Raw genomic sequence first — 48,139 nt, 5'->3', positions numbered from 1 at the left:
GGGGACCTCCGAGGGGAGGGGGTTGTTGGGGCCCCACCCCCGTCCCCCCCCTCCCCGCAGGGGATCGGGGAGGGGCCTACCCAAGACCCCCCGCCCCCCCCCCCGCGCCCCCCGCGGCGGGCGGCTCAGACGTCGGTGACGCGCAGGCCCGCGTGGGCCTTGTAGCGGCGGTTCACGGAGATCAGGTTCGCGACGAGCGACTCGACCTGGTGGGCGTTGCGCAGCCGGCCCGCGAAGACGCCGCGCATCCCGGGGATGCGCTGGGCCAGCGCCTGGACCAGGTCCGTGTCGGCGCGGGCCTCGCCCAGCACCATGACGTCGGTGTCGATCTCCTCGATCGACTCGTCCTGGAGCAGGACCGCCGAGAGGTGGTGGAAGGCCGCGGTGACCCGCGACCCGGGGAGCAGGGCGGCGGCCTGCTGTGCGGCGCTGCCCTCCTCGGGCTTGAGGGCGTACGCGCCCTGTTTGTCGAAGCCGAGCGGGTTGACGCAGTCGACCACGAGCTTCCCGTCGAGCTCCTCGCGCAGCGCCTCGAGGGTCTTGGCGTGGCCGTCCCACGGCACCGCGATGATCACGATGTCGCTGCGGCGGGCGCACTCGGCGTTGTCGGCGCCCTCGACGCCGAGGCCCAGCTCGTCGGCCGCGGTCTGCGCGCGCTCGGCGGCGCGCGAGCCGATGATCACCTTCTGGCCGGCCCGGGCCAGCCGGTAGGCGAGGCCGCGGCCCTGGTCGCCGGTGCCGCCGAGGACGCCGACCACCAGGCCGGAGACGTCGGGCAGCTCCCAGGGGTCCTTCGCCGGTGCCTTGGCCGGCGGCTTCGGGGCGGTGTCGGGGCTGTCAGTGGAAGTCATGGGCCGACCCTACTGCCGCTGCCGAATGGGTGACTGCGCAACAAGCGTTCCCCTCCGTCCCGCGCGTACGGCAGGATTCCGCTTCATGGACGCCGTGAGAGTGGCGCTGCTGCGCGAGGTTCTGGCGGGAACGGAGTGGCCGGGGGCCGCCCGGCGCTTCGCCGGCGGTCTGCGCGCGTCCGTGGTGCCCGCCGGCGGCGGCCTGCTCCTGGTCGGCACCGAGCAGTACGAGCCCTGGCACCTGGCCGCGCACCTGGTGGACGAGGCCGCCTGGTCCGGGCAGCCGGAGCTGGCCCCGACGCTCGTACGGCACCGGGTGCGCCCCGGCGAGCCCCCGCACCTGTCGGTGGGGCTGGGGCGCCTGGAAGCGGCCCGGCGCGGGGAGACGCTGCTGGTCGTGTCCCCGGAGGGACCCGGCGAGGGGCCGGGCGAAGGGCTCCTGGAGCGGGTGCACGACGCCCGCCGGGCCGGGGCGACGGTCCTGTCCCTGGACGGCGGGGGCGACGAGCTGCGGGCGCTGGCGCACGAGGCGCTGTCCGTCCCGCCCGATGCCGGGCTGGACCTCGACACCGTGCAGCACCTGGTCAGTGCGGCGGCCGGGGAGAACTGCCTGCCGGCGCAGCGCGCGCCCCGGCGGTTCCGGGACCGGCTGTCGCGGCTTGCGGACCAGCTGACCGCACCGCCGCCCAGCCGCTGGTAGGGGTGCCGGCGCCAGCGGCCGCTCCCCGGGTCAGGTGGCCGTACCGGTGCCCTCGCCGTTGGTGCCGCCGGGGCCGCCAGTGCCGTGAGCGCCGTCAGTGCCGCCCTGGCCGTCGGCGGACTTGTTGTGCCACCTGGGGTCGTTCTCCCACTCCAGGTTGCGTTCCTCCGCGGTCTGCATGGCGCGCGCCGCTTCCTCCGGGGTGTCGTACGGACCGAACCGGTCCTTGGCAGGGCACTCCGGGCCCTCCTCGACCTTCTTGTGGACGAGGCAGTAGTACCATTCGCCCGCTTTGCCCACCTGACGCTTCTTGAACAGGGCCATCTGCGGCTCCTCTCTCTGCCGCCATGCTGCCCGATCCGCGCTCGATACACTCGCATGCATGTCTGGCCAGTCGCTGCTCGTTCCAGGGGAGCTCTCTCCCACCCGTTCCGTTCCCGGCAACATCCGCCGACCCGAGTACGTGGGCAAGCCCGCGCCCACTCCGTACGCCGGTCCGGAGGTGCAGTCGGCCGAGACCATCGAGGCCATGCGCATCGCCGGCCGGATCGCCGCACAGGCGATGGAGGAGGCCGCGAAGCTGATCAAGCCCGGGGTGACCACCGACGAGCTCGACCGGGTGGCCCACGCGTACATGTGCGACCACGGCGCATACCCCTCGACCCTCGGCTACCGCGGCTTCCCCAAGTCGCTGTGCGCCTCGGTCAACGAGGTCATCTGCCACGGCATCCCGGACTCGACCGTCCTCCAGGACGGCGACATCGTGAACCTGGACGTCACGGCGTACATCGGCGGCGTGCACGGGGACAACAACGCCACGTACCTGTGCGGCGAGGTGGACGAGGAGTCGCGGCTGCTCGTGGAGCGGACCCGCGAGGCCCTGAACCGCGCGATCAAGGCCGTGCGGCCGGGCCGCCAGATCAACGTCATCGGCCGGGTCATCGAGTCCTACGCCAAGCGCTTCGGCTACGGCGTCGTGCGGGACTTCACCGGCCACGGCATCAACTCGTCGTTCCACTCCGGGCTGATCATCCCGCACTACGACAGCCCGCACGCCACCACCGTCATCGAGCCCGGCATGACCTTCACGATCGAGCCGATGCTGACGCTGGGCACCCACGAGTACGACATGTGGGAGGACGGCTGGACCGTGGTCACCAAGGACCGCAAGCGGACGGCGCAGTTCGAGCACACCCTCGTCGTCACCGCCACGGGTGCGGAGATCCTGACGCTGCCGTAGCGTCTTCTCCGTGGACGTTTTACCGACAGGACGTCGGGAACACATTGACTTAGGTATGCCTAAGTAGGAGGATCGGGCGTGGCGGTACCCGCTGCCGCCACGCCCGGTGCCCCTTTCCCGTCCCCATCGGTCCCTGGAGGTCCGTCTTGGACGCCTTCTCTACGGTCATCCGCGTCGCCTCGCACGAGCAGCACACCGAAGCCGAGACCTCGGCCTTCATGAGCGACCTGCTGGGCGGCAGGCTCGGCGTGGACGCGTACGCCCGCTACACCGAGCAGCTCTGGTTCGTCTACCGGGCGCTGGAGGAAGGCGCGGCGGCGCTGCGCGACGACCCGGTCGCCGGTCCGTTCATCCGGCCCGAGCTGATGCGGGTGGCGGAGCTGGAGCGGGACCTGGCCCACCTGCGGGGCGAGGGCTGGCGCGAGTCGCTGGTGGCCCTTCCGGCCACGCGGGCGTACGCCGCGCGGGTCGCGGAGTGCGCCGCGGGCTGGCCCGGCGGCTACGTCGCCCACCACTACACCCGGTACCTCGGCGACCTCTCCGGCGGCCAGATCATCCGGGACAAGGCCGAGCGGACCTGGGGCTTCGCGCGCAAGGGCGACGGCGTGCGGTTCTACGTGTTCGAGCAGGTGGCCAACCCGGCCGCCTTCAAGCGCACCTACCGCGAGCTGCTCGACGCCGTCCCGGTCGACGACCTGGAGAAGCAGCGCATCGTCGACGAGTGCAAGCGCGCCTTCGACTTCAACGGCGCGGTCTTCCGCGAACTGGGCGAGCAGTTCCCGCTCAGCGCTTAGCCGCCGCGGGCACGCCGCCCGCGGGCGCGAACCGGACCCGGCCGCCGATCTCGATCGTGCCGTCGGGTCCGGGTGCCGTCAGGATCTGCGATCCCGCGCCCTGGGTGATGTTCAGGGCGCGGTTCAGCTGTGCCGTCAGCAGCAGCGCCGCCGAGCCGGTGGCCTCGTCCTCGGCGATGGTTCCCGGACAGTCCCCGCCCGCGCAGGAGCCGGGGCCGCCGCCGCAGGTGTGCGGGCGCCGGGGGAAGCCGCGGGCGCGGATGCGGCCCGCCGTCTCGTCCTCCCAGGCCCAGGCGTACAGCCAGCCCTCTCCGGGCGGTGGGGCGGGCAGCGCGTCGACCTCGGCGGCGCTCGCGTACTGCCGGGTCTGCTTGCCCTCGGCCCAGTCGGCGCGGGCCGTGATCCAGGTGAACTCGCCGTCGTCGCGCGCCCACACCTCGCCGACCGGCGGGTGGAGCTCCTCCACGTCCAGCAGCCAGGCGACCCCCACCAGCGGGTGCCCCGCGAAGGGGAGCCGCATGCCGGGCGTGCGGATGTCGACGACCCCGCGCTCGGGGTCGTCGACGAACACCGTCTCGCTGAAGCCGAGTTCAGCGGTGAGCGCCTGACGGGAGGCGTCGTCGGGGCACGTCCGGCCGTCGCGTACGACACCCAGCAGATTCCCGTGGCGCCCGTCGCCCGCGCAGAACACCTTGAGCACGTCGAGATCGTTCACGCGGGCATTCAAGCACGGCAGGTCAGGCCGGGGAGGCCGTCCGGCGGGTGCGGGCGGCGAAGACCACCGCGGCGCCGGCTCCGGCGATCAGCCCGGCGGCGGTGAGCAGGGTGCCCGCGGGGACGCCGGCGCCGGTCGCAGCGAGGTCGCCGCCCACCGAGCCGCCGGTGGAACCGCCCACCGCGCCGCCGCCGGCCGTACCCCCCGTGGTGCCGGCCGTGCCGCCGCCCGCCGTGCCCCCGGAGGCGGCCGGCAGGGCCGCGTCCTTCTTCACGGACACGGAGAGGGTGACCGGGTCGACCGGGTCGCCCTTCTTGTACATCGAGCCGGTGGTGTCGTTGGCGAAGGCGGCCGCGCCGTCCGCGGTGAAGGCGGCGGGCACCGCCTTGAAGGTCAGCACTCCGGCCTTGGTCTTGTAGACGGCGCGGGAGAGGTCGAGGGTGGCGAAGGAGACGTTCTTCTTCGTGCCGGACGCGGTCTCGACGTCGAGGACGAGGGTGCCCTTCTTGCCCGCGGTGCCGATGCGGACGTTGGAGAACGTCATGTCGATGCCGTGGGCGGGGTACGAGAAGCGCAGCGCGCCCTTGAAGGAGGCCCTCAGCTTCTTGCCCGTGACGTCGAGGGTGCCGGCGGCCGGCCGGAAGTCGAAGGTGTCGCCGTTCTTGACGGCGCCGGCGCCCGGGGTGACGGTGCCGCCGCTCTGGACGTACCGGCGGAAGGACTCCTTCACGCCCCAGGTGACCTTGCCGTCCAGGACCTTCTTCGCGCCCGGCGCGGGAGTCGCCGGCGTGCTGGGCTCGGGGGTCGGCTTCGGGGTCGGCTTGGGCGTGGGCTTCGGAGTCGGCTTCGGGGTGGGCGACGGGGTCGGCGTGGGCTGCTCGAACTTGAGGGCGATGGTCAGCGGGTCGCCCGCGATGCCCTCGTAGGGACCGCCGAGCTGGGCGGCGGCCTCCTTGGTGAGGGTGGTGGGCAGCTTCTCCAGCGACGGGCCGGTGACGGCTGCGGTGGCGAGCGGCACGTCCTCGGTGGTCGTGCCGTTCTTGGTGACGTCGGCGGTCAGCTTCTTCCTGCCGCTGTCGAAGCGGAAGTCGGCGAGCTTGACCTCGAAGCCGTGGGCCGTCGACTTGAAGGTGACACTGCCCTTGAAGGCCGTGGTGACGATGTGGGTGACCGGGTCGTACTGACCGCTCGCCGAGCCGAAGCGGAAGGTGCCGTCGGCGTTCTTCTTCGCGCCGTCCGAGACGGTGATGGTGCCCTGCGCCATGCCGGTGACGTAGTCGCGGTAGCGCTTGACCACGCCCCAGTCGAGGGTGCCGTCGGCGATCTTCATCGGGGGCCGGGCGGCGGGCGCCCGGTCGGCGCTCGCGGCTGCCCCTGCGGGCACCACGAAGGCGGTCGTGCCGAGCGCGGCGGCGGTCAGGATCGCGGCCGCGGCGGCGATCGTACGACGATGTGAGGCGTACATGACAGGAATCTCCTGAACGGAAGGGGTGTCGGGGAGGGAGACGGGTGGCGCCCGGCGGCTACGAGGCCGGGCTACGGCGGAGTTTGCGGACGAGCAGGAACGCGACGCCGGCGAGGAGGACGACGCCGCCTGCCAGGCCCGCGTACAGCCCGGTGTCCGAGGACTCCGCAGGGGCGGCGGCCGCTGCAGCGGCCCCGCCGTCCGCGGGGGCGGCGGACGGGGGCGCCGCGGACGCGGTCGAGCCCAGGTCGGGCAGCGCGGGGAGCTGCGCCTGCGCGTCGACGGCGACGGAGAGGGTGACGGGGTCCATTTCGGTGCCCGCCCGGTACATGGAGCCGAAGGCCTTGGAGCCGCCCTCGGTGAGGGTGGCGGGCGCCTCGGCGAGGACGGCCAGCCCGTCCTTGACGGCAAGGCCGCGGGCGTCGAACTCCACGATCGGTACGGCCTTCTGCACGGCATCCGCGGTGGTGACGTCCGCGAGCAGGGTGCCCTTGCCGCCCGCCACCTTGACGGCGACCTTGCCGAAGGCGAGGTCGATGTGGGCGCCGGTGAACTTCACGGTGCCCGCGAATGCCGCGTCGAGCGCGCCCCGGCCCTGGTCGTACGTACCCCTGCCCTGCGGGAAGCGGAAGAGCGCGCCACCGTCCAGGGCGCCCTGGGCGAGCTCCCAGCGGCCCTGCTCGACGGAGCCGGTGACGTACTCGCGGAAGGTGCGGCGCACGCCCCAGTCGACGGCCGCGTCGGCGAACGATCCGGCGGCGGGCCGGGGCGCGGCGGTGGCACCGGGACGGGCGGTGGGCTGCTTCGGGGCCGCGTCGACCACGTCGACGGACAGGCTCACGGGGTCGAGCTGCGCGCCGGCGGCGTAGTAGCCCGCGAAGGCCTTGGCGCCCTGCGCGGTCAGCGTCGCGGGCACGTTGGCGAGTACGACGGGACTGCCGCCGCCCGTCATGGTGATGCCCGCGAGTCCGAGGGTGGCGAGCGGGACGCGGGTGTCGGTGGTGACCGGCCCGCTGCCCTTGGCCCGGCCGGTCACATCGGCGTACAGGGTGCCGGTGCCGCCCGAGATGCGGATCGCGGGACGCTCGACGGTGAGGTCCAGTTCGTGGGTGCCGTCGGCCTTCTGGTGGCCGTGGAACTGCACGCCGCCGCGGAACGCCGCCTCGAAGGCCCCGGTGGCCGGGTCGTACGAGCCGGTCGCCGAGTGGAAGCGGAAGAGGCTGCCGCCCGCGGTGGCGGCTCCGCCTTTCAGCCGGAAACCGCCTTTTGCGATGGGGCCGGTGACATAACTCTGGAAGGACGATTTGATGCCCCAGTCGAGCCGCCCGCCCTGCACGGTGCGGCCCGCCGCCTCTGCGGTGGCCGCGGGGAGCAGTGCCGCCGACAGGGTCACGAGCAGCGTGACGACGAACGCACGGAGACCACGTGCTGGTCGTGCGGACATGAAAGCCCCTCCAGGGTCTGGTAAGTAAGGTTAGGCTAACCTAAGCTACCCCTGCCGGGTAGGGAACCCCCCGGTCCCCAGAACCTTCAGCCGGACGACAGGACGGTGCCTTCGTGCGTACGCCCGCGGCCTCAACCCGCTTCCCCCGCCTGGCAGCAGCCCTGGTCGCCCTGGCGCTCGCCGCGGCCGGCTGCGGGGCGCAGGACGATCCGGCGGCGGCCCCGCGGGCCCGCCCGGCCGCGGCCCCCGACCGCGTCGAACCGCTCTCCCCCGCACCCGTCCCCGCCCTGCCGGCCACGGTCCCGTCCGCCGACGGCACCCGGGTCACGGTGGCCTCCGCGGACCGGATCGTGCCGCTCTCCGGCAGCCTGAACGAGATCGTGCACACCCTCGGGCTGGGCCCGAAGGTGGTGGCCCGCGACATCACGGCCACCTTCGAACAGGCCGCGAAACTCCCGGTGGTGACCCGCGCCCACGACGTCTCCGCCGAGAGCGTGCTGTCGCTGCGCCCCACCCTGGTCCTCGCGGAGAGCACCTCCGGTCCCGCGGAGGCGGTCCGGCAGATCCGCGAGGCGGGCATCCCGTTGCTCGTGGTCGCCCCGGCCAAGTCCCTGGACGACGTACCGAAGCGGATCAGCGCAGTCGCCGCGGCGCTGGGCGTCGCGGACGCCGGCACCCGCCTCAACGACCGCACCGCCGAGCGCATCTCGGCCGTGCGCAAGGACATCCCGGCCTCCGCCGCCGCGAAGAAGCCGCGGGTGGCGTTCCTCTACCTGCGCGGCACGGCCGCGGTCTACCTGCTCGGCGGCCGAGACTCCGGCGCCTCCTCGCTGCTGGAGGCCGCGGGCGCGCTCGACGCGGGCAAGGAGTCCGGCCTCACCAAGGACTTCACGCCGCTCACCAGCGAGGCCCTGGCCGCCGCGGCCCCCGACGCGATCCTCGTCATGGCCAAGGGACTCGACTCGGTGGGCGGCGTGGACGGACTCGCGAAGATCCCGGGCGTGGCCCAGACGCCCGCCGGGATGGACCGGCGCGTGGTGAGCATCGACGACGGCGTCCTGCTCAACTACGGCCCCCGCACGGACCGGGTGCTCGCGTCCCTGGTCGCCCAGCTCTACCGATCCGGCAAGGCGTGACGTGGCCCTCCCCCACCAGGCAGAACCAGCCACCACCGCGCAGGGCCCGGAGGGCACCGGCAGCACTGTCGGCACAACCGCCAACGCCCGCCCGGCCGGTGCAGCCGGGCCCGCCGGGCCGAACCGGCCCCGCCGGGCCGGCCCGGCAGGCTGGCTGACCGCCGGACTCGTCGCCGCCCTGGCCGTACTGGCCCTGCTCTCCGCGGGCCTCGGCGCCTACCCGATCCCGACCGCCGACGTCCTCGGCTCCGTCGGCCACCGCCTCGGCCTCGGCGGCGCCCCGCTCGACCGGGTCGCCGAGAGCGTGCTGTGGAACGTCCGCTTCCCGCGGATCGTGCTGGCGCTGCTCGTCGGCGCGAGCCTGGGCTGCGCGGGCGCCCTGATGCAGGGCGTGTTCGGCAACCCGCTCGCCGAGCCGGGCGTCATCGGGATCTCGGCGGGCGCCGCCGTCGGCGCCGTCGGCGCGATCGCCCTCGGGCTGACCTTCCTGGGCAACTGGACCGTGACCGCCTGCGCCTTCGTCTCGGGCCTGCTGACCGTCACCGCGGTCTACGTGCTCTCCCGCTCCGGCGGGAAGACGGAAGTGGTCACGCTCATCCTGACCGGAATCGCCGTCAACGCCTTCGCGGGCGCCCTGATCGGCCTGTTCGTCTTCTTCGCGGACAACGCCCAGATCACCCAGATCACCTTCTGGCAGCTCGGCTCGCTCGCCCAGGCCACCTGGCCCAAGGTGCTCGCCGTGCTGCCGTGCGCGCTCGCCGGACTGCTCGTCGCCCCCTTCCACGCCCGCCGCCTGGACCTGCTCGCACTCGGCGAACGCCCGGCCCGGCACCTGGGCGTGGACGTCGAGCGCCTGCGCGTCGTCCTCGTGCTCGTCGTGGCGCTGCTCACGGCGGCCGCCGTGGCCGTGGCGGGGATCATCGCCTTCGTCGGGCTGCTGGTGCCGCACCTGCTGCGGATGGCGAACGGGCCCGGCCACCGGTTCCTGGTCCCGGGCAGCGCGCTGGCCGGAGCCGTCGTCCTCGTCGCGGGCGACCTCGCCGCCCGCACCCTCGTCCCGCCCGCCGAGCTGCCGCTCGGGGTGCTGACGGCGCTGTTCGGCAGCCCGTTCTTCTTCTTCCTGCTGCGCAGGACCCGTCGCCGGCAGGGAGGCTGGGCATGAGGCTGACCTCGCTCCTGGGGCGGACCCGCAGACAGCTCCCGGCCCGCCCGGAACCCGGCGCGACCGTCGCCGAGGCCCGCGACCTGCACGTCCGGCTCGGCAGCCGCGAGGTGCTCGCCGGCATCGGCCTGGCCGTCCGCGCCGGCGAAGTCCTCGCCCTCGTCGGCCCCAACGGCGCCGGCAAGTCCACCCTGCTCGCCGCGCTGGCCGCCGACCTGCCCGCGGCCGGCGGGGAGCTGTGGATCGACGGCCGTCCGGCGGGCGACTGGCCCGCGCCGGACCTGGCGCTGCGCCGCGCCGTGCTCCCGCAGTCCGCCGAGCTCTCCTTCTCCTTCCCCGTCGGCGAGGTGGTCCGGATGGGCCGCGCACCCTGGGCCGGCACCCCCCGGGAAGAGGCCGACGACGCGGCGGTGGCCGCCGCCATGGCCGCGGCCGAGGTCACGGAGTTCGCGGAGCGGCCGTTCTCCGCACTGTCCGGCGGCGAGCGGGCGCGCGTGGCCCTGGCGCGGGTGCTCGCCCAGCAGGCCCCGCTGCTGCTCCTGGACGAGCCGACCGCCGCGCTGGACCTGCGCCACCAGGAGCTGGTGCTGCGCACCTGCCGGGAGCGGGCCGCGGCCGGGGACGCCGTGGTCGTCGTCCTGCACGACCTCGGCCTCGCGGCGGCGTACGCGGACCGGGCGGCGGTGCTGCACGGCGGACGGATCGCCGCGGACGGCCCGCCCGCGGAGGTCTTCGGGGACGCCCTGCTGAGCACGGTCTACCGGCAGCCGGTCGAGGTGTTCCCCCATCCGCGGACCGGCGCGCCGCTCGTGGTGCCCGTACGCGATCCCGCATGACCTCGCTCACCAACGCTTGACCCCTTGGCCAGGGCTTTGCGGTGCATGGGGCGGTCGTGAGCAGCCGGATCCGACCGTCCTCCAGGTCACGGTGTGGGCGCACTACCCGATCCCGGCGCTCGCCCTGTTCCCGGCCCCGGTAGGGTTCGGACGGTCGGCGGGGGCGAAGGAGCAGAAGAGCGAGCATGAGAAGGCTGAGGCAGTCGGCCGTACTGACGGCGGCAGTGGTCGTGCTGACTTTGACGGCGGGCGCGTGCACACAGGTGAAGGAACAGGAAGCCCTGGTGCCGGCGGCGACGCCGGCCGAGGCCGCGCAGATCCTCAAGGAGTTCGTCGCGACGTACAACCGCGCCGAGCAGTCCTACGACGCGAACCTGATCCAGAGCGCCACGGACGGTCCCTACGGCGACGGCCGCGCAGCCGCGCTGCGCGCGAGCAGGGCGCTCAAGCCCGGCGGCAATCCGCAGTACAAGCCGCTGGAGCTCACCGACGCCAAGTTCGCGATACCCAGGAACCAGGGCTGGCCCCGCTGGTTCGTCGCGGACACGGACACCAACCGCGACGAGAACACCGAGAACGCGGCGCGGCGGGTCGCCCTGGTCTTCAACAAGGACGCGGCGGACCACCCCTGGAAGGTCACCTACGTCCTGACGCTGCCGCCCGGCACGATGCCGGAGCTCCGCAAGGACAAGGACGGGTGGGCCGAGCCGGTCGCGCCCGACGCCGAGGACCTGTCCATACCCCCGGCGCAGCTGAGCGCGCGGTACGCGCAGTACCTCACCGACGGCGTGCCGAACGGCTTCGCCCCCGGTGCGCACACCACCGGCCGCCGGGCCGTCCGCGCCGACGGCGCCTACCAGCCCGGGTTCACGACGCAGGTCCTCGACCAGGCCGCCGACACCGGCGCGTACGCCCCGGTGGGCCTGCGGACCGCGGACGGCGGCGCGCTGGTGTTCTTCGCCACCCGGCAGTTCGAGCAGGTGAAGCTCGACAAGTCCGCCAAGAACGCCGCCATCCCGCTGCCGCCCGCGATGAAGGCCATCATGACCGGCACGCTCAAGGACACCCTGGTCCGCGAGAGGCTCTCCGCCCAGGCGGTCACGGTGCCCCCGGCCACCGACCCCGAGGCCCGGGTTTCCTTCCTCGGCCGCACCACCCAGGTGGTCGCCGCCAAGGGGAGCTAGCAGGGCTCGGTCAGGGCTACCGCTACCAGAGCCGGTCGACGGTCCCCGGGTACAGGCCGATCCGGCTGCCCGGGAAGGCGTCCCGGGCCGCCTGCGCCGCCGGGGAGAAGAAGCCCGCCAGCACCGCCTTGTCGAAGCCGGGCGCGTCGCTGGGGAGGGGGTCCCCTGGGGTGCCGCCGACCAGGACCGCGCCCGGGAGCGCCGACCAGCCCGCCGCTACGTAGAAGGGCAGCAGGCTCCGGTCGCAGGTGAACAGCCCGAGGTCGAGGTCCGGGTCGCCTGCCAGCCGCTCGCGGGCCGCCGTGACCAGCCGCAGGCCGTGGCCCCGGCCGCGGGCCGCGGCCCGGGTGACCACCGTGCTCAGCCCGGCGGCCCGGTAGGTGCGGCCCGCGTGGTCCAGGTCCTTGTGCAGCAGGTCCAGCGCGGCCACCACGGTCCCCGGGCCGTCCACCAGCAGCAGGGAGACGGGCCGCAGCAGCGGGTCGTGGCCCGGGCCCGCCGAGGGCGTCCCGTCCGCGGGCGGCCAGGCCTCGTCCTGGAGGGCGAGCACCTGGCCGCGCAGCGCCGGCGGGGTGTCCGCCTCGGGGAACGTCAGTACGCGCATGCGTCCCAGTATTCAGCCCGTCTCGCCGCCCGCCGGCCTGCGGCCCCGGTGCCCCGCTGCCCGGTTCAGGCGGCCGGGATGGCCACGCCCTCGCCCGAGACCCGGATCCGGGGGTCGCCCGCCCGCAGCTCCACGGTCAGCACGCCCGGCCGGCCCATGTCCACGCCCTGGTGCAGGGTGAGCTCCGCGTCCGCGGGCACGAGGGACAGTTCCCGGGCGTACGCGCCGAAGGCCGCGGCGGCCGCGCCCGTGGCGGGGTCCTCCACGACCCCGCCCACCGGGAAGGGGTTGCGTACGTCGAAGACCGTCTCCCCCGCGCGGTGGACGAGCTGCACGGTCGTGAGGTCCAGCCGCACCATCAGCGCCTCCAGGCGCCCGAAGTCGTAGGCGAGGTCCGCGAGCCGCTCGCGGGTGGCGGCGCCGAGGACCAGGTGCCGGGCACCGGCGTACGCGATCCGCGGCGGGATCGCCGGGTCCAGGTCGGCGGCCGGCCAGCCGAGCGCCGCCAGCGCCTCCGCGAGGTCGGCACCGGCGATCTCCTCGACCCGCGGCTCGACGCTGGTCAGCGTGGCCCGCAGCCGCCCGCCGCTCTCGGCGACCGTCACCGGCACCTCGCCGGCACCGGTGACGAACAGCAGGTCGCCGGGGCCGATCCGCTCGGCGAGGGCGACGGCGGTGGCGACGGTCGCGTGCCCGCAGAAGGGGACCTCGGCCTTGGGGCTGAAGTACCGCACGCCGAACGCCCGGCCGGGCTCGCCGTCGGTGCCCGCGGGCGGCGCGGTGAGGAACGCCGTCTCGCTGTAGCCGAGCCCGGCGGCGATGCCGAGCATCGCGGCCGCGTCCAGGCCGTCGGCGTCGAGCACGACCCCGGCGGGGTTGCCGCCCTCCGGGTCGCTGGAGAAGGCCGTGTAGTGCAGTACCTGAGTCATGGTCATGATCACGGCAACCCGCCCGGCCCGCCGGGCATTCCCGGGGCCCGCGGGCCTGCCGATGCCCGCTAGCCGCGCCCGATGTACGGCATGGCGGTCGCCATGACGGTCGCGAACTGCACGTTGGCCGCCAGCGGCAGTTCCGCCATGTGCAGCACGGTCCGGGACACGTCGGCCGCGTCCATCACGGGCTCGACGGCCAGCTGGCCGTTGGCCTGGAGGATCCCGGTCTGCATCCGCTCGGTCATCTCGGTGGCGGCGTTGCCGATGTCGATCTGGCCGCAGGCGATCCGGTACGGGCGCCCGTCGAGGGAGAGGGACTTGGTCAGGCCCGTCACGGCGTGCTTGGTGGCGGTGTACGCGACCGAGTGGGGCCTCGGCACGTGCGCGGAGATGGAGCCGTTGTTGATGATCCGGCCGCCCTGCGGGTCCTGCTCCTTCATCATGCGGAAAGCCCCCTGCGCGCAGAGGAACGCTCCGGTCAGGTTCACGTCCACGACCTGCCGCCAGGCCTCGTACGAGACGTCCTCCAGCGGCACCCCGGCCGGCCCGAAGGTGCCCGCGTTGTTGAAGAGCAGGTCGAGCCGCCCGTACCGCTCGCGCACCGCCGCGTAGAGGGCGGCCACGTCGTCCGGCGCGCTGACGTCGGCCGGTACGCACAGCACCTCTGCCCCGCCCGCCGCCCGCGCGGTCTCGGCGAGCGGCTCGGCCCGCCGTCCGGCGATGGCCAGCGACCAGCCCGCGGCGGCCAGCGTGAGCGCGACGGAGCGCCCGATGCCGGAGCCCGCGCCCGTCACGACAGCGATCTTCTTCCCGCTTGCGTCCATGAGGCCGCAATGTACGGGAACGGTGCCCCGGACCCCGGGACGTTCCACCAGCTGAGAGGACGGGCACCGGCCGCGTCCTAGACTTTCGGGGTGAACCTCTCCGTCCGTACCGCCGACGCCCTGCGTGCGGCTCTCTCCGGCCTGCTCGACGGGCTGCCGCCGAAGCAGGCCGCGCTGGCCGTCGACCGGCTGATCGCCAACTACCGGGGGCGCACCCCGACCGACGCACCCGTGCTGCGCGACCACTCCGACGTGGCCGCGTACGCCGCGTACCGGATGCCCGCGACGTTCGGGGCCGTGAGCTCCGCCCTGGCGGGACTGGCGGCAGCGGCTCCGGACTGGGCGCCGGCCTCCCACGTGGACGTCGGCGGCGGCACCGGCGCGGCGACCTGGGCGGTGGATGCGACCTGGGACGGCCCGCGGACGACCACCGTCCTCGACTGGGCGGAGCCGGCGCTCGCGCTGGGACGCGAACTGGCGCAGGCGTCCGGCTCGGCGGTGCTGGAGGGCGCGGCCTGGCGCAAGGCGGTCATCGGCCCCGGGCTCGCGGTCCCGGAGGCGGACCTGGTGACGGTCTCGTACGTCCTGGGCGAGCTGACCGAGGAGGCCCGCGGTGCGGTCGTCGCGGAGAGCGCGGCCCGCGCCTCGGCCGTGGTGGTCATCGAGCCGGGCACCCCGGAGGGCTACCTCCGCATCCGCGAGGCGCGCGACCGGCTGGTCGCCGCGGGCATGCACGTGGCGGCGCCCTGCCCGCACGACGGGACCTGCCCGATCGTGCCGGGCGAGGACTGGTGCCACTTCTCGGCCCGGGTCAGCCGCAGCTCCCTGCACCGCCAGGTGAAGGGCGGCACGCTGGCCTACGAGGACGAGAAGTTCAGCTACGTGGCCGCGACCCGCTTCCCCACCGCACCGGCCGCGGCCCGCATCACCCGCAAGCCGCAGATCCGCAAGGGTCTGGTCCTGCTGGACCTGTGCGGCCCGGAGTCCCGGGGCCTGTACCGCGAGAACGTGTCCAAGAAGCACGGGGCTCTGTACAAGGCGGCCCGGGACGCGGAGTGGGGCGACGCCTGGCCGCCGGAGGGCGAGGACTGAGCGGGCGCGCTCCGGCGGCCGGGGGGCACGCGGCCGGGGTCACGGGACCGGCGGCCGCGGGAGCGGGGTCACGGCGCCGGGCGCAGCTCCTGCGTGCAGCACTTCACGCTGCCGCCGCCCTTGAGCAGCTCGCCCAGGTCCATCCCGATGGGCTCGAACCCGCGCTCCCGCAGCGGTTCGAAGAGGCCGACGGCCTGCTGCGGGAGCAGGACGTGGCGGCCGTCGGAGACGGCGTTGAGGCCCAGCGCCGCCGCGTCCGCCTCGGTCGCGAGCAGGGCGTCGGGGAAGAGCCGGCGCAGGACCGAGCGGCTGCCGGGCGAGAACGCCTGCGGGTAGTACATGACCTCGTCGCCGTCGAGGACGGACAGGGCCGTGTCCAGGTGGTAGTACCGCGGGTCCACCAGGTCGAGGCCGATCACCGGGCGGCCGAAGAACTCCTGCGCCTCGTCGTGCGAGAGCGGGCTGGAGCGGAAGCCCCGGCCGGCGAGCAGGTAGCGGCCGGTGACGGCGAAGTCGCCCTCGCCCTCGTTGATGTGGGAGGGCTCGTGGACGTCGGTGAAGCCGTGGGCGCGGAACCACGCGAGGTGGGCCTCGGCCTCGGCGGCGCGTTCGGGGTAGGCGAAGCGGGCGCCGAGCACCCTGCCGTCGACGACGGTCGCGCCGTTGGCGGCGAAGACCATGTCGGGCAGGTCGGGCTGCGGTTCGAGCAGTTCGACGGTGTGACCGAGCGAGCGGTACCTGTCGCGCAGGTCCTCCCACTGGGTCAGGGCGAGCCCCAGGTCCACCGGCTTGGCCGGATCCATCCACGGGTTGATGGAGTAGCTGACCCTGAAGTGCGCGGGTGGGCACATCAGGTAGCGGCGGGGTGTGGCGTCTCGGCGCAAAGAAGGCTCCTCACGGGACAGCACGAAGCAGGAAGAGAATCGTCTCTCCACTTCGCTCACGGCGCATTGAACTGATCGGGTGGTTTGCCCGTCGGAGAGGTGTCCGAAGCCTTGCGCTAGGTTTTGCGCCATGCCCGCCGCCAAGCCCGCCAAGCCCGCCACGCCCGACAAGCCCGCCAAGCCCGCCGGGCCCGCGGCTTCCGCCAAGAGCCCCGATGCGACCCGCCGCAGCGAGCGGTCCCGCCGCGCCATCCTGGACGCCGCGCTCGCCCTGGTCGGCGAGGTCGGCTACAACAAGCTGACCGTCGAGGCGATCGCCGCCCGCGCGGGCGTCGGCAAGCAGACCATCTACCGCTGGTGGACCTCCAAGGCCGAGGTGCTGCTCGACGCCTCCCTCGCCCTGGCCGGGGACGCGGCGGCGGAGGGCGAGTGGGCCGGCTTCCCGGACTCCGGGGACCTCGCGGCGGACCTGCGGCTCGTGCTGCGGGCGACGGTGGACGAGCTGAACGACGAGAAGTACGAGGCCCCGACCCGCGCGCTGACCGCCGCCGGGGCGACCGACCCCGAGCTCGGCGCCCGCTTCACGGAGCAGCTCCTCGCCCCGCAGCTCGCGCTGTACGAGGAGCGGTTGCGTGCGGCGCGGGAGGCCGGGCAGCTCGCCGGGGACGTGGACCTGCGGCTCGCCGTCGAGATGCTGCTCGGGCCGCTCACGCACCGCTGGCTGCTGCGCACCGGGCCGCTCACGCACGCGTTCGCGGACGCGCTCGTGGCGCAGGTGCTGCGGGGCATCGGGCCCCTTCCTCAGGGCGGCCCCTCGACCGGGCGGCCCTGAGAAAGGGGCCCGCGCCCGGGTTGTCCGCTTGTGTGATGGAATGACATCCGCCCCACGGCTTCCTTCCGGGGCCCCGGTTGGGGAGTGCGGTCACCTGAGGCTCAGGATGGTGGGACCATTGCGTGACTGGCTGGGACCGGCCGGTACTGACTGGGACTGGCTCGGACTGGGTCGGTCTGCCGGGGGAACGGTGAGGTGAGGGGATTGATGGGGTCTGAGTCCGGCCGCTGGAAACGCGGCGAGCAGAGCAGGATCGCCCAGTGGCTGCGCAGGCGCCAGAAGCCGGCCGCGGACGACCCCGCCCGTGAGCGCGAGTCGCTCCTGCTGGCCGTCGCCGCCGCGGGGCTGCCGCTCGCTCCGGCCGCCCACCCCGCCGGCTACCGATGTTCGTGCGAACGCATCGGCTGTCCCACCCCGGCCAGGCACCCGCTGTCCTTCGCGTGGCAGACCCAGTCCACCACCGACCGCGGCCAGATCGAGCGGTGGGTGCGCAACCAGCCCCAGGCCAACTTCATCACCGCGACCGGCATGGTCCACGACGTGCTCGACGTACCGCTGGAAGCCGGCCGCAGCGCCCTCGAACGGCTCCTGGCCGCGGGCATCGAGGTGGGCCCGGTCGCCGAGTCCGGCGGCACCGGCGGACACGGCCGGATGCTCTTCTTCACCGCCACCCGGGGCACCCCCGAGGACGAGGACGAGTGGTGGCCCTGCGAGCTCGACTGCCACCCCGAGACGATGGACGAGCATCCCGGTCTGCGCTGGCACTGCCGCGGCAGCTACGTGCTCGTCCCACCGGCCCGCCTCCCCGGTGACCTGGAGGTCGCCTGGGTACGGGGCCCCGAGCACGCGCTCCCGGACCCGCTGACCCTGCTGGAGACCCTGACCGAGGCCTGTGCCCGGCACGCCGGCGAGGCCGACCACGACCCGCACGCGGTGGCCTGGCCCCTCAGCCGCTGACACCGGACCGGGGGCTCGTGGCCCCCGGCCGGCGCCGCCGGACGGTCCGCGTCAGTGGATCTCGGTGACCACGACGTCCAGCGACCACGCCTTCGCCGCCTTGGCCGGGGCCTCGCCCTCGACGGCGTAGCCGAGGTCCCGCAGGGCCACGACCAGCTCCGCGGGGGACTGCGGATCGGCGCCCGCCCGCAGCAGGTCCCGTACGAGCCGGCCCTTGGTCGCCTTGTTGAAGTGGCTGACGACCGACCGCTTCTCGACCCCGTCGACCGTCTGTGCGTGCAGCACCCGCACACTGGCGGTCCGCCCGGCGAGCTCGCCCTTCGGCTTCCACGCGGACGTGTAGGCCGAGGAGCGCAGGTCCAGGACCAGCCCGTCCCCCGCCGCCTCCGGCAGCACCGATGCCATCGGCGTGCGCCAGTACGCACCCAGCGCGCCCAGCCCCGGCAGCTTCACCCCCATCGAGCAGCGGTACGACGGGATCCGGTCGGTGATCCGCACCGCGCCCCACAGCCCCGAGAACACCAGCAGGGAGCGCTCGGCGAGCGCCCGTGCGTCCGCCTCCAGCCCGGCGAGCCCGAGGGCGTCGTAGAGCACGCCCGTGTAGATCTCCCCGGCCGGGCGGGCACCCGCCGTGCGCAGCTCGGCGTTCTTGCCCACCTCGCCCCGCAGGCCCTCGCTGAGCCCGAGCACCTCGCGGGCCTTGTCCTCGTCGGCCATGCAGAGCTCGACCAGCTCGTCGAGGACCGCGGCGCGCGCCCCGGCCAGCCCCGGCAGCGAGAGCCCCTCGGCCTTCAGGGGGGCGCCGGAGCCGCCGGCGGCCTTTCCTTCGGACGGCGGCAGCAGCACGAGCACGGCGGTTCTCCTTCAGGACGTACGAACAGGGGATGCGGCCCCCGCGCCAGGGTAAGCGGTCCGGCCGCTCCGGCGTGTCGCCCGCTCACCGTGCCACCCGCTCGCCGTGCCGCCCCGCCGCACCGGCCATAGGCTCGGTCCATGCCACGCCGCCACATGCACATGACCGGCGCAGCCGGCGCTCCGCTGCGGGCCGCCCTGCGCGACCTGCGGACGCAGCTGGGCGTCGCCGAGGGCTTCCCGGGGGAGGTGGAGGCCGAGGCGCAGCGGTCCGCCCGGGAGCCGCGGCTCCCGGAGTTCGACGCCACCGACCTGCCCCTCTTCACGATCGACCCGCCGGCCTCGGTCGACCTCGACCAGGCCATGCACCTCGCACACCTCCGGGACGGCGGGTTCCGCGTCCACTACGCCATCGCCGACGTCGCCGCCTTCGTCGCGCCGGGCGGGGCCGTGGACGCCGAGGCGCACCGCCGGGTGAACACCCTCTACTTCCCCGACGGCAAGGTCCCGCTGCATCCGGCGGTGCTCTCGGAGGGCGTGGCAAGCCTGCTCCCAGGCCAGACCTGCCCGGCACTGCTGTGGCGGATCGACCTCGACGCCGACGGCCGTACGGAATCGGCACGGGTGCGCCGGGCACTGGTGCGCAGCCGGGCCAGGCTGGACTACGCGGGCGCCCAGCGGGCGATCGACGACGGGACGGCGGACGCGTCCCTGGCCCTGCTCAAGGTCGTCGGCGGGCTGCGCGAGGGACTGGAAGTGGAGCGCGGCGGGGTCTCGCTGAACGTGCCCGATCAGGAGATCGTCGAGCACGAGGGGTCGTACGAGCTGACGTACCGGGCGCCGCTGCCCGTCGACGGCTGGAACGCCCAGATCTCCCTGATGACCGGGATGGCCGCGGCGGAGCTCATGCTGACGGCGGGCACCGGGGTGCTGCGCACCCTGCCGAGCGCTCCCGACGGCGCGGTCGGGCGGCTGCGCCGGGCCGCGAAGGCCCTGCACATCGACTGGCCGCACCACGTGCCGTACGCGCAGCTGATCCGCTCGCTCGATCCGCGGCAGCCGCGGCACGCGGCCTTCCTCCAGGAGTGCACGGCACTGCTGCGGGGCGCCGGCTACACGGTCTTCGAGAACGGCGAGCAGCCGGATCCGGTCCTGCACGCCGCGGTGGCCGCGCCGTACACGCACTGCACGGCGCCGTTGCGGCGGCTGGTGGACCGCTACGCGGGGGAGGTGTGCGTGGCGGCGTCCGCGGGGCGGGAGCCGCCGGAGTGGGCGGTGGCGGCGCTGGCGGACCTGCCGAAGGAGATGGCGGCCGGCGGGCGGCTGGCGAACACCGTCGAGCGGGAGTGCGTGGACCTGGTCGAGGCGGCGGTGCTGCGGGACCGGGTGGGCGAGACGTTCGACGGGATGGTGATCGACGTGCAGGAGCGGGAGCCGGGGGTGGGGATCGTGCAGCTGGAGGAGCCGGCGGTGGTGGGGCGGATCGAGTCGGCCTCGGCGGTCCCGCTCGGCGAGCGGATCAGGGTGCGCCTGACCCGGGCCGACCCGGGCGTCGCCAAGATCCTCTTCGCACCGGCGTAGCGACCGTCGGGCGTGCGCGGGCGCCGGTCCGGCCGGGACCCGTGTGCGGGGTCCCGCCCGGACCGGCGGTTTCGGCGCCCTGACCGGCACCGGGGCGGGTCAGGAGTACACGTTCCAGTTGAGGGTGCCGCTCCAGGGGAGCTTGATCTCGCTGAGGTCGGCGGCCACGGCGAGGCAGAAGACCGTGCCGGAGCGGAAGTTGCTGCCGAGCAGGTGGCGGCGGCCGTCGCCGAGCTCGACGTCGCGGCCGCCCACGCCGCGGTTGCCGCACTTGTACCACTTGGCCTTGATCGGCAGGTCGAAGTCCGGGATCTGGAGGTAGACGTTCGAGCCGTTGGCGGTGATCGTGCGCCCGGTCTCGTAGTACGTGTAGCTGCCGCCGACGTGGCCGGAGACGTTGCTGGTGGAGGCGTGGGCGGGGCCGGTGGCCAGCACCATCGCGCCGGCCAGCGCGGCGCCGGTGACCAGGAACTTTCGAGCGGTTGCGGCGGGTGACTTCGTCACGGCAGGGGTGTCCTTCGCGGGAGTGGGCGGGCGGGGCAGGGGGAACGGCGGGCGGCGGGGCGGACCGTCAGACGCGGCACTGCGCGGAGTCGGTGATCCGCAGCCGGTCCACGGTCCCGAGCGGCACGAGCAGGGCCGTGTCGCCGGGGGCCAGGCAGTACGTACGCCCGTTGGTGAAGTGCAGCAGCGCGCCGTCGTCGCGGCGGGTGTTGACGGCGTACTCCGCTCCGCGGCTGCGGGTCAGGGTCTGCCAGCCGGAGGTGATGTCCTTGAACCGGCCGGCTTCCGTCTCGCCGATGTAGAAGCAGACGTACGGATGGGCGCAGGAGGCGGCCGGTGCGGCGGCCGGCGCACCGGCCGATGCGGAGCCGGCGGCCGGCAGTACGGCCGCGGCCGCCGCCGCCAGCGCCACGACGGCAGCGCGGGCGGACGGGCGGGGGTGCGGGCGGCGGGCGGCCATCAGTACGACCCCGTGCACTCGTGCGAGTCGGAGCCCGTGCCGGCCACGCGCCAGTAGCCGCAGGCCCAGGCGGTGATGTCCTTGTCGTTGACCATGACGCTGTGGAAGGTCCCGCCGCCGGACGGCCCGTGGGTCGTGTACTTCTTGCCCTGGCTGTTCTCGACGACGATCCGGGCGTTCTTCGGCGCGTGCTGGAACCGGCCCCACGCGGCCCGGCAGGCCGGGCTGTAGCGCAGCTCCATGCCGGTTCCGCCGGGGGCGGTCTTCACGGTGCGGGCGTCGTTCTGGCAGATGGTGTTGGCCGGGTTGAGGCCGTTGCACGAGGAGCCGAGACAGCTGGTGGCGGCCGAGGCCGCGGGCGCGGTCAGCAGACCGGCCGCGAGCAGCGCACCCGTGCCCAGCGCGGCGGCGGTGCGGAGCTTCATCAGTAGGCCCCCGTGCACTCGGTCTGGCTGCCGCCGTCCCAGACGCCGCAGGCCCAGGCCGTGACGTCCTTGTCGTTGACCATCACGCTGTGGAAGGTCCCGCCGCCGGCGGGGCCACGGGTCGTGTACTTCTTGCCCTGGCTGTTCTTGACGTCGAGCGTGGCGCCCTTGGGGGCGTTGGGGAACCGGCCCCAGGCGGCCCGGCAGGTCGGGCTGTAGCGCAGCTCCATCCCGCGGAACGCTCCGGTCTTCACCGTGCGGGCGTCGTTCTGGCAGATGGTGTTGGCCGGGTTGAGGCCGTTGCACGAGGAGCCGAGACAGCTGGTGGCGGCCGAGGCCGCGGGCGCGGTCAGCAGACCGGCCGCGAGCAGCGCACCCGTACCGAGCGCGGCGGCGGCGATGCGGAGCTTCACGATGCTTCCTCCCTTCAGCAGTTGTTGCTGGTGGTGATGCGGATCTTGTCGACGGTGCCGGTGCTCCGCAGGTTCTCGCGGAGCTCATTGGGCTTGAGGCAGAGCGTGCGGCCGTTGGTGAAGTGCAGCAGCGCGCCGCCGCTGCTGCGGGTGTTCCAGGCCTTCTCCGCGCCCTTGCTCGCGACCAGGTTCTGGTAGCCGGAGGTGACGTCCTGGAAGACGCCGGTGCGCGTGGCGTAGTCGACGTAGAAGCACACCGCCTTGTCGGGGCAGCCCAGTCCGTCTGCCTGGGCGGCCGGGGCGGCGGCCAGGCCGGCGGTGGCGAGTGCGGCGGTGCCGAGCAGGACGGACAACTTCTTCTTCAGGGTGAGCTTCATGGCGGTTCCCTTGTCTGGAGTGGGTGGTTTCGGGACGGCGGGACGGTCAGGCGCTGGCGGAGTTCGTGCAGGCCGCGACACCGCCGCAGTACGTGATGTCCCAGTGGTTGCCCTCGCGGGCGTAGACGTTGCCCGCCGAGGAACGCCAGCGCTGGGCGCCGTCGCCGCGCGTGGCGATCTTGGTGAAGCTGCCGGTGATGTAGTTGCTCACGCAGGTCGCCGGGTTGATGTCGATCTTGTAGCCCTTTCCGTGGCTGTAGTCGCCCCCGGCGTGGCCGACCTCGGTGCCGCCGGTCACGTTGATGGCGCAGCCACTCGCGCTCTTGAGGGTCTTGATGCCGTCGAGCGTGACCTGCCGCATGCCATCGAACGACGTGCAGTTGGGGCGCGTGCGGTCGCTGCAGCCGCCGGAGGATGACCAGGTGATGCCGGCCGACCGGAGCTGGCTCGCCGCGCTGGAGTGGGAGACGGCGAAGGCGTTCGCAGGCAGGGCGACGACGGTCGCGACGGCGAGGGAGGCGGTGGTGAGGGCGGCACGACGCAGGGTGCGCATGGCGATGTCCTTTCTTGACGGGATATATCGGGTGGCTCGGGCACACGGGTGCCCTGTGTCCGGTTCGGTTGGTTCGGTTGGTTCGGTTGGTTCGGGGGCGCGGTCGCCTAGGCGGCGTCGGGCGGTTCGGGGTGCCGCAGGCCGAGCGGGTGTTCCCGTACCGTCCATCCGGCCAGCAGCGGCGAGGCCGCGATGGCGCGCCGGGCGGTCTCCAGCGCGGCGGACAGGGCCGCGTCGGCGGAGTCGGCGAGGGCGTAGAGCACGAAGTCGGCGTGTCCGGATCCGGTCCGGACGGTCATGTGCTCGGGGTGGTCGGCCGGCCGGGAGGCGGCCCACAGCACGTCGGTGAGGGTGTGCTGGTCGATCACCGGGTGCGGCGCCGCCGGACCTGCCGTCAGCACCACGGACACCATGGTGAGATGCACGCCCCGGCTCAGTCCCAGATGAGACCGAAGAAGCTGAAGAACACGGATCGGCCCTCCCTTTCAGGTCGTTGCGGTCGTCGAAGTCGTACGGGCCGGTCCGGAGTGGTCCGGACCGCCGCTTCCGGAGGCTGTGCTCCGGCTGCATGAGAAGCATCGCGCCGGGCCGGTGCCCCGCGGAAGGCGTACCGGGTGAGAGCAAGTGCTCCTGAGTGCTTGGTGTCAGCCCGACCCGACCGGAACCACTCTGGTCACTCGCCTCCCACCGCTGGCATGATCGGCGCCGACACCGCGCGGACCGACCAGCCGCGCGCCTTCAGGGGGAGGGCCCAGGAATGGGTTCGGTACGTCGTCGGCCTGCGCAGGTGCTGCGGCCGCATGTGCTCGGATACACCGGCTTCCGTACGGAGTTCGGCGCGCCGAGGCGCCGGCTGGAGATCCCGACGGGGCTCGCCACGCTCGTCTTCACGTTCAGCGAAGGGCTGTGGGTGTCCCGTTCGGACTCCTTGCGCGCGACCTCCCACGGCATGGTGAGAGGACCGCACACCGGCCCGACCGTCGGCGTGCACGCGGGCGCCGTCCACGGGCTGGAGGTGAACATGACCCCGCTCGGCGCGTACCGCCTGTTCGGGATCCCCATGTGGCACTTCGAGGAGACCCGCCTCGACCTCGCCGACGTCCTCGGGCCGCGCAGCGCCTGCCTCACCGAGCGGCTGCGCGACCAGTGCTGCTGGAACGAGCGGTTCGACCTGCTCGACCGGGAGTTCGCGGCCCGCCTGGACGAGGGGCCGCGGGTCGCCCCGGAAGTCGCCTGGGCCCTGTCCCGGCTGCGGACGGACGGCGGCTCCCTCGCCACGGTCACCTCCGGGACGGGCTGGAGCCCACGGAACCTGCGCGCCCGCTTCCGCGAGCAGGTCGGTCTGTCGCCGAAGGGGATGGCCCGGGTCTTCCGGCTCCAGCGCGCCCTGCGGCTGCTTGCGGCGGGCACGGCGTCCGCGCAGGTCGCCGCCGCGTGCGGGTACCACGACCAGGCCCATTTCAGCCGGGACATGAAGGCGATGACCGGGCTGCCGCCCTCGCAGTTCGTCCGGCTGCGCGGCGGGCTGCCGCCCGGTTCCGCGCTCGACCGGCTGCCCGGCCGGGTCACGAGCGTGCTCCTCCCCGGCTGACCCGCCGGCCGGAGCGGCTCGCCACGGCCGCGCGGCCGGCCCGATGCCGTTTTCCACAAGACGCGGGGACCGGGCCCTTGCCACCCTCGGGGCACGACCTGGGCACCACTCGTCACTTGGGAGGATCCGCATGCTCGATGCCCTCGGCCTGGACCCCGCCACGGAGTCCGTGTACCGGCTGATGGCCTCGCGGCCGGAGGGCTGGGGCGTGGAACAGATCGCCACGCACCTCGGCTGCGGCGAATGGGAGGCCCGCGAGGCCCTGGACCGGCTGGCGGAGGCCGCCCTGCTGCGCCGGTCGATGGCCGCGCCGGGCACCTGGCGCGCGGTCAGCCCCGAGCTCGGCGTACAGCTGCTGCTCCGGCGGCGGCAGGAGGAACTGGAGCAGCGGCACCGGGAGATCGCCGAGAGCCACGAGTCCGTCTCCCGGATGATCTCCGACCTGTGCCGGCAGGCCGGCCGGACGGACGGCGCCGACACCGAGCAGCTGACCGGCATCGACGCCGTCCAGGCCCGGCTGGAGCTGATCGCCACGCAGGCCGCCGACGAGATCTGCACCTTCATGCCCGGCGGCGCCCAGTCGCAGCCCGCCATCGACGCCGCCCGCCAGAACGACGCCCAGCTGCTCGGCCGCGGGGTGGGCGTCCGTACGGTCTGCCTCGACAGTGTCCGGGGCAGCGCGCCGACCCTCGGCTACGCGCGCTGGCTGGCCGACCACGGCGGCGGGGTGCGGACCGTACCGACCCTGCCGCTGCGGATGATCCTGGTCGACCGGTCGCTCGCGCTGGTGCCGCTGGACCCGGGCGACAGCCGGGCGGGGGCGGTGGTGCTGCGCGTGGCGGGTGCGATCGCGGCGCTCACCGCGCTGTTCGAGCAGGTCTGGTCGAACTCCCTGCCCCTCGGCTGCGACCGGCCGCGGGACGCGGAGACCGGGCTGACACCCCCGGAGCGGGAACTGCTGCGGCTGCTCAGCCAGGGCATGACGGACGAGGCCGCCGGGCACAAGCTGGGCGTCTCGCTGAGTACCGTACGGCGCCAGATGGCCGCGCTGATGGAACGCCTCGGCGCCCGCAGCCGCTTCGAGGCGGGCCTGCGCGCGGCGCAGCGCGGCTGGCTCTGAGCGTCCGGACACGGACACTCAAGGCGCCCTTGCGGTCAGGGGCGCTGCGGCGCCCGGCTGCGCACGGCCTGGACGACGGCTCCCGGGTCGTCCGCGTGGAAGCGGACGGTCCGGGCCTCGGCCGGTGCGCCGAGCGGGCGGACGACGGCGACCGGGCGGGTCAGCTCCGCCGTGACGGAGGTCTGGCTGCCGACGATCAGGTCGAGGACGCCGTCCCCGGACAGGGTGACCAATCGGCCTTCGGGATACCTGCGATCCACCCGGATGGAGGAGATCGGTTCCGGGGCGACGGTCAGGTCCGTAAAAACCCTGCCGCTGCGTCAAGGTCAAGCGGCGGCGGGACAGCCGGTAGCATGGTCCACCGCAGAACGACCGGAGCGGGCGGCCGCGACGGGACTCCGGTCCCGCCGAGGAACGTCCGGGCTCCACAGGGCAGGGTGGTGGGTAACGCCCACCCGGGGTGACCCGCGGGACAGTGCCACAGAAAACAGACCGCCGGGGGCTTCGGCCCCCGGTAAGGGTGAAACGGTGGTGTAAGAGACCACCAGCGCCTGAGGTGACTCAGGCGGCTAGGTAAACCCCACCCGGAGCAAGGTCAAGAGGGGTGTGCCGTCTCCGGACGGCCGCCCTGCGCGGACGTTTGAGGGCTGCCCGCCCGAGTCCGCGGGTAGACCGCACGAGGCCGGTGGCAACACCGGTCCTAGATGGATGGCCGTCTCCCCGGCGACCGCGAGGTCACCGGGTGACAGAACCCGGCGTACAGCTCCGGTCGGTCTGCGAACCGCAACGCCGAAGGGCCCGCACTCAGGTGCGGGCCCTTCGGCGTATCCGGTACGTCCCTCCCCGGCGCTCGCTCAGCGCAGGTGGGCCGTGTCGTTCAGCAGGCGCACCGAGGCGTTGCCGTCGGCGTAGTACGCCACCGCCGACAGCGAGGCCGCCGACAGCTCCATCCGGAACAGCGACTCCGGCGGGGCCCCGAGGGCCAGCCGGACCAGCGTCTTTACCGGGGTGACGTGCGTGACCAGCAGGACCGTACGGCCCTGGTGCTCGGCGAGCAGCCGGTCCCGGGCCGCCGCGACGCGCCGCGCGACCGAGGCGAAGCTCTCGCCGCCGCCGGTCGGGGCCGCCTTGGGCGAGGCGAGCCAGGCGTCCAGGTCGGCCGGGAAGCGCTCCTTGACCTCCGCGAAGGTCAGGCCCTCCCAGGCGCCGAAGTCCGTCTCCCGCAGGCCCTCGTCGACCGTCACCGGCAGCCCGAGGCGGTCGGCGACCGCCTGCGCGGTCTGGCGGCAGCGGCGCAGCGGCGACGAGACGACCGTCTGGATCGTGCCGCGGGCGGCCAGCGCCTTGGCGACGGCGTCGGCCTGGCGCAGGCCGGCCTCGGACAGCTCGGGGTCGCTCCCGCCGCTGCCGGAGAACCGCTTCTCGGGGGTGAGGGCGGTCTCGCCGTGCCGCAGCAGGACGAAGGTCGCCGGCGTGCCGAGGTCCGGGCCGGACCAGCCGGCCGAGGGCGCCGCGGTGAGCGTGGCGGTCGCGGAGGGCGCCGGCTGCCGGTCCGGCTCGTGCGCCGCGTCGGGCTCGTCGGCGAAGAGGGTGTCCTCGGCGTGCGCCCCGCGGGCCGCGGTGCCGCGGGCGCCGGCCAGGGCGGCCCGGGCGGCCGCCGCGCCGGCGGCGGCGTCGCCCACCGGCCCGGCCGGGGGCGGCGTCGCGAGCGAGCGGGCCGCGCTCGTGTCCAGGGCCGCGGACGAGGACGAGGGCTCCCACTGCTTGCCGCGCTTGCCCGCGTCCATGGCTTCGTTCGCGAGCCGGTCCGCGTGCTTGTTCTTCTCCCGCGGGATCCACTCGTACGTCACCTGCGAGGCGGGCAGGATCCGCGCGGCGGCGGCCGCGAGCGGCTTCATGTCCGGGTGCTTGATCTTCCAGCGGCCCGACATCTGCTCGACGACCAGCTTGGAGTCCATCCGCACCAGCACGGTGGCGTCCGCGTCCAGCTCGGCGACGGCCGTCAGACCCGCGATGAGGCCCTTGTACTCGGCGACGTTGTTCGTCGCGACGCCGATGTACTCCGCCCGCTCGGCCAGGGGCTCGCCCGTCGCCGGGTCGAGCACCACCGCGCCGTAGCCCGCGGGCCCCGGGTTGCCCCGGGATCCGCCGTCGGCTTCCACGACGAAGCGGACGTCATGGCCGGAACGCCCCATCAGATGCCCGAGTCGGCCGTACGAACCAGGATGCGGCCGCAGTTCTCGTGGCGCACGACCTTGTCCCGGGCGGCCGCCTTGACCTCGTTCACCTCGGCGATGTCCAGCTCGATCTGGCAGCCCAGGCAGCGGCGCTGGTACAGCTTGGCCGCACCGACGCCGCCCTGCTTCACGCGGATCTTCTCGTACAGCGCGATCAGGTCGGCCGGGATGGAGCCGACGACGATCTCGCGGTCCTTGGAGAGCTTCGCGACCTCGGTGTCGATCTCGGCGGTGGCCGCGTCGCGGCGGGCGGTCGCGTCGTCCGTCTTCGACTGGATCGCGGAGACCCGCTCGGTGAGCTCGGCGACGCGCTCCTGCGCGGACTCGCGGCGCTCCATGACCTCCAGGACCACGTCCTCCAGGTCGCCCTGGCGCTTGGCAAGCGAGGTGAGCTCGCGCTGGAGGTTCTCCAGGTCCTTCGGCGAGCTGACCGCGCCGGAGTCCAGGCGCTGCTGGTCGCGGACGGCGCGCTGGCGCACCTGGTCCACGTCCTGCTCGGCCTTGGTCTGCTCGCGCTGGGTGTCGCTCTCCTCGGTCTGCGCGGCGACCAGCAGGTCGCGCAGCTGGGTGAGGTCCTTGGTCAGGGAGTCGAGCTCGGCGTGCTCGGGCAGCGACTTGCGCTTGTGGGCGAGCTGCGACAGCCGGACGTCCAGGGCCTGGACGTCGAGAAGTCGGATCTGGTCGGCGGGCTCGGCGTTCAGTTGGGGGCTCCTGAGATAGATGAAGGGGGAGTCGAGGGAAAAGGGGACACGTCGGACGGCGCGTGCGCCGTCCAGGGGTCGGTGACCGTACGCGAGACGTGGGTGCGCAGACCCCAGCCGTGGCGCTCGGACACGGCGTCGAGCTGCGCGGCGGCCTGCTCGCACCAGGGCCACTCGGTGGCCCAGTGGGCGGCGTCGAGCAGGGCGAGCGGGCTGGTCTCACGGGCCTCGGAGGCCGGGTGGTGGCGCAGGTCGGCGGTGAGGAAGGCGTCCACGCCGGCCGCGCGGACCTGCGCGAACAGGCTGTCGCCCGACCCGCCGCTGACGGCGACGGTGCGGATCAGCGCGTCGGGGTCCCCGGCCACGCGGATGCCCTGCGCGGTGCGGGGCAGCCGGGCGGCGGCCCGGGCCGCGAACTCGCGCAGCGTCTCGGGGTGGTCGAGGGCGCAGATCCGGCCGAGGCCGCGACGCCCGGCGGGGTCGCTCGCGTCGGGCACGAGCGGACCGGTGATCCGCAGGTCGAGGGCGCCGGCGAGGGCGTCGGAGACGCCGGGGTCGGCGGTGTCGGCGTTGGTGTGCGCGACGTGCAGCGCGATGTCGTTCTTGATCAGGGTGTGGACGACCCGCCCCTTGAACGTGTCGGCCGCGACCGTGGTCGTGCCGCGCAGGTAGAGGGGGTGGTGGGTGACCACCAGGTCCGCGCCGATCCTGACCGCCTCGTCGGCGATCTCCGGCACGGGGTCCACGGCGAAGAGGACCCGCGACACCTCGGCGTCGGGGTCTCCGCAGACGGTTCCGACGGCGTCCCACTGCTCGGCCCGCTCGGGGGGCCAGAGAGCGTCGAGCGCGGCGATGACTTCAGACAGACGGGGCACGGGGGCAAGGCTACCGTCCGTGGCGCCGTCGGCCTGTCCCGGCATGGTCGGCGCAACGGGCACGGGCGCTGCCCGCCCCCGCCGTTCCCGCCCCGTGGCCGTGTACGACTGCAACAGCGTCGAGCGGGACGGCGTACCGCCGGTGAACGACCCCCTCAACCTCCGCGGCCGGTACACGCTGGGCGACCGGCACGAGCTGACCCGGCAGACGCTCGAGCGGCTGGCCTCCGGTGCCGCCCAGGTCTGATCGCCGGCCGGGGGTCCGGGCCTGATCGCCGGTCCGGCGCGGGCCTGACCGCCGCTGCCGCGCGGGGCCGGCGGGCCTCATCGGCCGCCGCAGCACACTCGCCTCCCCACTCACAGGCGAATCGCCCGGTGGCCACCCTTATGTGTGAAGCGGGTGGGGTCGTGTTGTTCGGCAGGAAGTGCGAAAACTAGCTTCCTCACCGGAGGTGACGCACAGATGACTGCCTGTGCCATCGAAGCCACTCCGGCCGCCCCGGCCGCCGGCCCGGCTGGTGCCGCGGCCGTCGCCACACCGGCGGCCGCGCTCACGATCGCCGCGGACGGCTCGTACGCCGCGCGGCTGGCCGGAGACGGCGAGGCCCGCTATCCGGAGCGCTGGACGCTCGACGGGCCCGAGCCGTACGCCGTCCCGCTCCCGCTCGGGCAGCCCGAGGAGGCCGACAGCGAGGTGCTGGCGCTGCCCGACGGGCGGGTACTGATCCACCGCCGGGTGGCGGACCGCCATGCGTTCGCGCTGCTGTACCCGACCGGGGGCCCCGCGGCCGGACCGCGTACCGGCGAACTGCCACTGGGGGGCGTACCGGCGGACGGCGTATCCCGGCTTGCCCTGCTGCCGCCGGTGCCCGACGGGCACGGGGCGTACGCGCTGGCCGTGGGCGAGCACGACACGGCGGTGTGGCGGGTGGCCGGCGGCGGTGGCGGGCCGCAGCGGCTGGCGGTCGTGCCGGGGCGCTGTTCCGGCGGGGTGTGGCTGGACCGGGCGGGCCGGATGCTGGCGCTCGACCGCGAGCTGGACGGCCGCACCAAGGCCGTCGCCGTGGACCTGGGCCGGGACGGCGAGGTCACGCCGCTGCTCCAGATCGCCGAGGACAGCAACGACCGGCTGCTGCTGGCCGATCCGGACAGCGGACTGCTGCTGATCCGCTCGGACGCGCCGGGTGCGGACCGGCTGGGGTGGGGGGTGCTGGGGAGCACCCGGCCGGTGCGCTTCCCCGAGTGCCTGCGGGCGGAGGGGGCCGTTGCGGCGCCTTTCGCCGTGCAGCCGGGCCAGATGCTGATGCCGGAGAGCTGCGCGGTGGCGCTGCGGCTCTCGGGCGGCGAGTTGGGGCTGTGGCGGCCCGCGGACCGGCACCTGTTCCGGCTCCGGCCCCCGGCGGGCTGGCTGGGGTCGGGGCTGTGGTCGCGCGAGGGCGTGCTGAGGCTGCCGTACGCGACCCCGGACGTGCCGTGCGCCGTGGTGCACCTGACGGTTCCCCAGGCCCCGCCGGACATCAGGGTGGTGCCTCCGGCGGCGCCCGCCGCACCCCGGCCGGTCCCGCTCCAGCAGGCTCCGCTCACCGGTCGCTGAGCGCACACCGGCCGTCACGGGAATGCACCCCCGGCACTCCTGACGGGCCGTCGTATGTGATGAGATGACGGTGGGGGACGGCCGGGGCAAAGGGGGCCCTGGCCGGTGGAAAGCGATATGGAGTGAAGTTCCCACATGTCTGACGCAAGAACCGAGACGACCGGGGCACCGACGGCTGGGGGCCGTCACCGCGGCGGAGCCGCAACGGCCGAGGAGACGTCGGCCCCGGCACAGGGTCGGCACCGCCGGACCTCCGGGGCCGCGGAGGACCAGGCGGCCTGAGGGCCGGGGACCTCCGCGGAACCCGCACTGACGGGGTGCACGCGCAGCGGGCCCGGGACTGGATCCCGGGCCCGCTGCGCGTTCCCCTCCGCCCCTGCGGAGCGACGGGCGCCGTCAGGCCGCCCCGTCGTGCTTGAGGCCCAGCACCTCCGCGGCCGCGAAGGTTTCGTTCGCGGGCCGTGCCGCGTAGTGCGGGCTCAGCAGCTCGTCCAGTTCCTCGAAGGAGAAGGCCTCCTTCGAGGTGTCGAACTTCGCGGCGACCTTCGGCCGGTCCATGACCACGACGATCCCGCCGTGCACCACGAACAGCTGCCCGTTCGCCTTCGCCGACGCCGGCGAGGCGAGGTAGCCGACGAGCGGCGCGACGTGCTCGGGCGCCAGCGGGTCGAGCTTGCCCACCTCCGGGAGCTGGAAACCCGCGAAGACGTCCTCCGTCATGCGGGTGCGCGCCCGCGGGCAGACGGCGTTGGCCGTGACGCCGTACTTCGCCAGGGCCAGGGCGGTCGAAGTCGTCAGGCCCACGATCCCGCCCTTCGCCGCCGCGTAGTTGGGCTGGCCGGCCGAGCCGCCGAGGAAGGCCTCCGAGGAGGTGTTGACGATCCGCCCGTAGACCGGGCCGCCCGCCGCCTTCGAGCGTTCGCGCCAGTGCGCGGCCGCGAAGCGGGTGGTGTTGAAGTGGCCCTTGAGGTGGACCCGGATCACCGAGTCCCACTCCTCCTCCGACATGGAGAAGACCATCCGGTCGCGCAGGATGCCGGCGTTGTTGACGAGGACGTCCAGCTTCCCGAAGCTGTCCACCGCAAGCTCGACCAGCTCGCGCGCCTGGTCGAAGTCGGCCACGTCGCCCAGGTGTGCCACGGCCCGGCCGCCCGCCGCGCGGATCTCGGCGGCCACCTCCTCGGCGGGTGCGGCCGAGGCCTCGCCGGAGCCGTCGCGGCCGGGCTGGCCGAAGTCGTTGACGACGACGCTCGCGCCGAGCCGCGCGAGCTCGATCGCCTCGGCGCGCCCGAGCCCGCGGCCCGCGCCCGTCACGACGGCGGACAGTCCTTCAAGTGGCAGTGCCATGAAGTGGGGTCCTCTCAGAGTTCGATACAGGTGCGCAGCGCGACGCCGGTCCGCATCTGGTCGAGGGCGTCGTTGATCTCGCCGAGCTGCACCCGGTGGGTGATCAGGCCGGCCAGGTCGACGCGGCCCGCCCGCCACAGCGCGATGGTGCGTTCGTAGGAGCGCAGCACGTCACCGCCGCCGTACAGGGACGGCAGGATCCGCTTCTCGTCGAAGAACAGCGAGAACATGTCGATCTGGAAGTTGTCGTCGAGCGCGCCCGCGCCGACCACGCACACGGTGCCGCCGCGCCGGGTCATGTCGTAGGCGGTCCGGGCGGTCGCGGACTTGCCGACCACCTCGAAGACGTAGTCGAAGCCCTCGTTGGCGGTGATGCGGGCCTTGGCGTCGGCGAAGGCCTCCGGGGAGACGGCCTCGGTGGCGCCGAACCGCAGCGCCGCCTCGCGCCGGGATTCCACCGGGTCCACCGCGATGATCTGCGCGGCGCCCTGCACCTTGGCGCCCTGGATCACGGAGATGCCGACACCGCCGCAGCCGATCACCGCGACCGAGGAGCCCGCCGTCACCTTCGCGGTGTTGACGGCCGCGCCGAGGCCGGTGGTGACGCCGCAGCCGATCAGCGCGGCGATCTCGTACGGCAGGTCGTCGGGGATCGGCACGGCGCAGCCCGCCGCGACCACCATCTCCTCGGCGAAGGTGCCGGTGCCGGCGAAGCCGAAGACGTCGCCGCCGGGCCGCTTGAAGTTGGGTACGCCGGCGTTGCCGAGGCCGGCCAGGCACAGGTGGCCCTGGCCGCGCTTGCAGGAGGGGCACTGGCCGCACGGCGGCAGCCAGCAGACCAGGACCCGGTCGCCGGGCTGGAGGCCGGTCACGCCGTCGCCGACGTCGACGACCTCGCCGGCGCCCTCGTGTCCGGGGACGAAGGGGGCGGGCTGCGGGAGCACGCCGTTCATCGCGGAGAGGTCGGAGTGGCACAGTCCGGTGGCCCGGATGCGTATCTTCACCCGGCCGGGGCCGAAGCCCACCGCCTCGATGTCGTCGACGACCTCGAGCTTGTCCTGTCCGATCTCGCTCTGCAGTGCTGCGCGCACGGTGCGGCTCCTTGTGTCGGGGTTACGCGTGATCGACCACGGTGTCGGCGAGTACCGGCGCGTCGTCCCTGTCCGCGGCGGTCACCGACACCCGGACGCGGCCGGGCTCCTGCCACATCCGGATGCGCAGCGTCTCGCCGGGGAAGACGGTCCCGGCGAAGCGCGTGCTGTACGAGCGGACGCGGGAGACGTCCCCGTCGAGGACGGTGTCCACCACGGCCTTGAGGGTCATGCCGTACGAGCACAGGCCGTGCAGGATCGGCCTGTCGAAGCCGGCCGTCTTGGCGAACTCCGGATCGGCGTGGAGCGGGTTCCAGTCGCCGGAGAGCCGGTAGAGCAGGGCCTGCTCCTCGCGGATGGTCCGCTCGACGGTCCGGTCGGGGTCCCGCCCGGGGTCTTCGGCGCGTACGGACGGCCCGCGCTCCCCGCCGAAGCCGCCCTCTCCGCGGACGAAGATCTGGGCGTCGCTGGTCCACAGCGGGCCGTCCTCGTCGGCGACCTCGGAGCGCAGCACGATCACGGCGGCCTTGCCCTTGTCCCAGATCGCGGCGACCTTGGAGCTGCTGGTGGCGCGGCCCTTGACGGGGATGGGGCGGTGCAGCTCGATGGTGTGGCCGCCGTGCAGGACGGCCGCGAGGTCGACGTCGATGCCCGGTGCGCCGAGCCCGCCGAGCATGGCCATCCCGGCGCCCGCGACGGTGGCGAAGCTGGGCAGGACGTGGAGCTTCGACTCCAGGGTGTAGCGCAGCTCGTCCGGGTCGGTCGCGGGGATGCCCGCCCCGAGGCCGAGGTGGTACAGCTGGATGTCCTTGTGGTCCCAGCCGATCTCGCTCCGGCGGGGTTCGGCGGCGAGCGCCCTGGCGGCATCGATCGGCATGAGGATGCTGCTCCTTGGATCTGAGAGCTGGAAGACCTCGGTGCGACCGTCCGCACCGTCGGCCGCACCGAGGTCGCTTCGGACCGGCTTCGCGTTCCGCTTCCGTCCCTGACGGGTTCTAGAACGCGTTCTAGCGCCGGTGAGCCCTATGTATAACGCACCCCCCATCGCTTGTGAAGACTCCTGACGCCATGTCAGGTGTGGTGTCGCCCAGGCGTGTTCCCGGTGGTTCCGCCGTCCGGGCCCTACCCTTGCCGGGTGGACGAAATGCCCCGGAATCACCGCACCGCCAGATCCCTGCGGGTCCTGCTGGCAGGCCCGGACGGCGGCCTGGCCGTCCTCCTCGGCCTCCAGTACGACATGGAGGTGGTGGCCCAGGTGGGCCCCGGGGGCGACCTGCTCGCAACGGCCATGACCACCCGCCCGGAGGTGGCCCTCGTCGACGACCCGTCCGCCGTCGAAGCCCTCACGGCGGAGGTCCCGGAGTGCCGCGTGCTCGTGCTCACCGGCTCGGCCCACCCCGGCCTGCTCCGGTCCGTCCTGGCCGCGGGCGGGGCGGGCCTGCTGCTGCGCGACGTACCGGTGGACGACCTCGCCGCCTCGATCCGCCGCGCGGTCATGGGGGAAACGGTCGTGGACGCCGCGCTTCAGGACCGGGAGTAGGCCGGCGTCTGCCGGCGCAGCAGGGTGACCACCGCCGCGCCGCCCAGGCCGATGTTGTGGGCCAGGCCCGTGCGGGCGGACGGGACCTGGCGGGGGCCCGCCTCGCCGCGCAGCTGCCACACCAGCTCGGCCGCCTGGGCCAGGCCGGTGGCGCCCAGCGGGTGGCCTTTGGAGATCAGTCCGCCCGAGGGGTTGACCACCCAGCGGCCGCCGTACGTCGTTGCGCCCGACTCGACGAGCTTTCCCGAGCCGCCGTCCGCGCACATGCCCAGCGCCTCGTACGTCAGGAGCTCGTTGACCGAGAAGCAGTCGTGCAGCTCGATCACGTCGACGTCCTCGATGCCGAGTCCGGAGCGTTCGTAGACCGTGCGGGCCGCCGCCGCGGTCATGGGCTTGCCGACCACGTCGATGCACGAGCCGGAGGCGAAGGACTCCCCGGTGTCCGTGGTCATGGCCTGCGCGACGATCTCGACGGCCTTGTCGTGCAGCCCGTGCTCGACCACGAACCGCTCGGACACCACCAGCGCCGCCGCCGCGCCGTCCGAGGTCGGCGAGCACTGCAGTTTCGTCAGCGGGCGGTGGATCTCCTTCGCCGCCAGGATCTCCTCGACGGTGTAGACGTCCTGGAACTGCGCGTTCGGGTTGTCCGCCGAGTGCCGGTGGTTCTTCTCCCCCACCGCGGCGAGCTGCGCGGCCGTGGTGCCGTACCGCTCCATGTGCTCGCGGGCGGCGTTCCCGAAGATCTGCGCGGTCGGCGGGGACATCTCGAAGCCGTGGCCGGCCGCCATGATCCCGTAGTGCCGGGCGACCGGGGACGTCTTGAAGTCTCCGCCGTCGGCTCCGCCGCCCAGCGCGCCCCGCTTCATCTTCTCGAAGCCGACCGCGAGCACGCAGTCGCCGATGCCGCCCTCGACGAACTGCCGGGCCATCATCAGCGCCGTCGAGCCCGTCGCGCAGTTGTTGTTGACGTTGTAGACCGGCACCCCGGTCAGGCCCAGTTCGTACGCGGCCCGCTGCCCGGCCGTGGAGGCCTGGAAGCAGTACCCGACCGGGACCTGCTCCACCCGCTCGTACCCGATGCCCGCGTCGGCCAGGGCGGCTTCGCCGGCCTCCTTGACCATGTCCCAGTACTGCCAGTCCCTCGACTCCGGCTTCTCGAACTTCGTCATGCCGACGCCCACGATGTACGACTTCATGTCCGACTCCTAGTCCCTGGGAAGGCCGAGGATCCGCTCGGCGACGACGTTCAGCTGGACCTGGGTGGTGCCCCCGGCGATGGTCAGGCAGCGCGACATGAGCATCCCGTGCACGGCCCGCTCCCCCGCCCCCTCACACACCGCACCCGCCGGGCCGAGCAGTTCGAGGGCCAGCTCGGCGGTCCGCTGCTGGTGCGGGGTCTGGACGAGCTTGCGGACGGAAGCGCCCGCGCCCGGCTCCACGCCGGACACCTGCCGGAGGGTGGTCCGCAGTCCGATGCAGGCGAGCGCGTGCGCCTCGGCGGCGAGCGCCCCGATACGCGCCCGGTACGCCCCGTCGAGCTCGCCGGACCGGGCGATCAGGGCCTCCAGGCCGGTGTCGAAGGCCATCTGGTCGGCCATGTGGACGCGTTCGTTTCCGAGCGTGTTGCGCGCGACCTGCCAGCCGCCCGTCGCCTCGCCGACCAGGGCGTCCGCCGGGAGCAGGACGTCGTCGAAGAAGACCTCGTTGAAGAGGGCCTCGCCGGTGATCTCCTTGAGCGGCCGTACGTCGATGCCCGGCGTGTTCTTCATGTCGACGACGAAGTACCCGAGCCCCTTGTGCCGCGGCGCGTCGGGGTCGGTGCGCGCGAGCAGGATGCCGAAGTCCGCGGTGTGCGCGGAACTCGTCCACACCTTCTGTCCGTTGACCTTCCAGCCGCCGTCCGCCGTGCGCTCCGCCCTGGTCCGCAGCGAGGCCAGGTCCGAGCCCGCCCCCGGCTCGGAGAAGAGCTGGCACCAGGCCAGCTCGCCGCGCAGGGTGGGCAGGAGGTACCGCTCGCGCTGCTCGGCGGTCCCGTAGGCGAGCAGCGAGGGCACGACCCAGGTGGCGATGCCGAGGTCGGCGATCCTGACGCCGGCCGCCTTCAGCTCCTGCTGGACGACGAGCTGCTCGACGGGACCGGCGCCGATCCCGTACGGCGGCGGGAGGTGCGGGGCCGCGTAGCCGGTGGGGGCCAGTACGCGGCGGGCGGCCAGGGGATCGAGCCCGCGGGCGTCCTCGATGACCTCGCGGGCCCGCGCCCGGTGTGCCTCGGCCGCCTCGGGCAGTTCCATCCGCAGCTCGCGCCGGGCGCCCGCGGCGGCCAGCCGGACCGCCCGGGTGCGGTGGCCGTCGCCGGCGCCGAGGAGCTGCCGGGCCACCAGCGCCCTGCGCAGGAAGACGTGCGCGTCGTGCTCCCAGGTGAAGCCGATGCCGCCGAGGACCTGGATGCAGTCCTTGGCGCAGGAGTACGCCGCGTCGAGGGCCGTTCCGGCGGCGAGGGCGGCGACGAGCGAGCGCACCTCGGGCGCCGCGTCGGCGGCCCGTACGGCGTCCCAGGCCAGCGCGCGGGCCTGTTCGAGGCGTACGAGCATGTCGGCGCACAGGTGCTTGATCCCCTGGAACTGCCCGATGGGCCGCCCGAACTGCTCGCGCACCTTCGCGTAGGAGGCGGCCGTGTCCAGGGCCCAGGCGGCAGTCCCGCAGGCGTCGGCGGCGAAGACGGCGGCGGCGAGGTCGCGCACGAGCGGCGCGTCCACCGCGAGCAGCCGGCCGGCGGGCACCTCGGTGCCGTCGGCCCGCACTTCGGCGGTGGGCCGGGTGGGGTCGGCGCTGTCGTGCGTACGGATGTCGAGGGCGGCGGCGTCCACGGCGAACCACAGCGTGCCGTGGGCGGCTTCCGCGGCGAGCAGGACGAGGTCGGCCTCGCCGGCGCCGAGCACCGGCGGGGCGGTGCCGTCGAGCAGGTGCCCGCCGCCTTCGACGGCCACGGCCGTCAGCGTCCCGGCGCCGAGCGCCACGGCCCCGATGCGGCTGCCGTCGGCGAGGGCGGCCGCGAAGACGGACTGCCCGGCCCGCTCCAGCAGTGCGGAGGCCAGTGCGCTGCCCAGGAACGGGCCGGGCAGCGCGGCGTACGCGGCCTGCTCGACCACCACGGCGAGGTCGAGCAGGGTGCCGCCGTCGAGGTGCGGCGCGAGCAGCCCCTGTGCCGCGAGCCCGTCCCAGTACGCGGGTCTGCCCCGCAGGCCCGGCGGCGCGTCGAGGAGTTTGCGGACCTCCTCGGGCGGCACGGCCCGCCCCGCCCAGCCGCGCACGGCGTCGGCCAACTCCCGCTGCTCTTGCGTGATTCCGATGCCCATGCGCGGCAGAGTAGAACACGTTCCAATCTGACGGAAGGTCAGATGACGGGTCGGATGAACGAGTTCTCACGCCGTCCGGCAGGGCGCGGCGGCAGCGACGGCGGTCAGTTCGGCAGGGAGCCGATCGCACCCCGGGCGAGCCCCAGGGCCTCGCGCCGGCACGTGTCTTCCGGGTGCTGGTACCCGTCGAGGACGATCCACACGGTCAGGTTGGCTTCCCGTACGCCCAGCCGGCAGTTCTCGCCCCCCGCGCGGTCGCCCCAGACCGTCTCGTCGGCGATCCCGACGGGGTCGGGCTCGGCTCCGTGCGTCTTGACCGACGCGGCGAACTCCTTGCGCGCGAGGTCTTCGCCCTTCGCGAGGGCGGGCGGTACGTCGCTGCGGTAGAGCGTCCAGTCCACGGAGGCGTGCCAGATGCCGTCCCCCTCCGCGGACCAGTAGCAGGCCGTCTCGGCGTACGTCGGCTTGTCGGTGTGAAAGTCGCTCTGCTCCCGGCGGTCCTGCCGGGGCAGCAGCATGTCGCCGGCCATCTCCTCGCAGGTGAGCATGTTGACGTACTCGTCGGGCCCGGCGGCGCCGGCCTCGCCCCGGCCGGGCCAGAAGGCGAAGACGGCCACGCCGATCAGGGCCAGCGCGGACACCACCGCGAGCGCGATGCGGTCCCTGCGGCGCTGCGCGGCGGGGTCGGGGGCCGCCACGACGGTGGCGACCGCGGTCACGTCCCGCCGGGGCACCGCGTCCGCCACCGCCGGCCCCCCGCGGGCCCCGGGCAGGTCGAGCACGGTCCGCTCCGGGGCGCCCAGCACCCGGTCCACCTCGGCCTGCTGCGCCGCGATCCTCGCGTGCACGGCTTCCGGCCAGGGCCCGAGCCCGTCGGTCGCGCCCGGCGCCACCGCCCCGACCAGCTCCAGGATCCGCTGCGGGGTGGGCCGGGCGGCCGGGTCCTTCGCGAGGCACGCCTCCACCACCGGCCGCAGCCCTGCCGGCACGGCCGTCAGATCCGGCTCGGCGTGCACCAGGTCGTACAAGGTCTGCAGGGCGCTGCCCGCCGCGAACGGGCTGCGCCCGGTGGCGGCCAGCACCAGTACCGAGCCGAGCGAGAACACGTCGCTGGCCGCGGTCAGTTCCTTCCCCTCGGCCTGTTCGGGCGACATGAAGGCGGGCGAGCCGACGACCACCCCGCTCTGCGTCAGCTCGGTGGCGTCCCCGCCGGCCCCCTCCGCCGCCCGTGCGATGCCGAAGTCGATGACGCGCACGCCGTCCCCGGTCAGGAGGACGTTGTCGGGCTTGAGGTCCCGGTGCACCAGCCCGGCCCGGTGGATCTCCACGAGCGCCGTCGCCAGCCCCGCGGCGAGGCGGCGTACGGACTCCTCCGGCAGCGGGCCGGTGTCGTCGACCACCGCGCCGAGCGCGGGACCGGAGACGAACACCGAGGCGAGCCAGGGGGTTTCGGCTTCCGTGTCGGCGGCGGTCACGGCTGCCGTGAAGGCGCCGGAGACCTTCCGGGAGGCCGCCACCTCGCGCCGGAAGCGCGCCCGGAACTCCTGGTCGGCGGCGTACCGGGCGTGCACGTGCTTGACCGCGACCAGCCGCCCGTCGGGCCCGGCCCCCAGCAGCACCCGGCCCATCCCGCCCCGCCCGATCTCCGCGAGCAGCCGGTACGGCCCGACCGAGACCGGGTCGGTCAGTCTGAGCTTCTCCATCGGTGCCTCAACGCCCCCTCACACCTTGGGGATCGCCCGCACGGCGGACCGGACGAAGAACTTCGCCAGCCCCTCGCAGCGGCCCCCCGCCGGATAGCGGGGCCCCTTCACCTCGACGGACACCCGAAGGTTCGCATCCCGTACCGACAGGCGGCAGTTGACGTCCTCGCCGGGGCTGGGGTTCTCCCAGAAACCCTCCTCCGCCGACGGCGGATCGGGCTCGTTCCGGGTCCCTCCGCGGCTGCGGACCTCCCCGTACTCGCGCTCCGCCTGCTCGGTGCCGGTTCCCTCGCCGCTGCCGGTGGCGTAGACGTACCAGTCGACGGTGGCGGTTCCATCGCTGTTCGCCCACGCGCAGCGGAAGGTGCCGGCCCCGGAGCCGTCGTCCGCAGGGGTGCCCTCCGGGGTGGCGGAACCGAACCCGCGGGGGACCTGGAAGTCCTCGATGTCCGCGCAGCGGGTGGCGGTCGCCGCGTACCGGTCGGGCACGTCCTTCAGCCCGATCGCCTCCAGCAGGTCCACCGTCCGGTCCACCGCGTACGGCCATCCGACGGTCGGCCCCAGCATGCCCAGCGCGAGCGCCACCGCCGCCGCCCCGATCAGCCGTCGGCGCCGCAGGGACCGGGGCGGGAGGGGCTGGGGCGGGAGGGGCTGGGGCGGGCCGCCGTCCACGGCGGTGACGGCCGTCGTCGCGGGGGCCGGGAGCCGCGCCGCCAGGGCCTCCGCCTCGGCCCGCTGGGCCGCGGTCAGCGCCGCCACCGCCCCCGGCCACGGCCGGGCCGTCGGCTCCAGCACTCCGACCGCGGCCAGCAGTTCCTGCGGGGTCGGCCGCGCGGCCGGGTCCTTGGCCAGACAGCGCTCGACGATCCCGAGCAGGGAGGCCGGTACGCCGGAGAGGTCCGGCTCGGCGTGCACGATCTCGTACAGCAGCCGCGGTACGGACTCGGCGGCGAAGGGCGGCCGCCCGGTGGCGGCCGTGACGAGCGTGGACCCGAGGGCGAAGACGTCGGCCGCCGCGGTGACCTGGCCCCCGCCCACCTGCTCGGGCGCCATGTACGAGGGCGAGCCGATGAGCGACCCGGTGTGCGTGATCCGGGTGCCGCCCTCGACCGCGCGGGCGATGCCGAAGTCGATGACGCGGACCCCGTCCTCGGCGAGCAGGACGTTCGAGGGCTTGAGGTCGCGGTGGACCAGCCCGGCCGCGTGGATGTCGGCGAGCGCGGTCGCGAGTCCGGCGGCGAGCCGCCGTACCGCCTGCTCGGGCAGCGGCCCGCCCTCGTCCAGGGCGCCGCTCAGCGTGGGCCCCGGCACGAACACGGAGGCCAGCCAGGGCGTGGCGGCCTCCGGATCGGCGTCCACGACCGGCGCGGTGCACGCGCCGGAGACCGTACGGGAGGCCGCGACCTCCCGCCGGAACCGGGCCCGGAAGCCGGGCTCGTCGGCGAACTCCGCGTGGATCTGCTTGACGGCGACCAGCCGGCCGTCCGGCCCGGCCCCGAGCAGCACGCGTCCCATGCCGCCCTGCCCGAGCTCGGCGAACAGCCGGTAGGGCCCGGCCGCCTCCGTACGTTCCCCCGTGAGGTGCTGCATCCCCCCGCCGCGCCTCAGAGACCGCGTATGAATGCGGTGAACGCCTCCGCGGTGACGGTGAAAGCGGGCCCGTCGGGGTTCTTGGAGTCCCGGACGGCGACCGTGTGGGGCTGGGCGGCGACCTCTACGCAGTTGCCGCCCGTATCGCCGCTGTACGAGGACTTACGCCATGTCGCGCCCGTCAGGTTCCGGCTGCTGCCCATAACGCTCCTCCATTACCAGGGCGATTCGCGCCGCCGATTCCTCAACGGAGAGCGCGGCGGCTTGCAGATGATCGTATCGGAGCCAACCCTCCCTGAGAGCCTGCGGATTGGCCGTCATATGGCCCTGGATGAAGTCCTCCGTGTAGACAAGGTCGTGGTCATCGTCAAAGCGCAGCAGGTTGAACTCGCCCATCAGCCCGGCATGCGCGCCCGCTTCGAACGGCAGGATCTGCACCTGCACCCACTCCCGCATCCGCAGTTCCAGCAGATGCCCCAACTGGCGCCGCATGACATCCGCGCCGCCGACTTCCTGGTGCAGAACGGCCTCGCTCAGCACCGCCCAGATCAGTGGCGGGTTCTCGCGGTCGAGGATGCGCTGCCGCTCCATTCGGGCGGCCACCCGCGCATCGAGGTCCGTCTCCTTCCGTACGGCGAGCACCGCCCGCGCGTACTCCTCGGTCTGGAGCAGTCCGTACACCAACTGCGGCTGATACGTGGAGATGTAAGCCGCCCGCGCCTCCATCTCCGCGTACGCCTGGAACCACGTGGGCAACTGGCTCCGCAGGACCAGCCCCACCAGGCGGGAGAAGACCCCGCCGGTCCCCAGCGCCGCGTCGACCCGTTCGGAGAACTCCCGGGTCGGGACCCGGCGGGTCGTCTCGATCTGGCCGATCAGCGAGCCCGTACAGAAGACGATGGCGCCCAGCTCGGCCTGCTTGAGGCCCGCTTCCTCTCTGAGGCGGCGCAGCTCGGAGCCGTAGTAGTCCAGCGGCGAGGCACTGGGGTCGAGGTTGCGGATGCTGACCATGAGAGGGCCACCCCCAAGCGCACGGTCCGGAAAGGCCGTAGCCGAGCGTAGCCAGACGGGCACGGTCTGGTGGCCGGAATCCCGCAACTGACCCGCCGTAGTGGATTACCCGGCGGTAGGGCAGCATGAGGGCCCACGTCACACACGCCCCGGAGGCATCCCATGGCACCCACGGCCGCCCCCAAGCCGGAGATCCTCGCCGCGTTCGAGGCCGCCAAGGGCTTCATGCCGGTCCGTGAGGGCCTGGCGCTCTACGCGGCCGCCGCGGACGCGGCCGCGCTCGGGCTCCCGCTCCTGGAGGTCGGCACGTACTGCGGGCGCTCCACGATCCTGCTCGCCGACGCCGCCCGCGCGGCCGGGCTCGTCGCGATCACCGTGGACCACCACCGCGGCAGCGAGGAGCAGCAGCCGGGCTGGGAGTACCACGACCCGTCGGTGGTCGACCCGGAGGTCGGCCTGATGGACACCCTGCCGACCTTCCGGCGCACGCTCCACAAGGCCGGTCTGGAGGACCACGTCCTCGCGGTCGTCGGGCGGTCCCCGCAGGCCGCCGCGGCCTGGGGCGGCGCGCTCGGCTTCCTCTTCATCGACGGCGGGCACACGGACGAGCACGCGACCGCCGACTACGAGGGCTGGGTCCCCCACCTGGCGGAGGGCGGCACGCTGGTGATCCACGACGTGTTCCCCGACCCGGCGGACGGCGGCCAGGCCCCGTACCGGATCTACTGCCGGGCCCTGGAGTCGGGCGCCTTCACCGAGATCTCGGTCACGGACTCGCTGCGCGTCCTGCGCCGTACGGGTCCCGGCCTCTGAGCACACCCGGACGCCCGGCCCGATAGACCGCCGGAGGCGGGCGAGACCGCTTAGCATCGCGACGTGCCGTACGACGACAGCCCCCCGCCCCCGGAGTCCTCCGCCTCGATCGCCCCCGGCCGGAGCCGGTTCCCGCGCCGGTCCACGCTCGCCGTCGCGGTCGCCGCGCTCGCGCCCGTGTGCCTGGCCGGCTGGCTGCTGACGGAGGTGCTGACCGACGCCGGGGCGGACGGGAAGAAGCCCTCGGTCCTGCCGCTGCCCGTCTCCTCCGCCCAGCCGGGGGCGACGGACGCCAAGGCGAGTGCCTCGCCGCCGGCGAGCACGAAGCCCGCGCCGAGCGCCACCGCCGCCGCCACCTCGGCCCCGCCCGCCGCGTCCGCGCCGGCGCCCGCCTCCGGGCCGCTCGCCGGCCGCACGATCGTGGTCGACCCCGGACACAACCCGGGCAACTTCCAGCACTCCCGCGAGATCAACCAGAAGGTCGACATCGGCACCGGCCTCAAGGAGTGCGACACCACCGGCACCACCACGAACTCCGGCTACAAGGAAGCGGACTTCACCCTCGACGTCGCGCGGAAGCTGCGGGCGACGCTGGAACAGCAGGGCGCCCGGGTGGTGTTCACCCACGAGGCGGAGCGCCCGTTCGGCCCGTGCATCAACGAGCGCGCCCGGATCGGCAACGAGGCCGCGGCCGACGCCGTCGTCTCGATCCACGCCGACGGATCCTCAGCGGGCAACCGCGGCTTCCACGTGATCCTCCCCGCCGCGGTCAAGGGCGGCGCCGCGGACACCGCGGCGATCGTCGGCCCCTCCCGCGAGCTCGGCGAACGCATCGCGGGCAACTTCGTACGGACCACCGGACTCGCGCCCTCCAACTACGTCGGCGGCGGTACCGGACTCGTCGTGCGCAACGATCTCGGAGGACTGAACCTCTCGACCCGGCCCAAGGTGTTCATCGAATGCGGCAACATGCGTGACGCCAAGGACGCGGCGCTGCTGACGAGTCCGCAGTGGCGGCAGAAGGCGGCTCAGGGCATCGCGGACGGCATCGTCGGCTTCCTCGGCGGGTAGTCCTGGTCGCGGGGCCCGGCGCACCCGGGCCGCTCGGGCGCGGGAGGCATCCGTACCATGGTGCCGCCCGCCTGCTCTTGACTGCGACCGCGGCACCACGAGACGACCGAGACCGAGAAGGACACCCAAAAGTGAACATCCGCTCCCTCACTCGAGGCGACGGCGTGGTGATCGGAGCAGCGGTGCTGCTGTTCATCGCCTCGTTCCTCAATTTCTTCACCGCGGACTGCAACGGGATCGACGCGTGTGAGGACAGCCTCCCGAACGCCTGGGACACGGACAAGATCTACCTCGTCCTGCCCACGGTGTTCCTGATCGGCCTGATCGGCGCCGGGCTCATCCTGGCGAGCCGTTTCCAGCCGGAGGGCCGCAAGCTCGGCCCGCTGTCCCTGGAGGGCTGGGGCGTCGCACTGGCCGTCGCCTCGTTCTGGTCCTCGCTGTGGTCCCTGATCCTCAGCCCGGAGGGCGCCGACCTCGGCGCCGGCGCGATCCTGGCGTTCCTCGCGACCCTCGCGCTGGCCGGTGTGGCCCTGCTCGGCTCCAAGGTCCCCGCGCTCAAGGGGGCGCTGCTGCCGGCGCCGAGCCCGCAGCCGGTGGCGCCGTTCGGCGGCCAGCCCGGTCAGCCGGGCCAGCCGGGCCAGCCGGGTGCGTACGGCTACCCGGGCCAGCAGCAGCCGTCGGGCGGGTACGGCTACCCGGGCCAGCAGCAGCCCTTCGGCGGTCAGCCGGACGCCGGCCAGCACGCCCCGCAGGCGCAGCCGCAGCCGCAGGCCGCCCAGCAGCAGGTCCCGGCCGACGACTTCACCGCGTTCTGGTTCGCCGTCCCGGTGGCCCGTGCGCTGTACGCGGAGGACGGCTCGGGCGCGCCGATCGCCGAACTGGCCCCCGGAACCTGGTACCTGGCCGTGGGCCAGCAGGGCCCCTCGGCGCTGGTGGCGCAGACGCAGGACGGCCGCCGCGGCATCCTGCAGGACACGTCGGACATCCAGCGCGGCTGAGCAGAGCCCGCAGCACGACAGGGTCACGGCCCCCCGCCCTTCCGGGCTGGGGGCCGTTGCCCTACAGTCCCCTGACTGACCGTCAGATGACGGCCCCGGCAGCAGCACGGCACCGAACCGGAGGGGACTTCATGCGCCTCGGACTCGCGCTCGGCTACTGGGGCCGCGGCCCCGACCCGGCCCACCTCGACCTCGCCGCCGAGGCCGAGAACCTCGGCTACGACTCCGTCTGGACCGCCGAGGCCTGGGGCTCGGACGCCTTCACCACCCTGACCTGGATCGCCGCGCACACCTCGCGGATCCGGCTCGGCACGGCCATCGCGCAGATGGCCGCCCGCACCCCCACCGCCACCGCGATGCAGGCACTGACCCTCGACCACCTCTCCGGCGGCCGGATGATGCTGGGCCTGGGCCTGTCCGGCCCGCAGGTGGTGGAGGGCTGGTACGGGCGGCCCTTCCCCTCGAGCCCGCTCACCGCGACCCGCGAGTACGTCGACGTGGTCCGCCAGGTGCTGCGCCGCGAGGGCCCGGTCGCACTGGACGGCCGCTTCCACAGCCACCCGTACGCCGGCGGGGACGGCACCGGTCTGGGCAAGCCCCTCAAGCCGATCACCCACCCGCTCCGTCCGGACCTGCCGGTCCTCCTGGGAGCCGAGGGCCCGAAGAACATCGCGCAGACCACCCGGATCGCCGACGGCTGGCTCCCGCTGTACTGGTCGCCGCTGCGCCCCGACGTCTACCAGGCGTCGCTGGCGGGGGTCCGCGAAGGGTTCGTGATCGCTCCGATGGCGCGGGCCAAGGTCTGCGACGACGTCGCCGAGGGCCTGCTCCCGGTCAAGGCCATGCTCGGCTTCTACATCGGCGGCATGGGCCACGCCGCCCGCAACTTCCACGCGGACCTGATGGGCCGGATGGGGTACGAGGACGAGGCCCGGCGGATCCAGGAGCTGTTCCTCGCGGGCCGCAGGGAGGAGGCCGTGCTCGCGGTCCCCGACGCGTTCGCGGACGAGATCTCCCTCGTCGGCCCGCGCGAGCGGATCGCCGAGCGGCTGGAGCTGTGGCGCAAGGGCCCGGTGACCGACCTCCTCGTCACCGCGCCGGACCCGCACACCCTCCGCGTCCTGGCCGAACTCAACTCCTGAGGCCCGGGAGCTCCGTACCCTCGAACCGACAGCGGGGGGAGCCGTGATGAGACCGAACCGACCGGGCGAGATCCTCAGGAGCGCGAATTCCCACGACCCCGACTCCCGGGCCTGGCTCGTGCGGGCCGCCTCCACGGGGGGCTGCGCGGGGTTCGTCCTGCTCTTCGTCTGGGGCAACGGCGCCGGGCCGGTCCTGATCCGCGTCCTGCTCGGCTGCACGGCCGCGGCCTGCGCGGTCCTCCTCGCGTACTGGGTGCGGGACGTCAGGTCCGTCGTCGGGATACGGGCGGTGGAGGCCGCCGCCCCGGGCACGGGGCCGCCGGTGTCGCTGCACCTGGAGACGGCCGGCGGCCGCACCTTCACGCACGCGCCGGAGGAGGTGACGAGGATCCATCGGACCGTCACCCTCTGGATGGACCACGCCGCGAGCCCGAGCCTGGGCCGCGGGCCCACCGTGCGGTGGGCGGTCAGCCGCCGAGCTGGGACGCGCTCGGGACCTTGTCCACGACCTCGGCGCCCGCGCTCGCGCCCGCCGTCTTGACATCGTTGATCATCTTTTCGAAGTTGCCGATGTCGGCGTCGCTCGCCTCGCCCTTGCGCAGCTTCGTCCCGAGGTGTTTGAGGGATTCGATGCCCGCCGTCAGCGGGGCCACGGCCCTCGAGAGCAGTTCGTCACCCTTGGCGTTGTTCACCGCGGCCTTGAGCCTGTTGTAGGTGAAGGCGCCCGCGAGGCCGGCCTTCACCAGCGCGAAGGTCCGGCCGTCCGCGCCCTGCTTGAACTTGCCCTCGCGGTACGGCTTGACGATCCACTGGTAGGTCGCCCCGGCCGCGAGCCCGGCGTTCGCCACGAACCGCGTCTTGGCGAACTTCTGCTGCTCCGCCGAGTTGGTCGGCGAGGCCCCGGCGTCGCCGCCCTCGTCGCCGCCGCAGCCCGTGGCGCCGGCCAGCAGGGCGCCGGACAGGAGCAGCGCGACCAGGGCGCGGCGCAACCGCGCGGGGAAACGGGCGGTACGGAAGGCGGGCACGGCAGACCTCCGGGAGTGCGTCTGTACTCCCCGCAGCCTCACCCGGGCCCGGACGCCCCGCCACCCGGCGCGGCCGTCCGTGTCGCCGGCGTCGTCCGTGCCGTCGGTGGGTTTCGCGGCCGCGGTCGCGGCAAGACGCGGGACATGCCTACACACCGCAGCAGAAGCAGTGCCGCGGCCCGTCTGGCGGTACTCCTCGCCGACGTGCTCGCCGGGATCATCGTCGTCTGGATCGTGATGTACCTGCTCGACGCGAACCGGGCGAACGACGTCGTCGAGTGGTTCCACGACGCGGCCACCTGGCTCGCGGGCTGGTCCCACGACCTGTTCACCTTCGACGACGAGTGGGCGCGGGTCGTCGCCGGGTACGGGCTGGCGGCCGTGGTGTACCTCGTAGCCGGGCACGCCCTGGCCCGCACCCTGGCGGGGGGGGGGGGGGGGGGGGGGGGGGGGGGGGGGGGGGGGGGGGGGGGGGGGGGGGGGGGGGGGGGGGGGGGGGGGGGGGGGGGGGGGGGGG

The 48,139-nt window shown here is 74.0% G+C and carries 52 protein-coding genes, 1 other RNA gene and 1 pseudogene; 23 read left to right on the top strand and 31 right to left on the bottom strand.

Annotation, left to right across the window (positions count from 1 at the left end; translation table 11 throughout):
* Positions 1-125: 125 nt before the first annotated feature.
* Complete coding sequence (npdG, locus tag ACZ7H1_RS28665) at positions 126-851, bottom strand: NADPH-dependent F420 reductase (RefSeq protein WP_470790688.1); 726 nt, start codon at positions 849-851, stop codon at positions 126-128.
* 85 nt (positions 852-936) lie between these two features.
* On the opposite strand from npdG, the gene ACZ7H1_RS28660 reads away from it, so the two are divergent.
* Positions 937-1,551, top strand: coding sequence for a hypothetical protein (locus ACZ7H1_RS28660; RefSeq protein ID WP_470790687.1), 615 nt, complete (start codon positions 937-939; stop codon positions 1,549-1,551).
* Positions 1,552-1,581: 30 nt separating this feature from the next.
* Here the strand turns inward: ACZ7H1_RS28660 and ACZ7H1_RS28655 are convergent, their stop codons facing one another.
* Entirely contained in the window at positions 1,582-1,875 is a 294-nt protein-coding gene (locus ACZ7H1_RS28655) for a hypothetical protein (protein WP_470790686.1), read from the bottom strand.
* Positions 1,876-1,933: 58 nt separating this feature from the next.
* Between ACZ7H1_RS28655 and map the strand changes: the two genes are divergently transcribed.
* Complete coding sequence (gene map, locus ACZ7H1_RS28650; protein WP_470790685.1) at positions 1,934-2,791, top strand: type I methionyl aminopeptidase; 858 nt, start codon at positions 1,934-1,936, stop codon at positions 2,789-2,791.
* A 146-nt stretch (positions 2,792-2,937) separates the two neighbouring features.
* Complete coding sequence (locus tag ACZ7H1_RS28645; RefSeq protein ID WP_470790684.1) at positions 2,938-3,585, top strand: biliverdin-producing heme oxygenase; 648 nt, start codon at positions 2,938-2,940, stop codon at positions 3,583-3,585.
* Here the strand turns inward: ACZ7H1_RS28645 and ACZ7H1_RS28640 are convergent.
* From ACZ7H1_RS28640 to ACZ7H1_RS28630, 3 genes are read right to left on the bottom strand one after another with little or no spacing between them, the layout of a single operon-like run.
* On the bottom strand, positions 3,575-4,300 hold the full coding sequence (locus ACZ7H1_RS28640; RefSeq protein WP_470790683.1) for a PhzF family phenazine biosynthesis protein: 726 nt from the start codon (positions 4,298-4,300) through the stop codon (positions 3,575-3,577). The two genes, ACZ7H1_RS28645 and ACZ7H1_RS28640, sit on opposite strands and share 11 nt — an antisense overlap.
* Positions 4,301-4,322: 22 nt before the next feature.
* Positions 4,323-5,765 (bottom strand): HtaA domain-containing protein, encoded by a 1,443-nt coding sequence (locus tag ACZ7H1_RS28635; RefSeq protein WP_470790682.1) that lies wholly within the window; start codon positions 5,763-5,765, stop codon positions 4,323-4,325.
* 58 nt (positions 5,766-5,823) lie between these two features.
* Positions 5,824-7,209, bottom strand: coding sequence for an HtaA domain-containing protein (locus tag ACZ7H1_RS28630; protein ID WP_470790681.1), 1,386 nt, complete (start codon positions 7,207-7,209; stop codon positions 5,824-5,826).
* A 113-nt stretch (positions 7,210-7,322) separates the two neighbouring features.
* Here ACZ7H1_RS28630 and ACZ7H1_RS28625 point away from each other — a divergent pair, with 113 nt between their 5' ends.
* The 4 genes from ACZ7H1_RS28625 to ACZ7H1_RS28610 all read left to right on the top strand — a co-directional run bounded on the left by ACZ7H1_RS28625 (position 7,323) and on the right by ACZ7H1_RS28610 (position 11,527).
* Complete coding sequence (locus ACZ7H1_RS28625) at positions 7,323-8,345, top strand: heme/hemin ABC transporter substrate-binding protein (RefSeq protein WP_470790680.1); 1,023 nt, start codon at positions 7,323-7,325, stop codon at positions 8,343-8,345.
* 1 nt (position 8,346) lies between these two features.
* Positions 8,347-9,507 (top strand): FecCD family ABC transporter permease, encoded by a 1,161-nt coding sequence (locus ACZ7H1_RS28620; RefSeq protein ID WP_470790679.1) that lies wholly within the window; start codon positions 8,347-8,349, stop codon positions 9,505-9,507.
* Entirely contained in the window at positions 9,504-10,343 is an 840-nt protein-coding gene (locus tag ACZ7H1_RS28615; RefSeq protein ID WP_470790678.1) for a heme ABC transporter ATP-binding protein, read from the top strand. The genes ACZ7H1_RS28620 and ACZ7H1_RS28615 overlap by 4 nt, the downstream gene beginning before the upstream one ends.
* A 185-nt stretch (positions 10,344-10,528) precedes the next feature.
* Entirely contained in the window at positions 10,529-11,527 is a 999-nt protein-coding gene (locus ACZ7H1_RS28610; protein ID WP_470790677.1) for an SCO2278 family lipoprotein, read from the top strand.
* Between the two features lie 22 nt (positions 11,528-11,549).
* Here ACZ7H1_RS28610 and ACZ7H1_RS28605 read toward each other — a convergent pair whose 3' ends face one another.
* From ACZ7H1_RS28605 to ACZ7H1_RS28595, 3 genes are all read right to left on the bottom strand, one after another.
* The gene (locus ACZ7H1_RS28605) at positions 11,550-12,131 is read right to left on the bottom strand and encodes a GNAT family N-acetyltransferase (protein ID WP_470790676.1); all 582 of its coding nucleotides are present in this window, start codon (positions 12,129-12,131) and stop codon (positions 11,550-11,552) included.
* A 65-nt stretch (positions 12,132-12,196) separates the two neighbouring features.
* Positions 12,197-13,066: a PhzF family phenazine biosynthesis protein gene (locus ACZ7H1_RS28600; RefSeq protein ID WP_470790675.1), complete on the bottom strand. Its 870-nt coding sequence runs from the start codon at positions 13,064-13,066 to the stop codon at positions 12,197-12,199.
* 62 nt (positions 13,067-13,128) lie between these two features.
* A complete protein-coding gene (locus ACZ7H1_RS28595) occupies positions 13,129-13,887 on the bottom strand; it encodes an SDR family oxidoreductase (RefSeq protein ID WP_470790674.1) in 759 nt (252 codons plus the stop codon).
* 90 nt (positions 13,888-13,977) lie between these two features.
* Between ACZ7H1_RS28595 and ACZ7H1_RS28590 the strand changes: the two genes are divergently transcribed.
* The gene (locus ACZ7H1_RS28590; protein ID WP_470790673.1) at positions 13,978-14,979 is read left to right on the top strand and encodes a small ribosomal subunit Rsm22 family protein; all 1,002 of its coding nucleotides are present in this window, start codon (positions 13,978-13,980) and stop codon (positions 14,977-14,979) included.
* A 68-nt stretch (positions 14,980-15,047) separates the two neighbouring features.
* Here the strand turns inward: ACZ7H1_RS28590 and ddaH are convergent, their stop codons facing one another.
* On the bottom strand, positions 15,048-15,863 hold the full coding sequence (gene ddaH / locus ACZ7H1_RS28585) for a dimethylargininase (protein WP_470790672.1): 816 nt from the start codon (positions 15,861-15,863) through the stop codon (positions 15,048-15,050).
* Between the two features lie 130 nt (positions 15,864-15,993).
* Between ddaH and ACZ7H1_RS28580 the strand changes: the two genes are divergently transcribed.
* Together ACZ7H1_RS28580 and ACZ7H1_RS28575 are read left to right on the top strand one after the other, a co-directional pair.
* Positions 15,994-16,695: a TetR/AcrR family transcriptional regulator gene (locus ACZ7H1_RS28580; RefSeq protein WP_470790671.1), complete on the top strand. Its 702-nt coding sequence runs from the start codon at positions 15,994-15,996 to the stop codon at positions 16,693-16,695.
* A gap of 207 nt (positions 16,696-16,902) precedes the next feature.
* On the top strand, positions 16,903-17,652 hold the full coding sequence (locus ACZ7H1_RS28575; protein ID WP_470790670.1) for a bifunctional DNA primase/polymerase: 750 nt from the start codon (positions 16,903-16,905) through the stop codon (positions 17,650-17,652).
* A 51-nt stretch (positions 17,653-17,703) separates the two neighbouring features.
* Here ACZ7H1_RS28575 and yaaA read toward each other — a convergent pair whose 3' ends face one another.
* On the bottom strand, positions 17,704-18,504 hold the full coding sequence (yaaA, locus tag ACZ7H1_RS28570) for a peroxide stress protein YaaA (protein WP_470790669.1): 801 nt from the start codon (positions 18,502-18,504) through the stop codon (positions 17,704-17,706).
* A gap of 141 nt (positions 18,505-18,645) precedes the next feature.
* Here yaaA and ACZ7H1_RS28565 point away from each other — a divergent pair, with 141 nt between their 5' ends.
* Entirely contained in the window at positions 18,646-20,085 is a 1,440-nt protein-coding gene (locus tag ACZ7H1_RS28565) for an RNB domain-containing ribonuclease (protein ID WP_470790668.1), read from the top strand.
* 99 nt (positions 20,086-20,184) lie between these two features.
* Here the strand turns inward: ACZ7H1_RS28565 and ACZ7H1_RS28560 are convergent, their stop codons facing one another.
* The 7 genes from ACZ7H1_RS28560 to ACZ7H1_RS28530 form a co-directional block, all read right to left on the bottom strand.
* The gene (locus ACZ7H1_RS28560; RefSeq protein ID WP_470790667.1) at positions 20,185-20,589 is read right to left on the bottom strand and encodes a hypothetical protein; all 405 of its coding nucleotides are present in this window, start codon (positions 20,587-20,589) and stop codon (positions 20,185-20,187) included.
* A 67-nt stretch (positions 20,590-20,656) separates the two neighbouring features.
* Entirely contained in the window at positions 20,657-21,049 is a 393-nt protein-coding gene (locus ACZ7H1_RS28555) for a hypothetical protein (RefSeq protein ID WP_470790666.1), read from the bottom strand.
* Positions 21,049-21,474: a DUF2690 domain-containing protein gene (locus ACZ7H1_RS28550; protein WP_470790665.1), complete on the bottom strand. Its 426-nt coding sequence runs from the start codon at positions 21,472-21,474 to the stop codon at positions 21,049-21,051. Before ACZ7H1_RS28550 ends, ACZ7H1_RS28555 begins: the two co-directional genes overlap by 1 nt.
* On the bottom strand, positions 21,474-21,887 hold the full coding sequence (locus tag ACZ7H1_RS28545; RefSeq protein WP_470790664.1) for a DUF2690 domain-containing protein: 414 nt from the start codon (positions 21,885-21,887) through the stop codon (positions 21,474-21,476). Before ACZ7H1_RS28545 ends, ACZ7H1_RS28550 begins: the two co-directional genes overlap by 1 nt.
* 14 nt (positions 21,888-21,901) lie before the next feature.
* Positions 21,902-22,264, bottom strand: coding sequence for a hypothetical protein (locus ACZ7H1_RS28540; RefSeq protein WP_470790663.1), 363 nt, complete (start codon positions 22,262-22,264; stop codon positions 21,902-21,904).
* Between the two features lie 46 nt (positions 22,265-22,310).
* Positions 22,311-22,817, bottom strand: coding sequence for a hypothetical protein (locus tag ACZ7H1_RS28535; RefSeq protein ID WP_470790662.1), 507 nt, complete (start codon positions 22,815-22,817; stop codon positions 22,311-22,313).
* Between the two features lie 107 nt (positions 22,818-22,924).
* Entirely contained in the window at positions 22,925-23,242 is a 318-nt protein-coding gene (locus ACZ7H1_RS28530) for a hypothetical protein (RefSeq protein WP_470790661.1), read from the bottom strand.
* A gap of 377 nt (positions 23,243-23,619) precedes the next feature.
* Here ACZ7H1_RS28530 and ACZ7H1_RS28525 point away from each other — a divergent pair, with 377 nt between their 5' ends.
* Complete coding sequence (locus tag ACZ7H1_RS28525; protein ID WP_470790660.1) at positions 23,620-24,408, top strand: helix-turn-helix domain-containing protein; 789 nt, start codon at positions 23,620-23,622, stop codon at positions 24,406-24,408.
* A 130-nt stretch (positions 24,409-24,538) separates the two neighbouring features.
* Positions 24,539-25,528 (top strand): helix-turn-helix transcriptional regulator, encoded by a 990-nt coding sequence (locus tag ACZ7H1_RS28520; protein ID WP_470790659.1) that lies wholly within the window; start codon positions 24,539-24,541, stop codon positions 25,526-25,528.
* Between the two features lie 35 nt (positions 25,529-25,563).
* On the opposite strand, the gene ACZ7H1_RS28515 is transcribed toward ACZ7H1_RS28520, so the two are convergent.
* Positions 25,564-25,788, bottom strand: coding sequence for a hypothetical protein (locus ACZ7H1_RS28515; protein ID WP_470790658.1), 225 nt, complete (start codon positions 25,786-25,788; stop codon positions 25,564-25,566).
* 109 nt (positions 25,789-25,897) lie between these two features.
* Here ACZ7H1_RS28515 and rnpB point away from each other — a divergent pair.
* Positions 25,898-26,304, top strand: an RNA gene (gene rnpB / locus ACZ7H1_RS28510) — RNase P RNA component class A.
* Between the two features lie 78 nt (positions 26,305-26,382).
* Here the strand turns inward: rnpB and ACZ7H1_RS28505 are convergent.
* From ACZ7H1_RS28505 to ACZ7H1_RS28495, 3 genes are read right to left on the bottom strand one after another with little or no spacing between them, the layout of a single operon-like run.
* The gene (locus ACZ7H1_RS28505; protein WP_470790657.1) at positions 26,383-27,723 is read right to left on the bottom strand and encodes a bifunctional RNase H/acid phosphatase; all 1,341 of its coding nucleotides are present in this window, start codon (positions 27,721-27,723) and stop codon (positions 26,383-26,385) included.
* Positions 27,723-28,466 (bottom strand): zinc ribbon domain-containing protein, encoded by a 744-nt coding sequence (locus ACZ7H1_RS28500; RefSeq protein WP_470790719.1) that lies wholly within the window; start codon positions 28,464-28,466, stop codon positions 27,723-27,725. Before ACZ7H1_RS28500 ends, ACZ7H1_RS28505 begins: the two co-directional genes overlap by 1 nt.
* The gene (locus ACZ7H1_RS28495; RefSeq protein ID WP_470790656.1) at positions 28,463-29,341 is read right to left on the bottom strand and encodes a Nif3-like dinuclear metal center hexameric protein; all 879 of its coding nucleotides are present in this window, start codon (positions 29,339-29,341) and stop codon (positions 28,463-28,465) included. Before ACZ7H1_RS28495 ends, ACZ7H1_RS28500 begins: the two co-directional genes overlap by 4 nt.
* A gap of 43 nt (positions 29,342-29,384) precedes the next feature.
* Between ACZ7H1_RS28495 and ACZ7H1_RS28490 the strand changes: the two genes are divergently transcribed.
* Both ACZ7H1_RS28490 and ACZ7H1_RS28485 read left to right on the top strand, forming a co-directional pair.
* Complete coding sequence (locus tag ACZ7H1_RS28490) at positions 29,385-29,588, top strand: hypothetical protein (protein WP_470790655.1); 204 nt, start codon at positions 29,385-29,387, stop codon at positions 29,586-29,588.
* 216 nt (positions 29,589-29,804) lie between these two features.
* The gene (locus ACZ7H1_RS28485; protein WP_470790654.1) at positions 29,805-30,935 is read left to right on the top strand and encodes a hypothetical protein; all 1,131 of its coding nucleotides are present in this window, start codon (positions 29,805-29,807) and stop codon (positions 30,933-30,935) included.
* A gap of 396 nt (positions 30,936-31,331) precedes the next feature.
* On the opposite strand, the gene ACZ7H1_RS28480 is transcribed toward ACZ7H1_RS28485, so the two are convergent.
* Genes ACZ7H1_RS28480 through ACZ7H1_RS28470 form a run of 3 tightly spaced genes read right to left on the bottom strand, consistent with a single transcriptional unit; the run spans position 31,332 to position 34,250 of the window.
* Positions 31,332-32,282 carry a 3-oxoacyl-ACP reductase gene (locus ACZ7H1_RS28480; protein WP_470790653.1) on the bottom strand — a complete coding sequence of 317 codons (951 nt, stop codon included), beginning with the start codon at positions 32,280-32,282 and terminating at the stop codon, positions 31,332-31,334.
* A gap of 14 nt (positions 32,283-32,296) precedes the next feature.
* Positions 32,297-33,373: a Zn-dependent alcohol dehydrogenase gene (locus tag ACZ7H1_RS28475; protein ID WP_470790652.1), complete on the bottom strand. Its 1,077-nt coding sequence runs from the start codon at positions 33,371-33,373 to the stop codon at positions 32,297-32,299.
* Between the two features lie 22 nt (positions 33,374-33,395).
* Complete coding sequence (locus ACZ7H1_RS28470) at positions 33,396-34,250, bottom strand: MaoC/PaaZ C-terminal domain-containing protein (protein ID WP_470790651.1); 855 nt, start codon at positions 34,248-34,250, stop codon at positions 33,396-33,398.
* Positions 34,251-34,517: 267 nt separating this feature from the next.
* On the opposite strand from ACZ7H1_RS28470, the gene ACZ7H1_RS28465 reads away from it, so the two are divergent.
* The gene (locus tag ACZ7H1_RS28465; protein ID WP_470790718.1) at positions 34,518-34,913 is read left to right on the top strand and encodes a response regulator; all 396 of its coding nucleotides are present in this window, start codon (positions 34,518-34,520) and stop codon (positions 34,911-34,913) included.
* On the opposite strand, the gene ACZ7H1_RS28460 is transcribed toward ACZ7H1_RS28465, so the two are convergent.
* From ACZ7H1_RS28460 to ACZ7H1_RS28435, 6 genes are all read right to left on the bottom strand, one after another.
* The gene (locus ACZ7H1_RS28460; protein WP_470790650.1) at positions 34,898-36,109 is read right to left on the bottom strand and encodes a lipid-transfer protein; all 1,212 of its coding nucleotides are present in this window, start codon (positions 36,107-36,109) and stop codon (positions 34,898-34,900) included. The two genes, ACZ7H1_RS28465 and ACZ7H1_RS28460, sit on opposite strands and share 16 nt — an antisense overlap.
* Before the next feature lie 9 nt (positions 36,110-36,118).
* Positions 36,119-38,269, bottom strand: a complete 2,151-nt coding sequence (locus tag ACZ7H1_RS28455; RefSeq protein WP_470790649.1) for an acyl-CoA dehydrogenase — start codon at positions 38,267-38,269, stop codon at positions 36,119-36,121.
* A gap of 104 nt (positions 38,270-38,373) precedes the next feature.
* Positions 38,374-39,972 (bottom strand): serine/threonine-protein kinase, encoded by a 1,599-nt coding sequence (locus ACZ7H1_RS28450; RefSeq protein ID WP_470790648.1) that lies wholly within the window; start codon positions 39,970-39,972, stop codon positions 38,374-38,376.
* A gap of 18 nt (positions 39,973-39,990) precedes the next feature.
* On the bottom strand, positions 39,991-41,562 hold the full coding sequence (locus tag ACZ7H1_RS28445; RefSeq protein WP_470790647.1) for a serine/threonine-protein kinase: 1,572 nt from the start codon (positions 41,560-41,562) through the stop codon (positions 39,991-39,993).
* A gap of 14 nt (positions 41,563-41,576) precedes the next feature.
* Positions 41,577-41,765, bottom strand: a complete 189-nt coding sequence (locus ACZ7H1_RS28440) for a DUF397 domain-containing protein (protein ID WP_470790646.1) — start codon at positions 41,763-41,765, stop codon at positions 41,577-41,579.
* Positions 41,725-42,573 (bottom strand): helix-turn-helix domain-containing protein, encoded by an 849-nt coding sequence (locus ACZ7H1_RS28435; RefSeq protein ID WP_470790645.1) that lies wholly within the window; start codon positions 42,571-42,573, stop codon positions 41,725-41,727. Before ACZ7H1_RS28435 ends, ACZ7H1_RS28440 begins: the two co-directional genes overlap by 41 nt.
* Before the next feature lie 162 nt (positions 42,574-42,735).
* On the opposite strand from ACZ7H1_RS28435, the gene ACZ7H1_RS28430 reads away from it, so the two are divergent.
* The 5 genes from ACZ7H1_RS28430 (at position 42,736) to ACZ7H1_RS28410 (ending at position 47,138) form a co-directional block, all read left to right on the top strand.
* Complete coding sequence (locus ACZ7H1_RS28430) at positions 42,736-43,386, top strand: class I SAM-dependent methyltransferase (protein WP_470790644.1); 651 nt, start codon at positions 42,736-42,738, stop codon at positions 43,384-43,386.
* A 63-nt stretch (positions 43,387-43,449) separates the two neighbouring features.
* Complete coding sequence (locus ACZ7H1_RS28425) at positions 43,450-44,457, top strand: N-acetylmuramoyl-L-alanine amidase (RefSeq protein WP_470790643.1); 1,008 nt, start codon at positions 43,450-43,452, stop codon at positions 44,455-44,457.
* Positions 44,458-44,588: 131 nt separating this feature from the next.
* On the top strand, positions 44,589-45,455 hold the full coding sequence (locus ACZ7H1_RS28420) for a hypothetical protein (RefSeq protein WP_470790642.1): 867 nt from the start codon (positions 44,589-44,591) through the stop codon (positions 45,453-45,455).
* A gap of 131 nt (positions 45,456-45,586) precedes the next feature.
* Positions 45,587-46,597: an LLM class F420-dependent oxidoreductase gene (locus tag ACZ7H1_RS28415; protein WP_470790641.1), complete on the top strand. Its 1,011-nt coding sequence runs from the start codon at positions 45,587-45,589 to the stop codon at positions 46,595-46,597.
* Positions 46,598-46,643: 46 nt separating this feature from the next.
* Positions 46,644-47,138: a hypothetical protein gene (locus tag ACZ7H1_RS28410; protein ID WP_470790640.1), complete on the top strand. Its 495-nt coding sequence runs from the start codon at positions 46,644-46,646 to the stop codon at positions 47,136-47,138.
* On the opposite strand, the gene ACZ7H1_RS28405 is transcribed toward ACZ7H1_RS28410, so the two are convergent.
* Entirely contained in the window at positions 47,065-47,622 is a 558-nt protein-coding gene (locus ACZ7H1_RS28405; RefSeq protein WP_470790639.1) for a hypothetical protein, read from the bottom strand. The two genes, ACZ7H1_RS28410 and ACZ7H1_RS28405, sit on opposite strands and share 74 nt — an antisense overlap.
* Before the next feature lie 144 nt (positions 47,623-47,766).
* On the opposite strand from ACZ7H1_RS28405, the pseudogene ACZ7H1_RS28400 reads away from it, so the two are divergent.
* A pseudogene (locus ACZ7H1_RS28400) lies at positions 47,767-48,045 on the top strand (hypothetical protein); the annotation flags it as partial.
* Between the last annotated feature and the right edge of the window lie 94 nt (positions 48,046-48,139).

This window comes from Streptomyces sp. NPDC037401 (genome assembly GCF_055602345.1).
Note: the sequence above shows the minus strand (reverse complement) of the source record. Positions and strands in the feature narration are given on the sequence as shown.

Coding starts and splice junctions, on each gene's coding strand:
- ACZ7H1_RS28455 (WP_470790649.1), bottom strand. CDS start 38,269: ATGGGCATCGGAATCACGCAAGAGCAGCGGGAGTTGGCCGACGCCGTG.
- ACZ7H1_RS28470 (WP_470790651.1), bottom strand. CDS start 34,250: ATGCCGATCGATGCCGCCAGGGCGCTCGCCGCCGAACCCCGCCGGAGC.
- ACZ7H1_RS28445 (WP_470790647.1), bottom strand. CDS start 41,562: ATGCAGCACCTCACGGGGGAACGTACGGAGGCGGCCGGGCCCTACCGG.
- ACZ7H1_RS28605 (WP_470790676.1), bottom strand. CDS start 12,131: ATGCGCGTACTGACGTTCCCCGAGGCGGACACCCCGCCGGCGCTGCGC.
- ACZ7H1_RS28535 (WP_470790662.1), bottom strand. CDS start 22,817: ATGCGCACCCTGCGTCGTGCCGCCCTCACCACCGCCTCCCTCGCCGTC.
- map (WP_470790685.1), top strand. CDS start 1,934: ATGTCTGGCCAGTCGCTGCTCGTTCCAGGGGAGCTCTCTCCCACCCGT.
- ACZ7H1_RS28430 (WP_470790644.1), top strand. CDS start 42,736: ATGGCACCCACGGCCGCCCCCAAGCCGGAGATCCTCGCCGCGTTCGAG.
- ACZ7H1_RS28465 (WP_470790718.1), top strand. CDS start 34,518: ATGCCCCGGAATCACCGCACCGCCAGATCCCTGCGGGTCCTGCTGGCA.
- ACZ7H1_RS28415 (WP_470790641.1), top strand. CDS start 45,587: ATGCGCCTCGGACTCGCGCTCGGCTACTGGGGCCGCGGCCCCGACCCG.
- ACZ7H1_RS28595 (WP_470790674.1), bottom strand. CDS start 13,887: ATGGACGCAAGCGGGAAGAAGATCGCTGTCGTGACGGGCGCGGGCTCC.
- ACZ7H1_RS28660 (WP_470790687.1), top strand. CDS start 937: ATGGACGCCGTGAGAGTGGCGCTGCTGCGCGAGGTTCTGGCGGGAACG.
- ACZ7H1_RS28655 (WP_470790686.1), bottom strand. CDS start 1,875: ATGGCCCTGTTCAAGAAGCGTCAGGTGGGCAAAGCGGGCGAATGGTAC.
- ACZ7H1_RS28635 (WP_470790682.1), bottom strand. CDS start 5,765: ATGTACGCCTCACATCGTCGTACGATCGCCGCCGCGGCCGCGATCCTG.
- ACZ7H1_RS28580 (WP_470790671.1), top strand. CDS start 15,994: ATGCCCGCCGCCAAGCCCGCCAAGCCCGCCACGCCCGACAAGCCCGCC.
- ACZ7H1_RS28480 (WP_470790653.1), bottom strand. CDS start 32,282: ATGGCACTGCCACTTGAAGGACTGTCCGCCGTCGTGACGGGCGCGGGC.
- ACZ7H1_RS28490 (WP_470790655.1), top strand. CDS start 29,385: ATGGTCGGCGCAACGGGCACGGGCGCTGCCCGCCCCCGCCGTTCCCGC.
- ACZ7H1_RS28450 (WP_470790648.1), bottom strand. CDS start 39,972: ATGGAGAAGCTCAGACTGACCGACCCGGTCTCGGTCGGGCCGTACCGG.
- ACZ7H1_RS28615 (WP_470790678.1), top strand. CDS start 9,504: ATGAGGCTGACCTCGCTCCTGGGGCGGACCCGCAGACAGCTCCCGGCC.
- ACZ7H1_RS28550 (WP_470790665.1), bottom strand. CDS start 21,474: ATGAAGCTCCGCACCGCCGCCGCGCTGGGCACGGGTGCGCTGCTCGCG.
- ACZ7H1_RS28630 (WP_470790681.1), bottom strand. CDS start 7,209: ATGTCCGCACGACCAGCACGTGGTCTCCGTGCGTTCGTCGTCACGCTG.
- ACZ7H1_RS28520 (WP_470790659.1), top strand. CDS start 24,539: ATGCTCGATGCCCTCGGCCTGGACCCCGCCACGGAGTCCGTGTACCGG.
- ACZ7H1_RS28610 (WP_470790677.1), top strand. CDS start 10,529: ATGAGAAGGCTGAGGCAGTCGGCCGTACTGACGGCGGCAGTGGTCGTG.
- ACZ7H1_RS28505 (WP_470790657.1), bottom strand. CDS start 27,723: ATGGGGCGTTCCGGCCATGACGTCCGCTTCGTCGTGGAAGCCGACGGC.
- ACZ7H1_RS28565 (WP_470790668.1), top strand. CDS start 18,646: ATGCCACGCCGCCACATGCACATGACCGGCGCAGCCGGCGCTCCGCTG.
- ACZ7H1_RS28485 (WP_470790654.1), top strand. CDS start 29,805: ATGACTGCCTGTGCCATCGAAGCCACTCCGGCCGCCCCGGCCGCCGGC.
- npdG (WP_470790688.1), bottom strand. CDS start 851: ATGACTTCCACTGACAGCCCCGACACCGCCCCGAAGCCGCCGGCCAAG.
- ACZ7H1_RS28540 (WP_470790663.1), bottom strand. CDS start 22,264: ATGAAGCTCACCCTGAAGAAGAAGTTGTCCGTCCTGCTCGGCACCGCC.
- ACZ7H1_RS28440 (WP_470790646.1), bottom strand. CDS start 41,765: ATGGGCAGCAGCCGGAACCTGACGGGCGCGACATGGCGTAAGTCCTCG.
- ACZ7H1_RS28575 (WP_470790670.1), top strand. CDS start 16,903: ATGGGGTCTGAGTCCGGCCGCTGGAAACGCGGCGAGCAGAGCAGGATC.
- ACZ7H1_RS28600 (WP_470790675.1), bottom strand. CDS start 13,066: ATGACCATGACTCAGGTACTGCACTACACGGCCTTCTCCAGCGACCCG.
- ACZ7H1_RS28460 (WP_470790650.1), bottom strand. CDS start 36,109: ATGAAGTCGTACATCGTGGGCGTCGGCATGACGAAGTTCGAGAAGCCG.
- ACZ7H1_RS28435 (WP_470790645.1), bottom strand. CDS start 42,573: ATGGTCAGCATCCGCAACCTCGACCCCAGTGCCTCGCCGCTGGACTAC.
- ACZ7H1_RS28410 (WP_470790640.1), top strand. CDS start 46,644: ATGAGACCGAACCGACCGGGCGAGATCCTCAGGAGCGCGAATTCCCAC.
- ACZ7H1_RS28555 (WP_470790666.1), bottom strand. CDS start 21,049: ATGGCCGCCCGCCGCCCGCACCCCCGCCCGTCCGCCCGCGCTGCCGTC.